The following is a 57,671-nucleotide window of genomic DNA, read 5'->3' as shown; positions in this document are numbered from 1 at the left end:
TGGCACTTTGTGCAATGGCGGTTACGACATGAGTTGAAGGCGACTTCGATCTTTGCGCAACCTGAACAGCGCAGCACATGCCCGCCCAGCGCCGCGGTGCGGCACTGTTCGATGGCCGACATGACCTTCAGCTGCCCCAGGCTGAGCGACACCGTGCGTCGCCATACCGGACCTTGGGCGCGGAAGATGTCCGCGACCTCCAGCATTGGGTCTTACACTGGGCCGCGTTACTCGGAGGGCAGACGCTCCAGCGGACTGATGACTTTGCGCAGCAGGTCGGTGGCCACCTGCGCATAAAGCGCGGTGGTCTCAAGTTGCTTGTGACCGAGCAGCACCTGGATCACGCGGATGTCGACCCTCTGTTCGAGCAGGTGCGTCGCGAAACTGTGTCTCAGGGTGTGCGGAGTTACACGCTTTTCGATCTGCGCGGCCTCGGCGGCGGCGTGAACGGCACGGTTCAGTTGCCGCGTGTTGAGCGGATCGACGGGATCCATTCCGGGAAACAGCCAGCCGCCATCGAGCATGCTGCCTTGGGCACGGGCAACGCGCCACCAGACTCGCAGGCGTTCGAGCAGGACCGGCGAGAGCATCGCATAGCGGTCGCGACGACCCTTGCCCTGCTCGATGCGCAGCGTCATGCGCTGGCTGTCGATGTCGCTGACCTTGAGTGCCACCACTTCGCTCGCGCGCAATCCGGCGCCGTAGGCGACTGACAGCGCGGTCTGGTGCTTCAGGTTGCCGGCTGCTGCGATCAGCCGCCGCACCTCTTCGGGACTAAGCACCACCGGGAGCTTGCGAGGCACGCGTACCGGCTGCATCCGGGCCATCAGTTCAGGCTGGCCGAGCGTAACGTCGAAGAAGAACTTCAGCCCGCTGATCGCCGCGTTGAGCGATATCGGCGAGGCGCCGTGATCGACCAGATGCAGTTGGTAATTCCGGAGGTCCTCGACAGTAGCAGTATCGGGTGAACGCCCGAGAAACTTGGCAAACTGGCGTACGGCACGCAGATACCCGGACTGGGTCTTGGGTGCGAACTTGCGCATGCGCATGTCATCAACCATGCGCCGGCGCAACGGGCTGACGCCCGGATCGGAGGAGGTCATGATGGGGCTCCTGCTGGAGAACGAGGCGGATTGCCTCAGTCACCAACATAACCACCGGCGCCACTGACCTGTCATTCCCTGCCAGAGACGGGACGGAGCCCCATACCGCGCGAGCGGTTTAGTCCCCTCGGCCTTAGCCGACATTTGAGGCGGTGCGCTGCTACGTCGGAAATGTGGCGAGCGGCAGACGTTGGCCGCCTCGAGTTACCGGACCGATTCGACGATGGCAAAGTCACAGACTCGTCTCAATCAGCCGGCAAACGCACGCAGCAGGCGCTCGGGTTGGTTTTCTTAGGACTCTATCGTGTCGAAGCACTCGCCTCAGAAACGCCGCCAAACGGAAAGTCGGTTGTCAGCCACACGTTGCAGTTACGACAAAACAAATGTTTCTCTGCTCAAGGCAGACGCACGCGCCTGGGCACCCCGTCATGTGTTGCTAGTCGACTGCGTCATTGATTTGGCACCGGCGGATCCGGCGTGAAGGATCGTCATACTTCCATTTGATCGGCTTTGGATTTTTGTTGTGCTCACGGATGTAGTGCATGAGTTTGCGATCCAGGTCTTTTACCGAAGTGAAGATGCCGCGGGCGATCACATCACGCTGGATGCGCGAGAACCAATTTTCCACTTGGTTGAGCCACGACGAGTAGGTCGGCGTGAAGTGCAGACGTACGTTGCGATGAGCGTTGAGGAAGTCGGCGACCCGCTCCGTCTTATGGCTGCTGACGTTGTCACAGATGACGTGGATTTCCCTGCGTTTGGGCTGACTGGCGACGACATCGGTCAAAAAAGCTACGAACTGTTCGCTTGTGTGGCGCGGCGCCGTCTTGCCAAACACTTCGCCGGTAGCAGTATTGAACGCCGCGAACAAGCTGAGCGTGCCGTTGCGCTTGTACTCGAAGCCGTGACTCTCGGCGCGCCCTGGCGACAGCGGCAGCATCCGGTCCTTGCGGTCGAGTGCCTGAATCGCAGTCTTCTCGTCCACACAGAACACCGCTGCGTGCGCCGGCGGGTTCAGGTAAAGCCCGATCACGTCGGCCGCCTTGGCCTCGAAGTCCGGGTCGTTGGAGATCATGTGCCGCTCTAACTGTTGCGGCTTGATGCCGTGCTTGCGCCAGATCCGCTGCACGGCCGAGACCGACACGTCGCCGAGCTCTGCCGCGAGCTTGTAGCTACTCCAGTGTGTCGAGCCGTCGGCGGGTTTGTGCTTGAGAGTGTGGTTGAGCACCCGCGCCTCAAGTCGCGCCGGCGGCTGCTTGGGAGCGCGCCCGGGGTGCCGGGCGTACATACCGGAGAGTCGCTCGCTAAGAAAGCGCCCCGACCAGCGTGCGATGAAGCGCGAGTCGCAACCCAGGGTGCGCATGATACTGTCGCGCGATTCGCCGTCCTCGAGCATCAGGATCAACTTCGCGCGTCGTACGTCCGCCGCACGCACCGTTCGGCTGCGCGCCGCTGACAGCAGTTGCTCGCGTTCGGTCTCGGTCAGATTCATTTTGCCCATGACCCATATCTAAACATAGACCGGGTGCTAATTCAACGACGCACCGCACTAGGTGTGAGGCAACGACGCGGCGGTCGAGCAGATGCATCAGGTCGCGAAGGGTATTGAAGGGCTGTGTGCGCCGAGTCTTCTGGCGGCCTTAGATCCAGGCTAGTGCGTCGCTTGCAATGGCTGAAAGGGATGCGCCGATGCATGCCGCCCGTGCATGATGACATCATTCATGCACCAACGACCAGTCTTAACACCACGGCAAGCAAATGCGTTTCCCACCAATGCTGCCAAGCGTGGCTGGCGGCGGAGCCAACTGCCCTGGATTATTGAAGACAGAATTGTTGCCGCCCCAAACCTGGCTCGGATTCCGAACAAAGGAGTTATTTCCACCCCAAATCTGTGATGGATTTCTGACGAAAGAATTGTCGCCTCCCCAGATTTGACTCGGATTACGCGCAAAGGAATTCGACCCGCCAAGCAAACCGTTCAATGTCTTGGCGGTCCAGCCGTTTTTTCCGACAATATCGTTGTTGTCGCCAAAGCAACCGTCCGCGCCGCCAAAACCATTCGTCACGCATTTGACCAGTTCGCGAGCCGTGAGACGAGTCGCCATGCATCCCGCGGCCGCATACGGCTGCCCTCCCGTCGAAACGACGCACTGGACAGCAATCTGCTGCTCGGGATTGAGTTGTAGGTTGAACATGTTGGCACCGGCGCAGGTGGCAAAGCCCGTTGCATCGCCTTGCGACTGTGCAGCGCATTTCAGAGCGACCTTCTGCTCCGGAGTAGCGTGATTGCCGAGCAGCCCAACAGCCGAGCATGATGCGAATTCCGACGTGTCGCTTGCTTCAGTGGCGCAATGGAGCACGGCCTTCTGATCAGGATCCAAATTGCGGTTCAGCCATTGGGAACCCGCGCAACTCAGGAAGTCGCCTCCGTCTCCGCTGGATGACATCGCGCAAGCCGCGAGCGTGCGTTCATTAGCGTTGAGGTTTGTTCCATCCACAGCGCAGGTTGCCATGGCCGCCCGATCTCCCTTTGTTTCCGCCAGACATTTCAGCGCCTCCATCTGTCGCTCGCCGACGTTTTGGCCAAGCAAGTAACGGGCGGAACAATCCGCGAAGGCCGAGGCATCGTCCGAAGACTTTGTGGCGCAATGGAGCACGGCAGTCTGATCATGGCTCAATCCCTTGCTTGCAAGAAAGGACCCCGCGCATGAGACGAACTTATCGCGGTCGCCGTTCGAACTGTGGGCACAGTCGATGACTACGCGTTGATCCTTCGACAAAGTAATGCCCAGCGGACCCGCCGAACAGTTGGCGAACTTCTGGGCGGAATCTGTCGACATCGCACATTCGAGTACTTCCAGCTCGTTTTCAGGCAGGATGATTTGTTGTCCCGTGCAACCCACGAAAGTCGTCACGTCGAGTTGCGCCCGCCGTGCGCATTCGATGGCGCGTTGCTGTGTATCGAGACCCGCCGGCAGATCGAAAGACTGAGCGGGAGGCGGCGTGCGCCGATTCTGGTCGAGCACCTGTTGCTGCACGATGCTGCAAGGCGCCGGGCCGAACGGGCCGTTGCATAAAGGCCCTCCGGCCCGATTCGGATCGATTACCTGAATCGGCTGACCGGAGCTGATGGACCCGTTCTGAGGTTCGCGCGATTGCAGGCTCCTCAGATATTGCTGAATCTCCGCGCAAGGCCCCGGGCCAAGCGGCCCAGCGCAGATAGGACCGACGCCCGGCTGGTTGCCGATGACTTGCAGGGGCGCTGGAATCGGGCCAGAAGGAGGAGCGGGTATCGGCCCCGGAACGGGTTGACCGAGGCGCTGCCGACTCAGATATTGAGCCACTTGCGCGCAAGGTCCCGGCCCTAACGGTCCTTCACAAATAGGCCCCAAGTTCGGATCGTTCCGAATGACTTGCAGTCCTCCCTGAGACTGTCCGTACGACCATGCTGCAATAAAAAAGATGGCGGCGCAGCAGATACCAAACCGAAACATGATCTTCACGATTCATCTCCAGGAGAAAAGTCCTGCAAGTCGCTGCCAACCATCATGTTAGGTCCGCGCCGCCAGATGGTTGTTACGGTTTGGATATCAAAGTATTCTCGTTGCGTTTCGCTCAGCCTTGCGTCTAAGCATAAAATACAAAATGTGAAGTTCAAGTCAAAGGGAGTGGTCTTACTATGGTATGGCGCCGGGAGACAGCCAATTGCGGAAGATTGCTGATGTTCGTTGCGGCTCGTAGCGTCGAGCGCGGTGATCCAAAAAAGGGGGTTTCACAATTGGAGGTCTAACGCTGCTGCGCTACGGGATTTTATTGAAGTCGTACTGCTTAGGAGAAAGCCGTGGTCGGCTGCCTGACTTGCGATAGGTGAGCATGAGTATCTTTGGTAACGAGTAAGCCATGCCACTTGGCTTCGATGATCGCATCCTTGCGGATAAGCGTCATATAGGAGGGTTGCGGTCCGCGTCAAAATATCTCCGGTTAGATCTGGCTGAAATCCAAGAAACTGAAGAACATCCGCGGTGTTTTCGCAATCGATTGTGGCCTTCTCTTCGCTCGGTGCGAATTTAACAATCCTCGCAATCGATTGGCCGCCGGCGCCGCGTTCTTTCCAGGTAACTCGATTGACATCCTCAGATTCAAGGGCGAGCCGAGAGTCCGCGTCACTACTAACCCAAGTTTCCTTCCAATAGTACGTGCTAAGACCTACTACGAAATCGAATGGACGTGCTACCGTCGATCTTGGCGGAGTGCGAAGACCTACGATCTTTGCCACAGCAAACATCATGTCTCCGCAGTTCGATACGAAAAGGTTATAGTTCGCACCGCTCCATTTTGATATTTCCGCATACACCGCTTTTCGCCCATCCTCACTAATCTTATGCTTCAGGAAACAGTAATTTTCGAGAAGCGATCCGGTGTCTTTGCACTAGAAAGTTCACTCTCTACCGTGCCCGGACCATTGAACGTATCCAGAATCTCTTTCGGATAAAACCCAAAGCAGGCCTCGTTTGTTCCACTGTTTAACAACATTTCTAGGCAAACAAACGCGTGCCCCGGAAATGGAGAAAAATCAGCGGGCGTTGAGAGAAAACTGATGAAAATGTCCTCCGAAATCGGAACGAAATCCGAACGGAAAGCTAGAAAGGAGAAGGGCCGCTGGCTTTGCTATCAATTGATTCATATCAAGCCTCATCGTTGGGGCAGCGGGATGCTATCAACTGTTATAGTGCATCGGCCGGCACGAAGACAGGCAGCGATCGGCCTTACGGACAAGCTTGTGCCCCGCAGCAATTCATCAAGCAGCGCCGCTGCGACTCGAGGCGCTTCTAGTTGTCTGTGTGAGCACGTGGTGGATCAACGCCTGCCCATCCGCAACCGACCATCTCCCCTGAATTCGGCGACCAGCAAGCCGACGCCTAGGCCGGCCCGAGAGAGCTCACATGATCCTTAAAATGTTTCGAGGGTGACTCGGGCCAGTTTACATATGAATTTTCGCTGGACCGAAAGAGAGCAAACGGCGTCTATGCGCAAACCAACATTTTTCAGCCAAAAATCTCTGGATATATTTGTCGCGGCCACTAGACTTTCCTGACGGATGCCACCGGTTCCCGAGCAGCGAACTGCGCGATGACTGAAGGAGCGAAGATGCATTGATTGTGCGTAGCGCTCGGCGCGCAATCGCCGGGTTTCATAGCCGGAAGAATATGTGGGGTAGATCCGTGAAAGCGACACCGATTACCAGCGGCGCACTGACATTGATCTTCGGGGTGTCCTTGATCTTGTCTTTGTTCGCTCGCGCGGATGAGCGCGCACAAGAGGCTGATGCAACAACGCAAAAGAGTGCTTCCGTTTGCGACCAGAACGATGATGGTGCGAAATACGGCGCCTGCATGCTCGGGAGACTCAAGGACCTCAGCGACGAAGCAATTCTTCTGACCGCGAAGCGCGACGAATATCGCAGAGCTGCAGCCGCCACCTTGGTGGCGATCAATTCGACTAGGGGTGTGCCTGCCTCGTTGACCCAGGAGGCGCAGTTCGCGGCCGCCTGGGCTAATGACCCGGATAACGTTGCGTCAAGCGCCACCCCGACGCAAGTCGCGCTGACCCAGCAATACGAGCAGGTGTGTTTGGTGGAATTGAGCGAGTCGGCCAGGTCTGGCATAACAACGTTGAGGTGTGCCGTCGCACGCATTCGACTTTCGGCGCTCGACCCGCAAAGGCATCCGCCCGCGAACACCATTAAGGACATCGACGTCATTGTTGCGGTGAGTCGATCCATTCACGAACGGCAGCCTCTTGATAATATCGAGCCGCAAAGAATTTCCGAAGCGAGACGACTGGCCGTCATCGGCCTCGGATTCGCAGCTGCGGCGCGTGCGGAGACGGAACTCGGCCTCGCAACAAATTTGGCCGGTGTTGCAATCTCCTTAGCCGGCGACAGAGACAGCCCACTCGGTACCGATTACGGAAGCGTCGGCTTCGCCGCCTTAATCTGCGAAACCGTCGGAGTTTCCGTTCCGATTGGTGATGACATGCCGCCACGAGTTCTCGGCTTGCTGCGGCTCAATCACAAAGTCGTCGCTATGGCATTTCCTGAAGAACACGAGATTACTGTGGACGCGGCCGAAGCATTGGCTGCCGCGGACGCAGGCGTGGTCAGAAGCGGCACCTACAATGCATCGAGTCGGAGTATTTCCGAGAAGGAGGCTGCCAATTTAGGACACAAGCTTTACGCGTTTGCCCTTCGAGAGCGAGAACCTTCGGTTCAGGACGCGCGATTGTTGAAAGTGCAGGAGATCTTTGCGCAATTGGGCCAAAAGGATCTGGTTTTCGAGATAGTCAGTCGTCGTTATACGCTGGCGCTTCAGAGCACCACTGATCGTCCGCGCGCGCTTCAAGCAGCGGCGTCTATTGCGTCCCAGTTGGCCGAGGACCAGCGATACGTTAAGCAAGTGGATGCTTGGGCCTTGAAGCTGCTGCCCGAGATACAGGCTCTACCGGATTCCAGCGAGGGCATCGCGGCGACGCTCTATCACGAAGTGGACTCGCTTCGGCCGGCATTATCCAGTCTGCCATACTGCGATCGTATGGCTCGCATCGCTGTTCTGCGGACGCTCAACAGCAGAGGAAAGGCGCTTGCGGAAAAAGACGCGATTCATGCCGGTATGCTCTCGCCTCCCTTCGTTTCTCAGGCTATGTTGTTGGACATGGATGCCAAAGCCATGCCTGGGGATGGCGCAGAGCATGGCGGGACTTGTAGCGTCACTGAGAGGGCGAATACGACCGCCATGAAGGTCGCAGGACCTGAGAAGGTGGCCGTGCAGGACGACGAGTTGTCTCGCGAGGTCCGCGAGCGCCTCGCGGCATCGGCTAAGTCCGGCGATCCCGATCAACTTGAGCGTCTGAACGATCTCTTCGCACGCGTCGAAGATAGAGCGACGGAGGCGACAGAAAGCACGTCGTTCTTCTCACCGGAGCATGCGCGTCTGGATCGGTTAGCGCAAAGGTTGTTTGAAGCAGGGAAAGGCGTGGCAAACAGGGGGCGGCTGAGCAAAAGCGATGAATGGACCGACTTCATTGAATCGAATGCGATACGCCTATACGGCAACGGCGATGTCAACGGCGCATCGTCGTTGCTCGTTGAGCAAGAAAAGTATCTAACTAAGGCGCCAGTCACATCCCCCGGGACCTTGGCGAACCTTCTTCAATCGTATCCGAGGGTGCTTCGCAAGGAGGCGACGCCGCGTCAGTGGGACTCGATTGTTTACACGAATCTCATCAAAGCCAAAGCACGTTTGGGAGACACCTTGGGCGCGCGCGGGCTTTTGGTTTATTTGAATCAGGAGAACGTTGGCTTCAGCACTGGCGACATCCTCGAGGCTATGAGCCAGCGCGAGCCGACCAAGGAGGAGCGAGCCTGGTTAAGGACGCTTCCGAAAGAGCGAGTGGATCTCTGGCAGGCTGTGCGATGGGAGGCTGAATTAGATGCCACGCCGGTCGATGCCGTCGAGGCTTGGGTTGCGTCAGAGTCGCCACAGGAAAGCCGCCGCCAAATCATGGCTGTTGCGAAACTGACGGAGGCCAAGCAATTTTCGCGTGCCGAAGCGATCGCTCGGGAAAGTGCGGAAGTTCGCGTGAGATCGCAAGGCGCGATCCTCCTTGCTGAAGCCGGTGCGGTGGAATGGGCGGAAAAACTACAGGCTCGAGGCATATCTCCGTTTGCTGACGCGACAGTTGATATAGCGGCCGCCCGTGCCCGGCCCGCGGAACAGGCGTCGTACCTTCGGCGCGCCGCTGTTCAGATTCCGGATATTAAAACGGTCAAAACACGGCTGGAGGTGGCAAGCGATCTTCTACGAGCAGCGGAAACGCAGGAAGCGAGATTGTTCGCGAAGAGCGTTGCGCAGGACTACGTCAACATCATCTCTACGGAGAGCACCTTGCGGTACGCCGATGAGGAGCGCAGCGAAATCGGCTACCGTCTCGTCAGGCTGGGAATGTATGAAGACGGAATGGCCTTGTTCGAGCAGATCAGCGACAAGCGCGTCGAGTTAGCGGCGCTCCAAAAAACTGCGCTTTGGTACTCCAGAGATAAAGGCGACAGTGCACGCGCGAAATCCATATTGGCGAAGGCGCGCGCTACGTACGAAAGTCTGACACCTTTCTCGCAGACGATGGCTGCGGCCGACCTTTATGAGACCACGGCTCGCATAGTTGGCTTAGACCACGCCTACGATCTCGCGAAGCAACTTATCCATCCAGCGGCGCCCGATCATAGTTCGGCTACGTACCGCGAGCACGAAACGTTCGAGGGCGCACTCAGTGGTCTAGCATCGGCTGCGGTCGAACTCGAAGGCCCTCGGGTAGCCGCGGACATGCTGTCAAATGCGCGACCAATTGGGGGCGACGCCGCAACGGAACGCGCCGCCATGGCCGCGCTGAGACGCGTCGCGTCGCTCCGCCGAGAAGGTAAGCACATGGATGCTACCCCACTGATCACACTGATAGATGAATTTGAGCCGGGCACTACGGCGGGCAGCGACATGGCATCCTATTCGCGCATCCTAGCCGACGCCGGGTATTTCGACGAGGCGGTTAGCCGGATTGCGCGTCTTGCAAAAGCGGACGAACGGGCTTCCGCTTATGCAGACCTTGCTGAAAGGGCGGTGCAGTCTTCAGCTGATCGGCATAAAGCGGTTTCGCTGGCGGAATTGGCGCTGCGAGACGCTCGCAAGATTCCCTGGCGCGCCCGACGAGTTTACGAGCTATCACGCGTGGCGTCCGAGACGGCCGAGATACACGGATCAACTGTGGCAGGACGAGCCATCGACGAGTTGGCCACCGAAATGAGCGGGCCTACCCCAGCCGATCGACGCATCGCAGATGCGTTCGTCAAGCTCAAGTCGATCGTTAACGTCGATGCGACGAAATCTGATGCAAGGCGGTTCGTTTCCGCTCTGCAAAGGTTCGGGGAATTCTTCGAGGAACAAGGCTATACGTCGAAAACGGCTGAAGTCATTTCCCTGCTGAAGCCGTTCGAAGCCAACGATTCGGTCGCTAAGAGGGCCCAGAAGGCGATCGTTAGACTCGGCCCTGGCACAAGCACCGAGAAATACGTTGCGCCGATGGTCGCTGACTGGAAACAGCGTGCCACGCACGAGCCGGGTTTGGTGCTAGCCGAAATCGAAGATGACAATGGCGACTACCGTGATGAAAGCCTACCGCTTGGCATCGAGGCCTTTCGGCTCGGTTTGGCTTTGAGTCTTGATCAGCTTTCTAAGACAGACAAGCAGGCCACACTATCCGTTTTGGCCGCACCGAACGGCGCCCCCGTTGCGAGTCAGGTCATCGCGGACAAGCTTCTCGCGCTGCTTTCCAGACAGCAGAAGGCATCGGGAGGGCCACAGGACGAGATAGCCCGCCAGGCATTCGAAGTGATGGCCGTCGCGCAGCGAAGCGCCGCAGCAACTGCGTTGTTACGAGCAATGTCGCGTCAGGCTATGGGCAAGGAAGGCGGGGCCGCGCAACTTGCAGATGTAGCCGCGCAAAACTGGCAACGCTCGCGCGAACAACTGATCACGTCTATCACCTCGACACAGGACGTTACGCAAATCTCGACGCCGCTCAATGACACGGCCGAATCGCGCGTGCAATTCGACATGAAAGAGAAAGTCGCGCTTGATAGAACGAAGATCTACCTATCCGCCATCCGTGATTCGACTGCGAAGCTCGCGCAAGTCAGCAAAATTTTACGACCCGATGAAGCAGTGCTGCTCTATCGTTTCTCCCGTAACTCGATTTTTCTGAGCGTTGTCACGCGGGACAAGAGTCAGTTTTTCGATCTCGCTTCTTCACGCGTCGACCCGCCGCGCGTGCAGCAATGGGTTAAGAGCATTCTGCAGGAAATTTCCGGATCGAACGAGGATCCCGGCGCACCCTACGAATCAGCGTTCCATTTATACAAGGCGATGCTCGAGCCAGCAGAGCCGTTGCTCGCCGGGGTCAGGCATCTGATAGTCATCCCTGATGGTCCGCTAGCAGCCTTGCCTTTCCAGGTCATGCTGACGACTCCGTTTCGGGGTAGCCGGACGATCACGGTTGACCTTCAGTCTGCGGACTGGCTGGTGAAGAAGTACTCTCTCACTGTGGCGCCGTCTGTCGTGTCGATGCTGCTGGCCGCGCCTGTGACGACGCCGCCCGCCAAGGGTCTAATTGGCTTCGGAGATCCCGCGATCGGCGACTGGGAACCACACGGTTGCTCCGGCTCCCGGGCGCTGGGTCCGGGCGGCAGTGCTGCGCGGCAGGCACTGGGTGCGAACGAACAAGCATCTGGTGCGACGGCGGGCGAAGCATCGCGCCTCTCGTTCAAAGGCCAAGCTATTCCCGACACCGGATGCCTCCTAGCAGAGATGGCCCGCACTTTGTCCGCGGACCCGGGCGATATTTTTCTTGGGCTGGAAGCTACTGAGACACGGCTGAAGCAGCTTTCAGAGGGTGGAACGTTGGCGGATCATCGGATCATCGCTTTTGCGACGCACGGGGAGATGGCTGGCGAAGAAGGATTCAGCGAGGCGGGCTTAGTCCTAAGTCCGCCGCGCCAAGAATCTAAGTTCGATGACGGTTACCTATCCGCTAGCGAGATCGCAACGCTATCGCTGAACGCCGACCTCATAGTTCTGTCCGCGTGCAACACAGCAGCCGGCGCTGGAAATAAGGGCGACGGCGAAGCCTTTGGCGGACTAGCCAGTGCATTTCTCTTCGCAGGGGCGCGCCATCTGTATGTTTCGCATTGGGAGGTCGACGCGTCGGCCGCGTCCGCGATGTTCGACGCCATATTCAAGAATATGAAGTCTGCCTCATCTACGGGACGCGACTATGCTGATGCGCTTCAGCGCACAGAGTTGGAAATCCTACGTCATGCGCCGTCTCCGACAGAGGCAAATCCCTCGTTCTGGGCTCCGTTCTCCGCTGTGGGATCGTGAAAGAGACGCGACGGATAGGATCAACTCTCCCCACGCAGCAAGAGGTAAGGCGCAGTGTGAAATCGGGTGCGTCACGAAACAACAAAGGAGGTGACATGCAGCGCCGAAATTGGTTGAAGGGAATGGCAGCGGGCGTCTTAGCGCACGCCGTGCTGACGAGGGAGTCGGGCGCGGTTCCAGAGCAAATCGGTTCGACGCAACCCACGGAATTTCCCGAAGGCAAGCGCGTCCCTACCGTTCAAGAAATATTGGATTCTATGCCTCGGTTTCAGGGGACAAAGCCTGCATACATGGAAGAGGTCGAGAAGGGAAAGGCGATTGTCGCAGGCTGCGTGAGCGGCGTGTCACCGCTCGAGGTGGCACAATACTTCGAGCAGCTTCGCACAGGTGCCTTCGACGATCAATTCGGTGCCGACTCCAGCCTGTACGCGCAGGAATGGCCGATTAGGGCCAACCCGGTGATCGTGGGCTTTTTCGATGCCACAACCTACCGCACACCCGCGGGAGATCAGACCGCCTGGTGCGCCGCGTTCGTAAACTGGTGCGTTTCTCAAGCGAACAAAAGCAACCGCGCAACGGCGAGTGCCGCATCCTCTTCCTTCCGCAACTGGGGAACGGAGACCGACACGCCGGTTGCAGGAGACATTGTCGTGTTCAAACACAAACGGGAGTCTGACAAAGGCCACGTCGCATTCTTCGTCGGCAAGGCGGCGAACGGTGTGGTCGTGCTCGGAGGAAATCAAATGCCGCTGACACGCCGGCTTCCCGGTGGCACGTATGAGGTGAGGAACACAGGCGAAGTGAACACCAAAGTATTTCCCTTGGTCGGAAAAGATCTCGACTTTCATTCATTCAGGACACACCCCGTTCTGCATGGATGATCCATTGCAGATGGGATGGGCACCACCCACCCGAACGGCATTGGTGTGCCAAAGTTGAGGTCTGACGTTCGACTGAAGAGTGGAGGCACCCAAAATGGAAATTACCGCTGTTGGTGTGGATCTCGCCAAGCACGTCTTTCAGGTGCACGCCGTGGACGCCCGTGGGCATACCGTATGCCGTAAGCGTCTCAGCCGAACACAAATGGCGCCGTTCTTCGCCCGTCTATCGCCCTGCCTAATCGGCATGGAGGCCTGCGGCAGCGCACATTATTGGGCACGCAGGCTGGCTGCGATGGGACGTACTCGCAAATACCCTTGGACCGCACTTATAAGACACGACATCATGCAAGACATTTTTGAACCCCGCCACGAACCTGCTCGTAGCATCTACCACGCGTTCCAGGCTGAAGCGACCAAACGCAAAGCACGCAGCATCGACCAGTGGCAGGCTGCAGAATGCGATGCCGGCTTTCGCGAAGCAACGCACCAAGCGCAGAAGCTCGGCCTGCGTGTTCCAACAATGGATGAAGTCGTCAGTGCGGAACGCTACGCGGCTGGGTCGATAGACTACGGCGCGAAGTGGTCGTATTGCATTGTGGAGGAAATGCGTAAGGCTTTCCGAACTCGGCTTATGAGGCTGAGAAGCGTCGTAAAGGTTGCTCTGAGCGAACGTCTCGAATAGGTCGTATGTGTGAGCTCGCTGGTGCAGGCGGTTGCCGTCCTGCCGCGTGACGCCGCTAAGGTCAGCAATCCGCCTGACTGCTGACGTTGAACAGAACCTGCCGTGATGTCCGCAACATGCCCTGAGCCGGTCCGTCAAGTGATTTGAGCTAGACACCCGAGGGTTTCATTAGACGCCGCGTGCAGGAGCAGCGGGGAGCCACGCTTCCTCAACGCGTTCAGATAGACACTCTCATCATAGACTCGGCCAGTTTGCCAGCATCGATAAAGGACGCGTATCCATTTGAATGCCAGTGCCCTCACCGCAGCCTGGTGCGAAGCTCCCTTGGCGCGCTGCTGGCGATAATAAGCGCCGGCCCAAAACGATTTGTTGACTGTCTGGTCGGCCCATTCGACAAACGTCTGGCGCAGGAATCTCGGACATTGCCAGCGCCAATGCACCCAGCTTTTCTTGCCACTGCGCTCGGTGACGGGTGCGATGCCCGCATACTGCTGCAACTCATGCGCGCTGTGAAAGCGTTCGCGTTGCTCCCCGAACGCAACGAGCAGGCGCGGCGTCAGATGCGGCCCCGCGCCTGGAAGCGACTCAAACAATGCGAAGTCCGGTAGTGTCGGAGCAAGCGCTGCGATCTCTTTATCGAACATGTCGATGGCTGCGAGTGTGGTTCGCAACTGTGCGACCAATGCTAGCGAGTGCAGCCTATAGGGCGTGATGATGCCGGTGTCATTGGTAAGTGCCGCCGCACTGCGAATCGACTTGATACGTTGCTCAATCAACAGGGCCCGACGGCAGTTGTGCGAATGGAAGAACGCTTCAAGCGTTTTGCTGTGCGCACGCTTGACCGTCAATAACGTTGGCCATTGAGACAAGAAGTCACAGAACAGCATCGTGTCGATTTGCTCGAACCAGTCGAGCGTCTGGGGAAAATATTGCTTCAGCGCACTGCGCAAGCGATTGGTAAAGCGGACCTTATCGCTGACCAACAAACGGCGCTGCTCGATTAGACTCGCTAACGATCGCATGCTGGCGCTCTGCGGTGTTAGCGGTGTGAACCGCTCGGGATGACGCCGCAGCAGGTCCAGGGCGAGTTCTGCATCGGAAGGATCGTCCTTTGCGCGACTCGGCTTGAACGCCTGCCGATACTTCGCTAGCGTCGTCGGATTGATCGGAAACAAAGTGAAGAAATCATACTTCTGCAACGCGGCGACGATCGGGCCTTTAGCCAATTCGAGCGCGACGGCGATCGGGCCGCCGAAGCGTTGATGCAACGCTCTTGCCCAGTCGTCGATGCACTCCACCCGATGCGGAATGCAACCGAATTCCACGTTATCTTCGCCGCATATCTGCAGGCAGAAGTCATGCTTCGTGTCTCCCCAGTCGATGCCGACGGAGGCAACGAAGTGCCGAGTCGATTGCGTTGCCATCTGCGCCTCCACAAGTGGTAGATTGGTGACAGGGGCATGCAGGCTTGAGCTCAGCGAAGTCATTATAGTGAGCCGGTGCGACGGCGAACCCTGAGAATTCGTTATCGAGCGCAAGCGCATCTGCGGGCTCGAAGATATTGCGGTAATCGTCCAGGCGATTGGCCGACTTATTCGTAGCTTACAGATGCATGCCCCGCCACTGTCGGACAGGCAGCAAGCTGCCTGTCCGACAGTATCTATCGATCAAGGGCGGGACACAGACTACCTATAATGGCCGATTAGCGAGCAGCGCGGCCCTCCTCTTTGCCCCGACTTCGTTGACGGGCCGGGAATCGCCGCACAAGCGGCAAGCAATGTGCCTTGTGATGGTTGCCGCGCCGCGCTTCAAGGCCGCCCGTCATCGCGGATCTGGTCTTTGGAGACAAACGCCGACAGCAGATGTCACCGTCTTTGCCGATCCGGCTGCTTGCCTTATCAATGCCAACATCGCGCACGGAGTGCGCGAACGCTTTCCGTTAAGCCTTGCAAGGTGCAGGTTCGCGGGCGATCGCGGAGCCGGTGCACTTCTACAACCGTATCGTCCAACTTCTCCTGAGCGGTCTGCTTTTCAAAAACAATCGACACCGGCCTCCTGCGCCGTTGTCTGCCACCAGTCCTTTGCAGCAGACGGTGCTGACCCCGCTTGATAATAGTTATTAAGGGTTATACTGTGGGGGTGACTTCCTGGAGGGCAGAACCATGATCAGTGCAGACCTTGGACAACAGCTCGAGGGATACATTACGAAGCTGGTCGAAACCGGACGGTACGGCTCGAAGAGTGAAGTGCTGCGCGAAGGCGTGCGATTGATTCAGGATCGCGAGACGCAGCTTGCCGCGTTGGATGCCGTGATCGAGCGAGGCATCGCCGATTCAGAGGCTGGCCGAGGACAACCCGGCCAAGAAGTGTTCGACCGGCTTGAAGTTAAATATCAGGCGATGATGAACGGCAAGGCATGATCGTTCGCATTTTACCGGCCGCCGAGGCCGAGCTTGAGGCCATCGGCGACTACATCGCCCGCGACAATCCGCGCCGCGCCTTGAGCTTCGTTCTTGAGATGCGTGACAAGTGCATGAGCCTTGCAGACATGCCCCTCGCCTACCCGCTCGTGCCTCGATACGAAGATCGCGGCGTGCGGCATCGGGTTCACGGCAGCTACCAGATTTTCTACCGCGTCACGGGTCAACCCGAGCGCATCGACGTCATTCACGTCCTGCATAGCGCCAGAGACATCGCCGCTATCCTTTTCCCCTAGACACACCCACGAAAAGAGCCCACAACGAGTTAAGTGCTGGGCAAGCCATCGGCTACGCCGGTGGCGGAGGTGCAATTAAGCAAACTGGCCGTCTGCGGTGCCACCACAGCGGCCAGTTCTCTTGTTTTTAAGTCGGAGCCTCGTGGCTCTGTCGATCGATTAGTGACCGAAATAGACAGGCGCGATGCTATTGCCGGTGTGAGCCGGGCCGCCCGAAGCCGACGCAGTGTCAGCCACGCCGCCGTAGCTCGTTTGCCCGTTCTGCGCCGCGACCTTCGCTTCGGCAGCTTGGATCTCGGCCGGATACGTCACGCGATCCGTGCTCGGGTTATATCCAGCGCGTTCGAGCTGGACCAGTTCTGCCTTTACTTGCGCGCGGCTCAGCGGCTGGCTTTGAGCGCAAGAAGAAACCGCCGGAATAGCGAGTGCAGCGGCGACGACGATAGTTGCGAGTTTCATGATGCTTACCTCCGAGTCTTGTTTTTCGCAAACAGCCCTGCTTGCGTTTCAGTGACTCAAGTCTAGGTAAGTACCCGCTTAAGATTAATGAGCGTTTGAACAACAAATTCTTGTTGTATTCGGGATAACCCTAGGTCGGTGCTCAACCGGTCACGGTCTCGCGGATTTCCGGTGCGACCTCGTCGCGTCCGTTGAGCTCGTTGAGCACGCGCGATACCGAACCCGCGGACACCTTCGCGAGGCGCGCGGCGTCCTGAACGGTCCGTGAGCCAATGCCTATGCCGAAAGTCCAACCGCCAGAGTCCGCTTCGCCTTCCACGCGCAGCCGAAAGTCCGGAGCGAGATTTCCGAGTCAGTGATTCGGTTTTCGATCGGGACGCGGTGGTCCGAGGCTCGGTAGCATAGGCAGCTCATCGGTGCTGCACGTTCCGCGTTGCCATGTATAGGTCAAACAGGCCCGCATGCAGACGGCGGATGTCCTGACGAAGGGCAATTAGTCCGCGCTGTTCGCCTTCACGTTCCCGACGCAGAATCTCTCCCAGCAGGGCAGTCGCACGCGATGCCGGCAGGTCGCGCTGCACGCGCGCCTGGCCGAGCCTGCCTGCAACTGCTGGTTTGCTGATCAACAGCCACGCGGGGAACCACGCGTAATCTTCAATCTCGCCAGTGCCTGGGAACTCTGCATCAAAGCGTCGACGCAGCGCGTCGAGTGAAGCGTCCCTCAGGGTGTCGAAGAGCGCGGCGACCTTGGCCGGCGCCAACCACGCCAATTCCGCAAATAGCGGCCACGCGGCGTCGATTCCGGCGGCACGATAGCGCGCCTCGGTCATCCAGGCAAGCGGCGACGGAATGCGCCACCAGGATACAATCGTTTCGACCGCTTCGCTAGCCGCGGCCCAGTCGCTTGCTCGAAGCCACAGCGGTGCCGCGTGACTGTCAGGGTCGACGCCACTGTACGGCAACGCTGCGGCACGCTGCGCAAGTTCACGCCAGCATGTTGCCATCCACGATTGAGCGTACTGCCCGGGCAGTACTTGTTGAGCAGCGTGCGACACCTCATGCTCGAAGTGACGGCAGATCACAGCCAACTCAGTGTGGTCCGTCACGGCGAGCGTTGATGCGTTCTCGAGTTCGTGGACAAGCACCGTCATTGCAGGCAGAGCACTGTCGCGCGCGTAGTCGGCCGCGAGCACTGTCAGCGCCGCTCTCGCTGCGGCGGCGTCGCGAAGCTGCAACTGCTCGACCACATCATTGCGCATTGCTACGTCCCGGCTGTCGGCAAATATGTCGAGTTGCTGCATCGTCGTTGCGCTCAAGAAGGTCCAGGAAGAGCGTACAGGCTAAGCGATTTCGCCGCGTCAAAAAAGCTGCGATGCGTCATTGCACGCAACGCTGTGTTGATCCGTCGACTGTCAAGGAAAGCGACGCATTATTGAGATGCCTCCAAGTTCGCCGACTCACATATGGTTGGCCCATCCCGCGCGTGAACGAGGCATGCGACACAATAGCGCGCCTCTTAGCCAGTTATCATTTTGCCGCACGCATCTAGCAGACACCTTTAAGTCCTTCTTTGCCGATGTCATCTCGCCGCCCTTCCTCGCAATCTGCTCGGTCGCTGTGGCGCAAACCGCTCAGCAAAGAGATGCTGCTGCCCCTCCCGTCTTCAGCAGCGCAGACTGTCGCCTTGTCGAATCACTTGACGTTTGCCGCCTGTCGGGCCGGTGCTGGATCGGCGTATCTTTTTAACGAGCTTATTCAACTCGTCTACGTCACGTTCTTTGTGCAAGATGCGGGGTATGGGGACGCGGATGTAAATATTTATGCACGCGCTGAAGCGGCTCTGGAGCGCTGTTTGCAGCGCGCCGAAGTCGAGCGGCGATGGGCGTTCGAGGCGGCGGACCTGCCGTTGTTCGAAGCGGTGTTGCAACAGGCGGACCGACAACTATCGAGTGCGCCAAGATATGTTCACGTTGCTGCACGAGACAGGCTCAAACGGTTCGCCGCTAGCGGGCGCGCCTCGCCGCTCAGTTCCACTGCGGCGCGCCACTAATCGCGATCGGTACCCGCCGCGCGAACGCGCCCTCCAGCACCACACACGACGCGTGCGTGGCGATAGTCGCTCAGATCGAACGACGGCCGATATAATGGAACGCGGAAATTTCACGCATTGCACCGGAGTTCTCCTATGAGTCAAACCCGCGGACCGAATGCGGGATATCGGGGCAAGCCAAACAGTCGGCGCCAACCTCATCACCTGACGAATCCGAAGCGCCCACCGCGAGGCCAACCTCCTATAAAGGCGAGTGATGGTGGAATCACGCCGGCGTCGATTATTAAGACTCGCTCGTTGAAATTACTCGTCGATGCGGTCGGCGCGGAGAATATTGCGTTGGGACTTGACTCCAGCATGACCCGAATCGCCGAACTAATGCGCGGAGAGCGATTTACGCCCGAAACCGCCTTCCACATGGAAACGACGCTCGGGCTACCGTCCGGCTTTTTCGACCAACATCATCCGGCCCTCTCGCCGGAGACGATTGCGCGCCTGAAGGCGCCGCTCGAGTTCGTCCATAGGGAAGAGATTGTCGATGAAGGTGACATCGACGCAGCACCCCTTCTTCCAAGTGCGCAGAAGCCATCGCTGCTTGCGAGCAGCTTGTCCAAGGATACGACCATGCCGTCTAAGAGTTCGAAGGAAGCGTCGGGCGCGCCCAAGACCCGTGCCCAAAAGGCTTCTGCGCAGACAAGCGGTCAAGCTGCAAGAGCAGGAGATACGTCCAAACCGCACGGGTCGCATCAAGCGGCCGGGCGCAAGCAGGCCTTGCCAAACGGCGGTGCGACCGTAGAGCGCATCAGGCAGGCCAATCTTCACGTTCTCACCGCACGTAACGGTTCGAAGGTCAAGCTCGGCGCGGTGTTGGGTCTTAGCGGTTCGAATATGGCGCACCGACTACACGGTAAGAAGCGCATGGATGATGCTGAAGCCGAGCGTTTCACCGCGGGGCTTGGCTTGCCTGCAGGGTGGCTCGACACGCCCCGCATTGAAGCCGACATTCCCGAGTCAGTCGCGCAGTTGCTCGCGCCCGCATCACGCGTGCGCGCGCCTGGCCAAGCACCGGCGCCAACCGCTGCGGCGGCGTATGAGGATACACAGGTCGCAGCCGCTCCGACCAGCGAGATGGATGGAGCGCTGCCTAGCACTTCTAGTAACCCGTACACCGAGCCATTGCCAGCTGATGCGGCGGGCCACGGCAACAGCATTGGGAGTCCTCAGCACGAGAAGGTCAGCGGTGCCGTTGCAACCCGCGCCGGCAGCCCCCTGGAGCGCATCGAAAGCCACGCCCCCGCCCCCATCTCTGCGCCCGGGGAGTCGCTGCCCCCGTTGTCAACGTCGGAATCTACAGCAACGCCGCCCTCCGCCGCTTTGGGAACCAACCTAGACGGTCTTGACGGGATCCCACCGATCGCCGAGGCACTCTTGAAGACGCTCGCCGGCAAGGCGCGCACCGGTCGCTTGGACGAGTTGAAAGCCTTGGAGCTATTGCAACAAGCCGTTCTGCTATGACAGCGACGTCCGGAAAGCTCTATGAGTGCGGGTCTCACGGACGGACTCGCCAAGGCGCCGCCCGTTGTCGAGAGGCAGCAATCGAGCACTGAAGCATCTTCGAGGACGCCGCTACGCCACGCGGCGTTCATCGCTCGGCCCTACCTCCACCTGTTTCTGTGCGATCTCCTCGACGTCAAGCTCAAGCACAGACAGCCGGGCAAGTTGGGCGGGCAGCAACGCGTAGGCGACGCGTAGCTCATGCAGACGTGCCCTCCAGTACCGAACGCTTATCGGCAACGGAGCTGATGTTGCACGCACTGCCGTCACCAGTTTCCGTATATGAGCGAGTTCGCGATCAGCTTCCAGGGAGGTCCGCTTGAGCAAGCCGGGCGACGTACCGCGGACGTGATGTTTTCGGTCGACTGCGGTTGTCTTCATACGCTGTGCATCTCCTGATCGGTTGAGACCAGCGTATTGAGATTCTCGGGATGTCAAGGAAGCATGCGGGCGCGCAACCGGCCGGCCTTGGGGCCCTGGCTGCGAACGATCGGACCGTGCCGGATTCACGCACAGAAGTGCGCGACGCCCAAGGGCTGCATCAGCCGATACCCTTCTCTTTTCTTCTTTTCTAGCGCCGGGCGGCTTCCATGCGTGTGTGCAACGCTCGCCCCACCAGCGAATTCGCATTGCTAATCAGGCTTCGCACACAGTCGTCCACCGCGGCCATCGGCACGCGACCGGCGAGCGCCGCGGCAACGAGGGCATCTAGGCATTGACGACGTCAATTACCGGGATTTCGTAGCCGTAGCCGGCTTCCATCAATGCAGCGCGGACAGGGCACACTCCATCGCAAACTGCGCCTGCTCGCCTCGTAATCTCGCGCCGCGCGAATGAGCGTTTTCGGATTGGTGGGACTCTGCCTGGACAGCGCGACCGCCTGATCGAAGAGGCCGGCGTCTTTTGCAGCGGCGAACCACTTGCCTTCCGAGCCGGGCTCACTCCGAATCAGGTCGGACAAGATCGTTTCTTGCGGTCTTTCAGGATATTTTTTGGCAATGCCCCGGAACGTTGCGAGGTACGTGCCTGCACGATTCGCGGAAATGGCGTAGCGCTCGTAGGCTTCGTTTCTCATCCCGCACCCGAGAAGAATCGTCTCGCACGCTCGCACGCTCGCGCGATCGCGTGCTCGGGCGCGTTCAGCCCTCGACTCGCTTCAGCCAGACGAAGCGCATCGCCCGGACGTCCGAGCGAAACCAGCGCGTCAACGGCCCAGCGTCGATACCACCAGGACTTCAGCCGATCACGCTGGGCGAGCTCAACAAGCTCCTCGAAGCGGCCGGCAGTGAAAAGCGCACTCAAGCACGGCACCGTACCGACGAAGTAGTTGAAGCCTTCGGCCTGAAGCACGTGCGTGACAAGCGGCAACAGCCGATCCGCCCATTCCGACGCCAACTCGGGCGTGACGCACAACGTGCCCGAGTGTTCGCTCAGATGCTCGATGTAGGGCATCTGGTCTTCTTGCAAGGCCTCGAATAGCCTGTCCAGCCAGCGGCGGCGTACAGCAAGCGTCACGTCGGCCGCTACGATCACCGCCACAAGCGTGTCGATCGCGCGATTGACTGCACTGCCCAGTGCGCCCGAGGAACTATCGACCTGCTCCAGTGCAGGTGATAACTTTTCGAGGAGGAGAACGGCCCCTTCGGCAGCGATCGCGCGATCCGTACGCGCGACCAAACGAATCTCAGAGACCGCCTCCTTCAGGCGTTGGATCGGTAGCAACGATCGCCACCCGAACGAATTGCGTCGGAAGCGTGAAGCGAATGTCCATTTCGGTGAGGGCATGACAGTTACGTTTCATCAGCAGGGTGCACTATCGGAGCCGTCGCGGTCGAGTCTGGGCGATAGTTGAGGTGGTAGTTGAGACGCGATAGTCCGTGGCGCGTGCGCATCATTTCATCGGCGGTCTCAGGACATCGCGAGCATTGTCCCTCGACAGGCGCCTGACCCGCAGCGACACGCATAAAGGGGTAATCGTCCTTTTCGTGCATGTATGGACCCGACGCTTTTTGCAAGCTTCTTGTTCGTGATGTCGAAACGGTCTGCATGCATGTATCCGGCTTGCCAGATGGGCAGTTGCCGAAGCACGCCCGCAGCCTCGATGAGATCCGCGCACCCCGTCCTTAGCAAAATCGCGGCTCGCCAAAATTGGCAGCCGGCACGAAAAACAGGCTTCAGGATGCTGGTTCAACCTATTTCGTCATCGCTTTGAGAAGCTTCGCAAACCTGGGTGGGTGTCGCCTCCTTGCAAGCGGTTTTAGGCCGTTAGGCTGCGGCGCTTCGCGGCATATAGGTCCCATCGCTGCTGAGCAGTGCCTGAATGATCCGCCCATTCCGGTTGGCCAATGCGACCGCCGCGCAGTTATGTCCGCGTCGCCCCATCAACTCTTGAAGCCAGATACTTTGCGGATCACTTTTTGTCGATGCATAGCGCAAAATAGCTCGAGCGCCATGAATGAGTAAGGTCCGCAAGTATGTGTCGCCGCGTCGGCTGATGCCGTGCAGGTGGGGTTTGCCGCCAGACGAATACTGTCGAGGCACGAGACCCAGCCAGGCGGACAGATGCCGGCCGTTGCGAAACTGCCTAGCGTCGCCGACCGCTGCAACAACAGCCGTGGCGGTAATCGGACCGATACCAGGAATCTCGGCGATCTTCCTGCAGAGCGCCGACGTCTTCATGAACGACTGGATAGATGCCTCAATGAGATGAACACGCTCCTCTATGGCGCGCAGGTGCTGCAGCAGTTCGGTGAGGAGCGTCTGGCAAAACGAGGTCAGTTCATCTGCGCTCGTGCGCAGCAATTCCGGCATCGCGCGCTTGAAGGCTTCCGGTGAGCGCGAAATGGCCAGCCCGCGCTCGCCGAGCAGGCCACGTATCTGGTTATCAGCGCGGTACGGTGACGTAGCAGAATGGGGCGCATGCGGTGTGCCGCCAGGATGTCCTGTTGCTCAACCGATTTGATCGTGACGAAGCGCATCGTGGGTCGGCTGGCGGCGTCGACAATCGCCTCCGCATCGTTGCGGTCGTTCTTGTTCGTCTTGAGGAACGGTGCGACATATTGCGGACTGATCAGCCGGACTTCGATACCGATCGACTGGAAACACCTCGCCCAGTGGTGGGCGGTGCTGCATGCTTCCATGACGACCACTTTGGGATTCAATGTCCGCACGGATTCGAAGAAGGAGCTCCGCGAGACCTTCGATCGATGCACGACACGGCCGCGACGATCAGCGCCGTGGAGGTGGAAGATCTGCTTCGCGAGATCGATGCCGAGAACGTCGATTTCCATGATGAACCCGTCCCTTCGCGCTCACCGAAAATGATGTCGCCGCGATCAACGCGCGCTTTCGACGCGACCGACGCGCGGGTGCCGCGATTCAGTTGGTCTTTCTGCGGGCGAGCGGTCATACCCTTGACCATGTTGGCACCTTGCCGCGCCAGTTGCTGCGGTACGTCGGTGAGCGCCTCGACCTACCCACCCCGACAATTGCCTCGCTTCGTACGCTCTACCAACGCTACAGGACGCAGTACGAGCATCAGATCTGGGCTTGCGAATATCTCGGACTGAGGGGTCAATCGAGACGGGCCATTGGCCGGAACTCGAAGCATGGATGCGACGAGATGCCACCGCATCTATTACGCTCGACGTGCTGTTCCAGCATGCCCATTACTGGCTATATATGAGCAGCGGATCCTGATGCCCGCCGAGCGGACCCTGCGACATCTGGGCCGTTTCATTTGCTCGGACATCGAGCGCGACGTGCTCGCCATGATCGACGTGACTGTCACGGAAACGCAGCTGATACGTGCCGATGCGTCCTCGCTACCCAAGAGGGAACCTCCGGCCTGAGCGTTCTCGAATGGCTAAAAATACCCCTGCCCGTCACAGTCCTTCGACCCTCACCGAGACCCTCGCGAAGGGTCCGTTTCCTCAAGGAGCTCGGTGCACATGAATGGGCGTTTGATTCCGTGCCAATCGAAAAGCAGCGTGCGGCCTTCTTGATGTCATCGAGACGATCTGCATGCGCGGCAGTCGATGCGGCCGCGAGTAACGCCATCAGCAGCGCGGGAAGCACCGCGCCCCAAGGGTCTATTTTTCCATTCCTTCGTTCGTTGCATCGATGCGCCGTCGCAAAGCAAGAGCGCGGTGGCGAGGCTCGCACTCTAACGGCGCGACTCGCGCAAGGGAACGGACTTTTGGACAGGTCTAAAGGCGTGCGCGCGATATGGCGCCGTCGCGTGCTTCCTCACGCGCTTGCTCGCGCGCGGGAAGAGCATATGAACTCCGCTGCCATACCGATATCGCGATTGCTCGCCTGGCTCGTATTGGCGCGCGCTTTAACATATGCCGCTTCCATGAAGCTTCCAGCGCCCGACCATTTTCCGCAGCGCCTTGTTCGAACCCAAAAGCCCGCTAATTGTCGCGCGTTTCATCGATCGCGTGTTCCGCGTCGAGCTCGCCCGTTGCCGACGCGTGCCAGTGAGCATCCAGCGCCTGACCGATTGCTTCCCTTGGCATCGATTGCCTCCCCATGCGGTTCGGGATGCAACATCATCTGCGTGGCGGAATGAATCCCGGGCTGCCGGTCTTCACCACCTCGTTATATCGCTGCCTCGTCTGAATGTGATTGATGGTGTCGAAAGCGTCGACGGGAAGCGCGCTGATCTCGAAATTCTCGCGCGCACGGGCCGCCGTCTTGGGCGTGGTCAGCAGCGCCCCGTCGCGCTGCACGGCCCACGCAAGAAGCACTTGCGCGGGCGTCCTGCCGGTTCGCCCGGCAATGGCCGCGACGACAGGATCTTCGAGCGGCCCCGGCCTGATGCCATGACCTAGCGGTGCAAAGGCCAGAAATACGATGCCCTTCTCCTTGCAGAAGTCCAGCAACTCCGTTTCCGGCAGATAGGGATGCGCTTCGATCTGCACCGCCGCCGGCTTGATGCGTGCCGCTTCGTACAGCGGCCGCAATTCGTCCAGGCCGATGTCCGACAGCCCGATTGCGCGACATTGGCCATCGCCGACGAGATCTTCCATCGCTCTCCACGTATCGAGCAAGGTGACGCCATCATCGTAGATCACATTGCCCTTTTCATCGCGGGGGTCCTGCTCTTCGCCCGGTTGAAACGCGAAGGGCGTGTGTATGAGGTATAGATCGAGATAGTCGATTCCGAGTCTTTCGAGGCTCGCATCGAAAGCACGTTTGACGCGCTCCGGCCGATGATTGGTGTTCCACAGCTTGGTGGTCACGAAGACATCATTGCGCGAGACCCCTTCCGCAAGCCCGCTTCGCAACGCTTCTCCGACTTCGCGCTCGTTCTGGTAGCGCTCGGCACAATCGAAATGGCGAAAGCCGATTTTCAGCGCGTCGCGGGTCGCGCTGATGGTCGTCGCGCGGTCGGGTATCAGCGTGCCGAACCCGAGCACGGGCATGCGGCCGCCGCCATGATCAAGCGCGATGGTGCGGGTCCGAAAATCCGGAGACTCAATCATGGCGATACCTCCTCGGCATCTCGTGGCAAGCGACGAAGACCGGCGCGTGCGCGCACGATTGCATCGTCAGGTTTCGCGTCCATCCTGTTATCGAAGCGACTGAAAGCTCGCGCGAACTTCCTGCGTGAAAGCTTGCGGCTGTTCCCACGCGGCGAAGTGGCCGCCTTTGGGCAGGCGGTTGTAATGGATCAGCTTCGGATAAGCCTTCTCGGTCCAGCTTTGCGGCGCAGCGTAGATTTCATCGGGAAAGACACTGACCGCGACCGGGAGCGTCACGTGTTTAGGTGCGAAGAAATTGAGTTTGTTCTCCCAATAGAGCCTCGCCGACGAAACGCCCGTGTTCGTCAACCAGTAAAGCGTGACGTTGTCGAGAATGTCGTCGCGCGTCAGCCCCTCGGACTCTCCCGCGAAGACACGTGCAATCAACGCCTGGCTCGCGGCGTCGTGATCGAGCATCCACGCAGCGGCGCCGACGGGCGAATCCTCGATGCCGTAAAGCGTCTGCGGACGATTCGCCATCTCGAGCGCATAGCCGAGACCGTGCTTGTAGAAGTAGTCGAGTTGCTCGAACGCGTGCTGTTCATCGGGTGAAAGACCTGCCGGTGCGGGCTGGCCATACTTGAGCGCCTTGTCGATGTCATCAGGCACCGTCGCCGGCATGTTGGTGTGTATGCCGAGCAATCCCGGCGGCGTCAGCAGCGCCATCTGCTCGGTGACGGCATTGCCCCAGTCGCCGCCCTGCGCCACGTAGCGCGTATAGCCGAGACGCTGCATCAGCACCACCCACGCGCGTGCTGTGCGGCCCGGGTCCCAGCCGGCCGCGGTTGGCTTGCCCGAAAATCCGTAGCCGGGCAGCGACGGGATCACGACGTCGAAGGCATCGGCGGCAGTGCCACCATGTGCGATCGGATTGGTCAGCGGATCGATGATCTTCATTTGCTCGATGATCGAGCCTGGCCATCCATGCGTGACGATCATCGGCAGCGCGTTCGGCTGTTTCGAGCGCACATGGATGAAGTGGATGTCGAGGCCGTCGATCTCGGTGACGAACTGAGGCAACGCGTTGAGTCTCGCCTCGACCTTGCGCCAGTCGTAGTTCGTCGTCCAGTAACGCGCGAGGCTTTGCATCGTGACGAGCTGCACGCCCTGCGATGCATCGGCGACGGTTTCGCGCTCGGGCCACTTCGTCGCCTTGACACGCCGTTTCAGGTCGGCGAGCTGCGCTTCCGGCACGTGCACACGCAAGGCGCGAATCGCGGTCTTGTCGCCGCCCTTGGGCTGTGCGATATCGGTGACGAATGTATCGGCGAAAGCGAAGCGGCTCAATGAACCCGCGGCCACGGCCGCAGCGGCCATACCGATGAAGCGCCGGCGCGACGCGGTCCCGTAAAGCATATCGTTTGACATACACACTCCTGCTTGAAGCGTGGGGCTCGCTGCAACTGCAATCAACGCCGGACGCAATCGATGTCGCCACAGCGGCTGCGCGGCCGTCGCACTACGAACCGCGTCCACGATCCGATGGTGACTCGACGCTCGCCGGCTTCGATCTTGCCCGAGAGGCGTGCAGCGGACGGTGGTTCATCGCATCTCCCGCAAAGCCGTATGCGGACGGTTTCGTTGCCGCTCAGTTGCCCGCTTCTCCGACCGTGAGCCGGTTATCCACGCTGCTCACGCCCGACACCTTCCTCGTGGCCCCCGCTGCGGAGTCGATCTGCGACGGATCGGGCACGGTGCCTTCCAGCGTGATGCTGCCTCCACGCGCGAGCACGTTGATATGCGATGAATCGAGCCCTTTGACGTGCGTGAGCGACTGACGCACCGAATGACTCAGCGCACGGTTGTTCGCCCGTTCCTCTTTCTTGCTGACGGCATCGGTGCCGGCTGACGATGAATCGGCCGCCGATGCGTGCGGAACGACACCGAGCGAAGTGGCGACGAGTGCCGCCGCGGCTGTGATGGCAAGAATCAATGGTCGGATCTGCATGCCTCTCTCCTGATGATGTGAAGCCACGACAATCGTCGTTAACCTTGCGCGGCAGTCTTCATTAGAGGAGTTCGTGCGCAACGCTTCAATCATCCGCAGGTATGCTCGCCCATACATCGGTATATCTTTCAGGCGGCGCGCGCCGCTTACGAAGCCTCTGCCAGCGGCAACGTGAAGAAGAAGCGTGCACCGCCATGGGGCGACGCGTTATCCGCCGCGATCTGCCCGCCGTGCGCCTCGATGATCGAGCGGCAGATCGCGAGTCCCATGCCCATGCCGTTGTCCTTCGTCGTGAAGAAGCTCTGAAATACGCGATTCATGTCCTGCGGGTCGATGCCTGGCCCGCCGTCCTCCACAGAACACATGACCGAAGACGCGTCGGGCATCGTCGTTCGTATCGTGATCTCGCCGCGCGGGTGCGCCTTCGACTCCATCGCCTGCATCGCGTTGACGAGCAGATTCACGATGACCTGCTGCAACTGCACGCGGTCCGCCGTCACCACCGGCGCACCCGCCGCACTTCTTCGCACGATGTTCACGCCGTGCGCATGCACTTCGTGCTGCAGAAACACGAGCGCTTCGTCGATGAGCGCATCGAGCGGCGCCGCGACGCGCTTTGCATCGCGCCGCACCGCCATTGCACGGATGCGATCGACGATATCGACCGCACGTTGCGCATCGATGGCAATGCGCTGTCCGATGAGCCGCGCTTCGGCGACATCCGGCACCGGACGATCGAGCCAGCGCGTGCCGAGCGCACTGTTCATCGTGATCGCCGCGAGCGGCTGCTTCAGTTCGTGCGCGATCGACGCGCTCAGTTCACCGAGCATGGAGATGCGCGCCGCATGGGCGAAATCCGCCTGAAGGCGCTGCAACATTTCTTGCGCGCGAATGCGTTCAGTCAGGTCGACGAGACTGATCAACGCAATGCCCAGTTCCTCTGTCGCGCCCGGCCGTGCCACCGTCAGCAACACGTCGATCATGCGGCCGTCGAGCGTCGGGAGCCTGGTGGTTTCCTGAAACAGCGCCGCGCCGCTATAGCGGCTCTCCAGCGCCCGCCGGAAGGTGCCGGGGCTGTCGCGCCAGACCCACGACAGCGGACCGAGCAGCACGCTCCTGTCGCGCGCGCCGAACATCTGCGCGGCATGATGGTTGACTTCCTCGACGACGAGCAGGTCCATCGCCCGATCGAGCCATCCAGGATGATTGTCGATGTAGTCGGAGAGATCTTCCACGCCTTGCGCGCGCAGTTCCGACAACAACGTGATGAGCGGTTGCGCATCGATCTGCCACAGCCCGACGGGCATGTCGAAGAACAGACTGCGATAGCGATGCTCGCTGCGCACGAGCGCCGCATGCGCCTGCTTGCGCGTGGTGATGTCCTTGAGCGCGCCGAGCACGCGCATGCCCGCATCCATGTCCGCGATCACGTGCCCCACCAGTTGCAGGTGCCTGACGGAACCGTCCGGCATCATCAGACGGTGCTCGACATCGAAAGGCTGCCGGTCGTGCGTTGCGCGATCGAGCATGAGGCGCACGAACGTGACGTCGTCGGGGTGCACGCGCGCCAGCATCAGATCGAGCGTCGGCACGGTCGCGGGATCGTAGTCGAAGATGCAAAAGCTTTCCTTCGACCAGAACAGCTCGCCGCGCGCCACGTGCCAGTCGAAGCTGCCGGTGCTGCTCAACTGCTGCGCGTCCGCGAGCAAAGCTTCCGCATGTTGAAGATCCGCATAGAGGCGCGCGGTTTCGAGCGACATGGCCGCCTGCGACGCCAGCAGGCGAAGCACCGCCGTGCGAGCAGGCGTGAACACGTTCGAGGCCAGACTGTTTTCGAGGTAGAGCACGCCAATCAACCTGGTCTGCTTCACGAGCGGCAGACAGAGGATCGAGCGGCAATCGTTGCGGCGGATGTACTCGTCCGACGAGTACGGATTCACCGATGATGCGTCATCGAGCAACAGGCTGTCGCCGGTGCGCATCACGTAGCGCAGCACCGATTCGGGCAGATCGGCATCTTCCGCGCGCTGCTTCGTCAGACGCACTTCGACGACTTCCGCGCGGGTCGTCGCTTCGGCTTCCACGCGCAGTTCCTTGCGCCGTTTGAGGATCAGCACGCCGCGATTCGCGCCGGCATGTTCGAGCGACAGCCTCATCAACGTGTCGATCAACTCCTTCAGATCGACGCCACTGAAGATGGCGCGCGACACGTTGACGACAGTCGCGAGATCGAGCTGTTCATTGGACGTCGCGATCGTATTGTCGAACTTGGACGTCACGTGACGCAATTGCGCATGGCTGCGTACCATCTGGCTCACCTTGCCCCTTGCGCCCCAGCGGTCGTAGCATGAGCGCGCATTGAGAAGATAGCTGTCCGCGATCGTTTCCAGGCCGCGCTCCGCATGAAAGCGCGCGGCAAGCTCATGCGCGAGCGCCTGGTTCTGGATGAACCCGTGCTCGCGCGCCGATCGCACCGCCTCCTCGTAGAAGTGCATGGCTTCCGGGTCGCGGCCCTCCACGCGTGCCAGTTCCGCTGAAACCAATGCGTGCCGATGACGGAAGTTCTCGGGACAATGTTTCGTCCACAAAGCGAATTTCTCACAAGTCGCATGAATCGCATCGCGCCACTCGCGTTGCTGCCCGGCATTTGCCGACGCGTGAAGCGCGGCGAGCGTCAGCGCATGAAAGAAGTGGAAGGTGGCCTCGATGGGTAGCGCCATGGCCGCATCGAGTATCGAGCGCGCCTGGTGGGCGGCCTCGAGTGCATCGCCATAGCGCGCGTCGAGGTACGCGAGCATCAGGCGCATGATGTGATGGAACGCGATCCCGCAGCCGAAATTGGCCCGCGCCACCACCGCGAAAGATGCCTCGGCATTGAATTGCGGCACGCCGCCCGCGAGTCCTTGCAGCGTCGCGACGAAATGCTGCTCGAGGCGGATCGTTTCATAGACCGCGTCGTTGCGGCTCTGCCGCGCAAACGAAGCGTGGCGCTCCGACAGGCTCAACACGTCGGCGAGCGGCGTGCCTTTTTCTATCGTCTGCCAGACCGTCGTGAAGGCGAGATATCCCGCGAAGGCCAGATCTCCCACGTCCAGGCACGCGGCACTCGCCCGTTCGAGGATCGGCAGATCGGTCATGATATGGCGCCGCCAGAAGTTGATGTGATTGCCATGCAGATGCAGCAGCTTGCCCTGAAAGCGCCGGTTGCCGAACTTCTCATTGAGCTTGAGCGACATCTCGGAGTACTGCACGGCCGAAGCGATATCGCCGAGGCTCGACACCAGCATCAGCGAGTAGTTGCCGTAGGCGAAGCTCGACTTGTCGGTATTGCCCGCGCGCAGCGAGAGATTCACCGCCTTCAGCGTGATGAGCGGATAAAACGCGGGCCGTGCGACGAACGCGCATGGCATCGATTCCACCAACAAGTCGACGATGGCCCAGATGGCCGGATCGGACGCCACCGGCGCATCGACAAGCGTGCCGATGGCGCGGCCCGCGAGATTGAGAGTCGCGTCGCGCAACTCGGCTTCGACTTCGGCATTCACGGCGGCATCGTCGAGCGGCAGCAGCACGTCGAAATCGCGCAACGCGAGGCGCGCCACTTCGAAGCTTTCGTCGAAGCGTCCCGCGACCTGGTACAGCTCCATGCGCAAACCGAAGACCTTCGCACGGTCGAGCGTGGAGCGCGCACGTTCGAGCAGCATGTCGAACAACGCGTCTGCCCGCGTGAAATCGCCCGCCAGATACTCGCATTCGGAGAGCGCCAGATACAGCTCGAAAGTGCGCTCGTAATGGCACGTCCACGCATCATGTGCGAGCAGCGCGGCACCGTGTGCGAGATAGGTCCGCGCGGATGAGAACGCAGCCGAATTCATCGCGCGCTGTCCCGCCGCATAATTCAGCGCAACTGTACGCCGGCGCTCGGCTTCGTCGGTCATGAGCGACGCGGCACGGTTGAGGTGACTGACGCTCTCGAAGAGCAACTCATCGAGCGTGTCCGGCGATGCCGCCGATACCAGCGCCCGGCCAATGCGCAAGTGAGCCGCCGCGCGCTCGTCGGCGGGAATCAGCGCATAGGCCGCTTCCTGCACGCGGTCGTGCGCGAAAACGTAGGCGTCGTCAACCCGGCGCACGAGGCCCGCGCTCATGGCGCCCCACAGCTTCCTGTCGATCGATGCGGCGGACTGGCCATCGATCAATGCAAGCGCCGCGATCTTCGCGACATTGCCGAGGATCGCGAGTTGGCCGAGCGCATCACGCGTGGCTTCCGGCAGGCGGCTGAGCTTCGTCGCCATCAGCTCGGCGACGTTATCGGTCATGCCCTTGCCGTGGATGCGCGGCAAGTCCCAGGCCCAGTTGCCAGCATGATGATCGAATGCGATCAGCGTTTCATCGACGAGCGCCGTGAGGAACTGGATCACGAAGAACGGATTGCCACCTGTCTTCTCATGCACGAGTTGCGCGAGCGGCCCTGCCGCCGCAATCGAACAGCGCAGCGAGTCGGCCACGAACTCCGTCACGTTTGCAGGCGTAAGCGGCGTGAGATCGATACGCTCCATCGTCACGCCTGTATCGCCGATATCGTTCAGCATGCGCGCGAGCCGGTGGCCGGCGTCGACTTCGTTATCGCGATACGCACCGACCAGCAACAGATGCTTCACCTCCGCATGCGTGGCGAGATGTTCGAGCAGGTCGAGCGTGGCGGCATCGAGCCATTGCAGATCGTCGATGAAGAGCGCGAGGGGATGCTCGGGCCGCGCGAACACGCTCACGAAGCGGCGAAACACGATACGAAAGCGATTGTGCGCGTCCTGTGGCGGCAGCCCCGGCACCGCCGGCTGCTCACCGATGATCAGCGCGAGTTCGGGAATCAGGTTGACGATCAACTGGCCGTTGGGCGCTAGCGCATCGGTCAGTGCACGCCGCCAGTGCTCGACTTCGGCATCGGTCTTGTTGAGCAGATCGCGTACGAGCGATTGAAATGCCTGCGCAAGGGGCACATACGGAATGTCGCGCTTGTACTGATCGAATTTTCCCGACGCGAACAGCCCGCGTGTCGGCACCAGCACCTTGTGCAGCTCGTTGACTACCGAGGACTTGCCGATGCCCGCATAGCCCGAAATCAGCACACGTTCGGTGCCCCGCCGCGTCACGACGCGATTGAATGCCGCGATGAGTTCGCCGATCTGCGCATCGCGTCCATAAAGCTTTTCGGGTATTCGCAAGCGATCGGACGCGTCGCGCGTGCCGAGCGCGAATGGTGCGATTGCATGACGCGCTTCCCACTCGGACAGGCACGTGAGCAGATCCGTCCGCACGCCTGATGCGGTCTGATAACGCTGTTCCGCGGTCTTGGCAAGCAGCCGCTCGACGATCTGCCCGACCGGCGCCGGAATGCCTTCCACACGCTGGCCGGGCGGAACCGGCTTGCGCGCGATATGGCAATGAATCCATTCGATCGCATCCGTGGCACTGAATGGCGGCGCGCCGGTAAGCATCTCGTATAGCGTCACGCCGAACGAATAGAGGTCGCTGCGCGCGTCGATCGAACGGTTCATGCGGCCTGTCTGTTCGGGCGCCATGTAGGCCAGCGTTCCCGCGATGATTTCCGGCGGCGCCGGCGGCTGATGTTCATGCGGCAACAGCGACGCAATGCCGAAGCCAGTGAGGCGCACGTGATCTTCGGCACCGACCAGCACGTTGGCAGGCTTGATGTCCTTGTGCACGATGCCGCACGCATGCGCCTCGCCGATAGCCTGCGCGAGATTCGCCGCGATACGCAAACAGCGCGTGAGTTCGAGCGGACGTCCGAGCATGCCGATCAGCGGATCGCCGCCGCTGTCGTCGAGGATCAGTACCGGCGGCACGCGCCCCAGATCGAGCGCGAGCGGTTGCGCCGCCCATTCCGGATCGAGCAGCGTGGCGAGGCTGTACTCGTGTTCGAGGCGCATGATGCTCTGCGATGCGGGCTGCGTGGCGATCAGCGCAAGCACCGAGACGGGCGAACTCGGACGCCGCGCGCGGCACAGCGATAGCTCGCCGTCGTCGTGCAGCGGCTCGAGCGAAAAGCCGGTGAGATCCATCAAGATGCTCCTTGTCTCGCTGCTCTCATCCGAGGAAAGCGAAACGTCGGACTGCACGGATCGCTCGCCGAATCGAAAAGTAGCCTAGCACGCGAGGAGCGGGATGCACCTCCGATGGATCAGTTCATGTGGACGCTAGCGCCAGAGCGTACCCGTGTAATAGCCGAGTCGCGCCTCGACATCGTGATTCTTCTGCAGGCCGAGTTCCATCAGTTGGGCAATCTTCTCCTGCGCCGCCGGACGGCCGACAGACGCGATGAAGGCATCCCATTCGGGGGCGACAGCCGAATCCGGCGGCAAGGTTTGTGTGTTGACCTGCTGCTTGATCGCGGCGAGCGATTGCTTGTCGAAGGAAGCGATGCGCGTGGCAAGCGCATCGACGAAGTCGTCGAGTTCGGCATCGGGAAAGGAGCGGTTCACGTAGCCATAGCGTTCGGCCAGCGGGCCGTCGATATCGTTTCCGCTGACGAGCACTTCGAGCGCACGGCCCCGGCCGATCAGACGCGATAGCCGCGTCATCGGTCCGCCGCCGGGAACCAGCGCCGCGCCGATCTCCCATTGCGACAGCAGCGTGCCTTCGCTGCTTGCAAAGCGCATGTCGCTCGCGAGTGCGAGTTCACTGCCGACGCCGGTTGCGCGTCCGCGTATCTTTGCAATCGAAATGACCGAAGTCCTGCCGAGACGCACCAGCATGTCGGGCAACGGCGGCAAGCCCGTCGGTCCTGGCGGCATGCTCGTGGTAGCTTCGAGCGGCGGCACGAAATCGTAGTGCGTGAGAAAGAAGCCGGGCACCGCGCTTTCGAAGACGACCACCTTGACATGCGGGTCGGTTTCGAGCGCGGTCACGGCCGCGTTGAGTTGCGGCATTGTGTCCGGCCCGAAAATGTTGAAGGGCGGATTGTCGAAGATGATCCGCCAGTAAAACGGATTGCGAGGTTCGATTCTGATCTGCGCGTGCGCGCTATCGTAGGCCATCTCTTTCTCCATGGAAGCAATGTGGGACTATCCGCGCAGCACCTTGAGCAGGTCCCGCGCCGCCGATTTCGACGACGCGGGGTTCTGCCCCGTGATCAGACGGCCGTCGATGATCGACAGCACCTGCCAGTCATCCACTTTCTCGAAGAGGCCTCCGAGCCGCTTGAGTTCGTCTTCGACGAGGAACGGCACGACCTTCGTGAGCTGAACGGCCTCTTCTTCCGAGTTGGTGAAACCGGATACCCGCTTTCCCTTGACGAGCGGTTCGCCGTTCACCTTGACGTGACGCAGCACGCCCGGCGCATGACATACGAAGGCGACTGGCTTGCCCAGGTTGTAGAAGCGTTCAATCAACGCAATCGAGACCGGATCTTCCGCCAGATCCCACATCGGCCCATGACCGCCGGGATAGAACACGGCGTCGTAGTCTTCGGCTTTCATGTCGGCGAGCCTGGCCGTGTTCGAGAGCACGCGTTGCGCTGCTGCATCTGCCTTGAAACGCTCGGTCAGTTCCGTCTTGCCCTCCGGTGTATCGCTCATGGGATCGACAGGCGGCTGGCCTCCCTTCGGCGAGCACACGACGATATCGACGCCCGCATCCAAAAACGTGAAATACGGCGCCGCGAATTCCTCTAGCCAGAAACCGGTCTTTTTGCCCGTGTTGCCGAGCTGGTCATGCGAAGTCATCACCATCAATATCTTCATGGTCCGCACCCATATCAAAAGGACTCTCGTTCATCCACGCAAGGTCGTGGTGAAAGCACTATAGGCGCTGAACGGTCATGCGTACCGGCGCGCGCATACCAAGGTATAGGGTTCTATACGACGGGCCGATCGACTCGACCGGGCAACCGCGGTTTCATTTCATCACTATGTGCTTAGTGATTCGAAAGGACGCTGACATCACTTCGTTCGTGAACGCAGTCTCACGACGTGGCGATTTTTCTGCTTAACGCCGATTCTTCAGCGCAGTCGGTACCTCACGGGGCGACAACCGGGAAGTTCTCCCTGCGAATATCTGCTAAAGTTGGCACTTCCAAAAAAAGCGAAAAAGTTCCGTTTGCGGTCCGAAGCGGTTCAACGGTCATCCGGCCTGTCGGCGCGCTTTCAATATGGCTACAAGTCTTCCGTCCGTGCCGTCCGCGTTACCGCCTCAACCGATCCCGGTCATGTGTTCGGATCGCGTTTGCTTTTCGGCGCGTCTCCGATACCGTCTGAATCGTCTGATCTCTGCGAAGCTCGCTCTTCAAGCGAAGGCATTCGACTGATCATTGATCATGCGTTACCAGCCTAGTTGGAGGAATCATGGTCCCCGGATTGCGTTCGACGCCGAACAGAACGAAGACCGAAAACACGACGCCCGTGGTGTACGTCATCGACGATGACGAATCGATCCGCTTCACACTCCAAAGTCTTGCGCGGTCCGTCGGCCTGCGGGTCGAAACTTTCGATTCGCCGGGCGCATTTCTCGCGTTCCCGAAGCACGACGCGCCGAGTTGCCTGATCCTCGACGTCAGGCTGCGTGGCGAGAGCGGCCTCACGTTTCAGGCCGACGCGGCCCGCTCAGGTCTGCGCATGCCCATTCTCTTCATCACCGCGTATGGCGACATCGAAATGACGGTCAAAGCGATGAAAGCGGGCGCGCTCGACTTCTTCGAGAAGCCGTTTCGCGAGCAGGACATGCTCGACGCCATCACGCATGCACTGAAGCGCGATGCCCGACGCCGAGCTTTCGAAGAGGCGCTTGCGGGCGTCTTCGCCGCGTACGAATCGCTCACGGTTCGCGAGAAGGAAGTGATGAAGCACGTGGTTGCGGGCCTGCTCAACAAGCAGATCGCCTACGAGATGAATTTGAGCGAGATCACCGTGAAGATCTATCGCGGCCAGGTCATGAAGAAGATGGCCTCGCGCAGTCTTCCCGATCTCGTGAGAAAGGCCGAGGCGCTCGGCATCGAATCGACCTCCGCCGCCGCCCCGTTGAACGTCGCGGCCCTGTCACGCAACGCCGCCGACGATGATGCGTCCACGTCGCCCGTCGTGGTCAATGTGATGCCCTCGTCGAACGCTCGCCGGGCATCCTGAGTCTTTTTAGGCAAGCGCGATCTTCAGACCGGCGCTTCGCTTTCGAGCACCGACGCGAGAATCATCGAATGGCCATTGCACACCGATGAGCGGCTGCTCGGTCGATAGACGAAATCACCGGGCGCGATCCGCTTGCCGCTCATCGCACATACGCCGGCCGCACGCGCGCGCGACGTTCGCCATGTCTGGTGCCCATAACAACCACAGGTGGCGTCGCGCCAGTAGATCGTAGCGGTTGTCGATGTCGGCCGTTCGACGACATCGACCATCGGCGCGCGATCGAATGCGCTTGCGACCATCGCGGCGCGTTCGCGCGGAACCTGTCGCGGTGTGCTTGCGATGCAGGCATTCGCTCGTCCGTTCAACATGACGATGATCTGCGACCATGGGTCCGAAAACTTGAGCGTGCGTTGCATGATGAGGCTCCCTGATCATAGATGTGCGGCTTGCTGAACGGCTTGCGCGAAAGCATCGGGCGCTTCCTGAGGCAAGTTATGGCCGATACCGCCGCCGATGGTCCGGTGCAGGTATTTGCCACTGAATTTCATCGCATAGGCGGCAGGCTCGGGATGCGGCGCGCCGTTGGCGTCACCTTCGAGCGTGATGGTCGGCACGGAAATCGCGGGCGCGGCGGCAAGACGCTCTTCGAGCGCATCGTATTGCGCTTCGCCTTGCGCGAGACCAAGACGCCAGCGGTAGTTGTGGATCACGATGGCCACGTGATCCGGGCTGCGGAACGCTGCGGCGGAGCGCCGGTACGTGGCATCGTCGAACTTCCATTTGGGCGACGCGAGCTGCCAGATCAGCTTGTTGAAGGCGTCCAGGTTTGCTGCATAGCCGAGCGCACCGCGTTCCGTCGCGAAGTAGTACTGGTACCACCACTGCAGTTCGGCCGATGGCGGCAACGGCTTTGTGTTCGCCGCCTGGCTGCCGATCAGATAGCCGCTGACCGACACCAGCGCCTTCACGCGTTCGGGCCATAACGCGGCGATGATGTCCGCCGTGCGTGCACCCCAGTCATAGCCGCCGAGCACGGCCTGATCGATCTTGAGCGCGTCCATCAATGCGAGGATGTCGAGCGCGGCCACGACCTGTTGTCCGTTGCGCGGCGTCGCGGCCGACAGAAACCGGGTGGACCCGTAGCCGCGCAAATACGGCACGATCACGCGATAACCCGCCGATACGAGCAGCGGCGCCACGGCGGCATAGCTGTGGATGTCGTAGGGCCAGCCGTGCAGCAGTATCACGGCGGGGCCGTCGGGCGAGCCGCTCTGCGCGTAGCCCACATCAAGCACACCCGCCTCGATCTGCCGGACCGGTCCGAGGCTCGCGCTGCCCTCCGTCTGTGCGCAGGCATTGCCGCTCATGCCTGACTCGGCGAGGCCGATCATCGCAAGGGTCGCACCGACGATGCGGCGGCGTTTCAGATCGACCGAATCGTCCATGTCCCGTTCTCCAGTTCGGTGCTGTGAGTGGCACGAAGGCTCGCGCTCCGTGCGTCACCGCTCGCGTCTACGGGAAAGTTTATGAAGTCGGAAGGCCGGGCGCAGTCGTACCATCGTATGCGCGCGATATCGATTGATTTGCTCAATCTACCTAAAGGTATGCTTCACAGGCTGGCATGCATGTGCGTGACGAACGACCGTATGACTGGCTCGTTACGTGACAGAAGCACGAACGGCCCCACGCGTGTCGATACCAGCAGCCCGGCTTCGACCAGCATTGCGAGATGCGCCGACACGGTCGATTGAGAAAGCCCGCTCTGTGCCTGAATCGCATTCGACGGAACGCCCTGGCCGAATTCGATTCGCTCTCGCGCGAAGGCTTCGGCGGGCGTTTTCAGCCGGGCGAGGATGTCGCGCCGCACGGGGCTGGCAAATGACTTGTGAATGAGGTTCGCGTCCATGATGCCGCCTGGCAAACGTCAGAACATATCGGGGGCGATTCGCGTCGTTGCGTCCAGCCCGTCGGCCTGCGGCGCCGAACGGGACGGTATGAACGGCCCCGTGATCATGTTCGAATAGCTTTGGCCGGGACCAACCATTGGAAACACGTCGGCATTGCGGTCGATCATCACTTCGAGAAACGCGGGTCCCTTGAATTCCAGAAATGCCCTGAGCTTCTCTTCGAGTTCGCGCGAGGTCTCGACGCGGCAGGCAAACGTGAAGCCATCGGCCTGTGCCGCGAGCACGAAGTCTTTTCGATGCAGCGCCTTGTCGCTCACGACCATGCGTCCGTCGTAAAACAGACGCTGCCATTGGCGGATCATGCCGTCCCCGCCATTGTTGAGCAGCAGGACCTTGACCGGCACGTCATACGTCGTCGCCGTTTCGAGTTCGCCGATATTCATGCGGATGCTGCCGTCGCCATCGATATCGATCACGAGCGCATCCGGCCTCGCCAGTTGCGCACCGATGGCCGCGGGCAGACCGAAACCCATCGTGCCCATGCTGCCCGACGTGAGCAGGCTGCGCTGCTCGACGAAGTCGAAGAACTGCGCGGCCCACATCTGATGCTGGCCCACGCCGGTGCTGATGATGGCCTGTCCGCCGGTAATCTCGCTGAGCTTTTCGATGACCCACTGCGGCTGAATGGCCGGATTGTCGCGGTCGTAGTTCATGCCGTATTCGCGCTTGAGCCCGGCCACACGCTCGGTCCAGCGCGTCGCCGGCGAGGCGTCGGGACCCAGCGCCATCAGCGAACGCAAGGCTTCCTTCGCATCGCCCACGTGACTCCACTGCACGCGTTTGACCTTGTTGATCTCCGCTTCGTCGATATCGATATGCGCCACGTATCGCGCGTTCGGAGCGAACGCTTCAGGACGGCCGCCCGCGACGCGATCGTCGAATCGCGCGCCCACGGCGATCAGGAAGTCGCAATCTTCGACCGCATAATTCGCGCACGCGGCGCCGTGCATGCCGAGCATTCCAAGCGACAGTTCGTGCTTCGGAGACAATGCGCCGAGCCCCATCAGCGTCGACACGACCGGAATCCGGTAACGCTCGCTGAAGCTGCGCAACTCCGTCGCCGCTCCCGATGCAATCACGCCGCCGCCCACGTACAGCAGCGGCCGCTTGCTGTGTGCAAGAAGGTCGAAGAACCCGGCGCACTTGCTTTCCTCCAGACGAGCACCCTTCGCAACGAGACGAAGACGATCCGAGTAGCCGCGAAAATGCAGCATGCCATGACCGCGATACGGGCCCTTCCAGTTCTGGATGTCCTTGGGCACGTCCACGACAACCGGGCCTGGACGACCCGTGCGCGCGATCTCGAATGCGCTGCGTAGCGTCTGTTCGAGCTTGTCCGGATCGGTCACGAGGAACACCTGCTTCGCGCATGCGGACATGATGTCGTGAACTGCGCACGGCCAACGAGATCCTGCGTAAGGCCTCCGCATATTTCGCGCAGGCGGAGCTCGACCGCCGATCGAAGCCATGATCGCGTTCATCGACGAGCATCGCGACGTCTACGGTATCGAGCCGATCTGCCGCCTGCTGCCGATCGCGCCGTCGACGTAATACCGGCACGCCGGGCGGCGCAGCGATCCGGAGCAATGGTCAGCACGAGCGCATCGCGATATAGAACTGAAGCCCGCCATCCGGGCGGTTTGGGACGAGAACTTTGGCGTGTATGGTGTGCGCAAGGTCTGGCGCCAGTTGCTGCGCGATGGCGTGAAGGTCGCGCGCTGCACGGTTGCGCGCCTGATGAAGGTGATGGGCCTCGAAGGTGTGCGGCGTGGGCGCCGGACCAAGACGACGCAGCGCGACGATGCGGTGCCGTGCCCGCTGGACCGGGTTAAACGTCAGTTCCGGGCCGAGCGACCTAACGCGCTGTGGGTCGCGGATTTTACCTATTGTTGGACATGGTCGGGCTTTGTCTACGTGGCCTTCGTGACCGATGTGTTTGCGCGCCGTATCGTCGGTTGGCGCGTGTCGGCATCGATGAGAACGGACTTCGTGCTGGATGCGCTGAACCAGGCGTTACACGATCGCCAGCCACCGCCCGGGCTCATACATCACAGCGATCACGGGTCGCAATATCTCAGCATTCGGTATACCGAACGTTTGGTGGACGTTGGCGTTGAGCCGTCAGTCGGAACTGTCGGTGACTCCTATGACAACGCTCTGGCCGAAACGATCAACGGATTGTTCAAGGCCGAAGTTGTGCATCGGCGTTCATGGCATACGCGCCAAGATGTCGAGCTCGCCACACTCGAATGGGGTCACTGGTATAACCACCATCGGTTGCTCGGACCGCTCGGGTACGTATCGCCTGCGGAAGCAGAGGAAGTCTACAATCGGAATCTGGTGCGCTCCGCTCGCGCGGCGTAGCGCCAAACTCGGCGGTCTCCGAAAAAGCCGGGGCGGTTCACTGGTCTGCATTTTGTCGTCTTCGCCATGCTCATGCTGGTTCACGCAGTGCCAATAGTGCAAAGTTCCTAACACGCTACAAGGGCTCCCCGTTGAGTACAAGCTCAAACGAAGTTCGCTGTTGGTACATGCTGCATGCCGTGCTGGCGTCTGTGAGAAGGTGAAGGACTGCAGTTCTACAAACGGTCATGTTGGGCCAATGGCCCGGACCCTGATGAAAGACGCGCGCAGGGGCCTCATTCTCTAGCCGGGAATGGATATCCCCGCCGTGTTAGCCAGGTACGCCCCGCGCGGGTCCAACCCGCTTCACATCACCGCTGGCAGTGCAAAGTGATCGTTTCTATGTGCTCATGATGTCCGTGCTCGCGTCCAGTTGCCGGTTGATAGGCAGGGTCGAATCGAACTCAGTCTGCCATTGGTTCGAGCTTGAAGTCATGACCATATTTCAGCATGGCCCACGCCAATCTCGCGTTCTTTGCCGCGATTGCGACAGCCGCGCGCCAGTAGCCCCGGCGCTCGACCAGGGTTCGGGCCCACCGGCTGAAGCGATCCTGTTTCTCGCCGAGATTGGCAATAACGGCGCGCGCGCCGTTGACCAACAGGCCGCGTAGATAGGCGTCGCCTGCCTTCGTAATGCTGCCCAGTCGCGCTTTACCGCCACTGCTGTACTGACCGGGCGTCAAACCGATCCAGGCTGCCACCTGTCGACCGTTTCTGAAGTCGTGCCCGGCACCGATACTGGCGAGCAACGCACTTGCCGTGGTTGGGCCGATGCCACGCAATTGCATCAGCTTCTTGCTGCGCGCATCCTCACGCGCGATCTCGGCGATAGCACGATCGTATTCGAACAGGCGCTCTTCAAGATTGCCGGCATGCTCGAGCAGATCGCTGATACTGCGCTTCGCCCAGCCAGGCAATGTGTCCAGATGTTCCGTGATGTGCCGGCGCAGCTTCTCCGGGCTCTGTGGCAGCACCACGCCGAATTCCGAGAGCAGGCCTCGTAACCGGTTGTAGGTCGCGGTCCTCTCCTCGACGAAACCTTGTCGTGTCCGATGCAGGCAAAGCGTTGCCTGCTGATGTTCGTCCTTCAGCGGCACGAAACGCATGCTCGGTCGCGTCACTGCTTCGCAGATCGCAGCAGCATCGGCCGCGTCGTTCTTGCCGCGCTTGCCCGACATGCGATAAGGCGCGACAAGATTGGGCGCCATGAGTTTGACCGTATGGCCGTGCTGCTGGAACACGCGGGCCCAGTGATGGGCGCCGGAACACGCTTCTATCCCGATGAGGCACGCCGGCAACTGCGCGATCAGGGTCGCCAGTTGATCGCGCGGCACACGCGGCTTGATCAGCATCGCTTTGCCGGTCTCGTCCACACCGTGAACGGCGAATACATTCTTGGCAAGATCGATTCCGATAGTGACAATAGGCATGGACTTCCCCTCTCGCTGGTGTCGATGAACGTTAGCAACTTCATCTTGGCACATTGATGCCGACTCGCGGCTTCCGCCGCAGCCCCGGGACGGGGAAGTCCCTTTCATTCTCTAGCACGCGCCGTGTCCGTGAGCCGACGGACCTTCTCTCGCATGTTTGCAAAGTATGCGAAGGTGACGCCATCGGCGTTCGTCGAGCAGGTTCGCGTCGATACGGCAAGAAAGCTGCTCGAAGATAGCGACGCGCCGCTCAAGACCGTCGCGTTCAAGTGCGGCTTTCACAGTGCGACGCACATGCGTACGACTTTTTCGCGGCGCCTGAACGTCACGCCCAAGCAGTATCGTCAGCGGTTTCGCGTGGCCCCTGGCCCGCAGGCCGTCACGGACATCGAGATCGATGAACATATCGAGCAGGCAGAGCTTGCTGAAATCGATTAACGACCTGCCGGCCCCGCAATCCCTGCCGGATATTCTCTGGCCACATCTGTCGGTGATCTTTTGCGGCATCAATCCCGGCATGCTCGCGGCATCGACAGGCCACCATTTCGCGGGCCGGAATAACCGCTTCTGGCGCGTCGTGCATCTGGCCGGTTTCACTTCAACGCTGCTTGGTCCAGAACACGATCGAAGCTTCCTTCGCTACGGATGCGGACCCACGACGGCAGTACCGCGCCCGACCGCACGCGCGGATCAGTTGACATCATTCGAAATCAAGGCGGCGGCGGCGGCATTCGAACAAAAGATCCGACAACACGCTCCGCAATACATCGCTTCCTCGGAAAGATGGCGCTGTCCGCCATCACCGGAAAGCGGAATATCGAATGGGGTGCGCAAGCAGAGCCGTTTGGCGGCGCACGTGCATGGGTGTTGCCTAACCCAAGCGGTCTGAATCGTTCATTCAGCCTCGATGCACTCGTGAGTGCCTATCGCGAACTTCGAATCACGGTGGCTTCGCCTGACGGGCGCTGATCGTTTCACGTGCCCGATGCCCTGCTCTTGCGGCGGGCGGGCGCGCTATCCGTACCCTGCAGATGCGTGTTCTCGCGCAAGGACACACTGGCCAATTGCGAACGCGCCCGCAGTTTATTTCATCGCCCCGTCCGATGGGCGTTGGCGCCCTTGGCCGAAGCGCCGCACTCATTGGCCCGATTCCCGCGCTGGCCGAGCTTCAACAAAGCTGTCGCGTGCCCGAGAATGAATTGAAGCGGCGCGTGGCGCATCGTGGTGAACAAGCGCTAGACCACAACACGCGATTTTTCAATAGCACATCGTATAGCGCACTAAACCAAAGAGTCTCCCATGTTCTCTGCAATGCTCGAAGTCAATCCCGTTCCCGATCAGTTCGATGCCTATCTCGGCATGGCAAAGATGCTGCGTCCCGAGCTTGAAAAGATCGACGGATTCATCGACAACACCCGCTATGCAAGCCTGACCCGCGCGGGATGGCTGCTCTCCCTGTCGAGCTGGCGCGACGAGAAGTCACTGGTGCGCTGGCGTACCACGACGAAGCATCACAAGATCCAACAGGCGGCACGCGATCGCGTCTTCTCCGACTACCGGCTGCGCATCGGGCAGATTGTCGCCGATACCCGTGTGCCCGAAGGACATGCGCTGTCCGAACAACGTCTGGATGCCACCGAAACCGGCGTGGGGAAAGCGGTCACCCTGCTCGAAGCGAAACGCTCGCCAGACTGGCTGAAGGAAGCCGGTGCGCAGGGCGTCGCGAAATCGCTCGGTCTCGACACTGATGCATACAGCCTCCTCGCATGGGACGCATTCGATGCGCTACTGGAGCCGGGAAACGTCATTATCGTGGCGACCTGGCCCGATCAGGCAGCGGCCGATGCGTTCGAACACAACGCAAACCTTCCGGACGATGTGCGCGTGCGCAATATTCGCGTGATCCGGGAATACGGCATGTTCGACCGGCGCGAAGCGCCGCAATACTTCGAAGAGGTGCAGCGCACCGCGTAATGGAGTAACGGAGTAACGGAGTAACGGCGTCTTGACCGAACTCCGTTGGCCGCTCATCCAAAGCGGCAAGCGGGCCAACTGCAAGTTGGATGGGCCGCGACTATACTCCGAAGCATTCCAGAATAACGATGCTCCCTTTACCATCGGAAACATGCTTATCTTTTGGCGATGCCATGTCCTTAAAGCGTCGTCTGGCAAATTTCGCCCAGGAAATGGCCTGAAAAGTCGCTCATTCCGGCTGCATCGCGTGTCGCTCGCTTCTAGAATTCTCTAAGCCATTAAGTGCTTGCGATGCGGCCATCGGTCGAACGCAAAGATCAAATAAAAAGCCGGACTCAATTCCTTGAAGCGCGCGCGGCCTCGAACGGCAAAGGCCACATGTGATGTCCGATTGAACACGAGCAGCTAGCGAACCCTTATGACCACCGCCCAACCCACGACCACCGATCAGCAAGCCGCGACGAAAGAACAGGCGCCGACGCCCGCCGCCCCGCAGCAAGCCGCGCTTTCGCTCGGGCTCGCGATGGGACTGATCGGCATGCTGCTCGCCTCGTTGCTTGCCATCCTGAACGAACAGGTCACCGCACTGGCGATGGCGGATATTCAGGGCGCGCTGTCGATCGGACATGACGACGGCACTTGGCTCACGACATTATTCGAAGCGGCCAACGTGGCGACCATGGTGTTCGCGCCGTGGTTCGGCATCACCTTCACGCTCAAGCGCTTCACGATTGGCGCCGTGATCGCGACGATGCTCTTCGGCACCCTGTGCCCGTTCGCGCCGAATCTTCCGGCGTTGTACACATTGCGTGTTCTGCAAGGCATCGCGGGCGGCTGTCTTCCGCCGATGCTGATCATCGTCGCACTGCGATATCTGCCGCCGAAGGTCAAGCTGTACGGCCTCGCCGGCTATGCCATGACGGCCACCTTCGGGCCGGCGCTCGGCACGCCGCTCGCGGCGCTCTGGACCGAGTACGTCAGCTGGAAAATGGCGTTCTGGCAGATCGTGCCGCTCGGTCTGCTAAGTTGCATCGCAATTCAGGTTGGCCTGCCGACCGATCCGCTCAAGCTCGAACGCCTTCGTTCCTTCAACTGGACCGGCTTTCTTACCGGATGTCCCGCGGTCGCGATGCTCGTGATCGGTCTCTTGCAAGGCGATCGTCTCGACTGGCTGAACTCGGAACTGATCCGCGTGATGTTCATCGGTGGAACTGTGCTGCTCGTGGCGTTTCTCGTCAACGAATGGTTTCATCCGCTACCGTTCTTCAAGCTCCAGTTGCTCGAGCGGAGAAACTTCGCGCACGGACTGACAACGCTCGTCGGCGCGGTGATCCTGCTTGTCGGCGTCGCCGCGATACCGGGCCAGTATCTCGCGAGGATTCACACGTATCGCGCGCTGCAGACCACGCCGTTGTCGCTGCTCGTTGCAATTCCACTGTTGCTCACGCTGCCTCTGACCGCCGCGGTGCTGAACCTCAAGCGTGTCGATTTCCGCTGGATCCTTGCAACCGGACTGTGCCTCATGATCGCGACATGCGTGATGGGAAGCTACATCACATCCGATTGGGTTCGCGAGAATTTCTACTTGCTTCAGTCCCTGCAGATCGCCGCGCAACCAATGGTCATCCTCAGCATCCTGATGGGCGTCACGACAGGTCTGCCTCCCACTGAGGGCCCGTTCGCGTCCGCCATGTTCAACTCGATCAAGACGTTCTCCGCCGCCATCGCAACCGCGCTCATCGAAGGAATCGGCACCGCGCGCGAACGCTTCCACTCGAACATGCTCGTCGATCAGTTGGGCAATCGTGCGCTCGTGACGAATCAAAGCATCGACTCGGGGCATGGTGTCGGCGAACTCGCGCATCGCGTGCACGAGCAGGCGCTGGTGCTGACGTCCGCGGATCTCTATCGCGTGATGGCGTGCGTCGCCATTGCCCTTCTTCTCCTTGTTCCGGTGCTTCCTGTGCGCATTTATCCGCCGTGGACCGTTACGCCGCCCCCTTCCCATTAAGGGACGATATCCATGTCAACCTTCATCCGTTCCAATCTCAAGCTCATTCGCATCGCGGCGCTGGTCCTCGTGCTCGTCATCGTCGCGTGGGCCTGCATCAGACTGCTCTCCGACTCATCGACGCAAACCACCAACGATGCCTACGTCCAGGCCGATTTCACGCTGGTCGCGCCGCGCATCGCCGGTCAGATTTCCGATGTGCTGGTCGAGGACAATCAGGCGGTCAAGGCGGGACAGTTGCTGGTGCGCATCGACGATCGCGACTTTCGCGCCGCGTTGCAGAGCGCGCAGGCCGACGTGACCGCCGCGCACGCGTCCGTCGCGAACTTCGACGCTGAAATCGCACGGCAGCCCTCGCTGGTCGAACAGGCCCGCGCGACGTTGCGCTCCGACGATGCCGCCATTGAGTTCGCCGGCGCGAACGCATCGCGCTATCAGAATCTTTCGGAGACCGGTGCGGGCACCACGCAGGAGCATCAACGCGCGTCGAGCACGCTTGCTCAGCAACTCGCGCAGCAGGCACACGACCGCGCCGCATTGAAGACCACCGAGCAGAACCTCGATGTGCTGCGTGCCCAGCGTGACCGCTCCGCCGGAGCGCTCGCGCGCGCCGAAGCAGCACTGGAGCAGGCCAGGCTCAATCTCTCGTACACGGAGATTCATGCACCTGTCGACGGGAAGGTCGGGCGGCGTTCCGCACGAGTCGGCGCATTCGTGACGCCCGGCGCACCGGTGCTCGCTATCGTTCCGTTGTCGAACGCGTATGTCGTCGCAAACTTTCAGGAGAACCAGATCACCAACATGCGTCCGGGCGAAAGCGTGCGCATCAAGGTCGACAGCTTTCCAGGCGTCGTGATTAAAGGCCGCGTCGACAGTCTCGCGCCTGCCACAGGCGTGAGCTTCGCGCCCATTGCGCCCGACAATGCAACCGGCAACTTCACCAAGGTCGTGCAGCGCGTGCCGGTCAAGATCACGATCGATCCCGGTCAGGAGGCCGCATCCGCGCTGAGCGTAGGGCTTTCCGTCGAAGCGGAAGTGGCAGTCCGCCGCCACGGCGAGAAGCTTGCGCAAGGAGCCGATGCAAAATGAACGCGAGCGATACTTCCCTGAGTGCTTTGGCGCTCGCGATACTGGCGAGCTTTGCGATGACGGGCTGCATGCTCGGACCGGACTTCGAGCATCCGAAGGCGGCTGTGCCCGATGCCTTCGAGCAGACCCGCACCGCCGCGGCCGCGAGCAAAGCCGTGCAGGCGGAGTTCAACCCCGAGTGGTGGACTTTGTTCAACGATCCCGTGCTGAACGCACTGGAGCAACGGCTGGCGAGCGCCAACCTCGATGTCGCCGCGGCCTCCGCCCGTCTGCGCCAGAGCCGGGCCACGCAACGCGTCGCCGGTGCGCCTGAGCTGCCGACGCTCGATGCCGCCGCGTCGTACAACCGCGAGCGCGGCAGCGAGAACGGCATTCTGTCGCTGCTCGGCGTCACGCCGTCCCAGAGTCAGCCGCAATCGGCGGCGGGCAACGCCCCGCTCGGCGTCTCGGCAATCCCAGGCTCGAAGGGATCGCCTGCCTATAACCTGTATCAGTTCGGCTTCGATGCGTCGTGGGAGCTCGACATCTGGGGCCGCGCACGACGCGGCGTCGAAGCGGCGACCGCGTTGACGGAAGCGTCCTACGAAGACCGCAACGCGGTTCTGCTCTCGGCCCGGGCCGAACTGGCGCGCGATTACATCGAGTTACGCGATACGCAGTCGCTGCTCGACATCGCGAAGCAAAATCTCCACATCGGCCGCGATGCGTTGAGGCTTACGCAAATTCGCGTACGCGAAGGCGTCACGACGGACCTCGATGTCGCCAATGCCGCCGCGCAAGTGGAGACGATCGAGAGCCTGATTCCCACGCTCGAATCGCGCAGTAGCACGACGATCAACGCGATCGGCGTACTGCTCGGCGAACAGCCCGGCGCGCTGCAGTCGATGCTCGCCGAGGCGGCCGACGTTCCGAAGTTGCCGCAACAGGTGCCCATCGGCTTTCCTTCGGAACTCTTGCAGCGGCGTCCCGACATCAAGAAGTCCGAGGCGCAACTGCATGCGGCTACCGCTTCGATTGGCATGGCGAAGGCGGATTTCTATCCGCGCATTTCGCTCAACGGCAGCGCCGGGTTTCAGAGCCTTCAGCTTTCCAATCTCGCCGACTGGGCGTCGGGGCAGTTCGTCGTCGGACCTTCAATTACGCTGCCCATCTTCGAAGGCGGGCGTCTCAAGGGCACCCTGCAACTGCGCGAGGCGCAACAAGAGGAAGCCGCGATCGTCTACAAGCACACCGTGCTCGATGCATGGCGTGAGGTCGACGACGCACTCGTCGCGTACGACGCCGAACAGCGGCGGCGCGACCGTCTCGTCGCTGTGGTCGCCTTCAATCAGCGGGCGCTCGGCATTGCACGGCAACGCTACACGGCAGGCGCGCTCGATTATCTCGACGTGCTCAACGTCCAAAGGCAGTTGCTGGAAGCGCAGAGCAATCTCGAACAGAGCAAGGCGACGGCCGCCGCGAATCTCATCTCGCTGTGCAAGGCCCTCGGCGGCGGATGGGAAACGACCTTCGACGGCCATACCGCCGGCCGCTGACGTGCGCGATGGTGCCGCGCTTCACGCGGGCGCGATGATCCAGCACTGACGCCAGGATCATCGCGCCCGCGTTGGAGGGGACGGGCCGCAGATTCGGCCAATAGACCACATCGCCGGGGCTGATCGCGCAGCCGCTCATGGCGCACACGTCCGCGGTACGCGCGCGCATCGCTCGCCATGTCTGATCGCCGTAGCAGCAGCGCAGCCGCGCAGCGGCCTTTGATGATGCACGCAACGAGAGGGAAGCATATCTTTACGCAAGCTTACGTTTTTAAGATTGCGCACACGCTAAAGTGAAACATGATCTGTTGAGAATAGAAAAACACGCTCACGGAAGCCGGATCTTAATGAGCGTATCTTTCCTCAAGGGTAGCTAGTACTACTGTGCCATAAAATCCATGGCATTATAGGAGCTTCTTCATCCTTTGCATGAGGAAGCGATGAACTTGGAAGCATCGTTCGACGAGTACCTGGAACACCTATTCGAGACAATTGGACACAGTGATCGTCGTGCCGGTCTGGTGGGGCTATTGTCAGGGGCTGATGCTGCCGATTGCGCGTAAAAGTGTTGAGCCGCTGGCGGCCCATCTCGAGCCGCATCGCGTAAGTGCGCGGCACCAGTCCCTGCATCACTTCGTTTCAAAGTCCGAATGGTCTGACGCCGCATTAGTTGAACAGGTTCGTCGCTGGGTATTGCCGCACATGAATCCCTCAAAACGGGCTGTATTGGATCATTGACGATACCGGTTTTCCGAAGAAGGGAAAGCATTCGGTGGGCGTGGCGCGGCAATATTGCGGGCAGTTGGGTAAGCAGGACAATTGCCAGGTAGCCGTGAGCCTGTCGGTAGCCACCACGGAGGCGAGCCTGCCCGTCGCTTATCAGCTTTACCTCCCGAAGGAATGGGCGGACGATCCGGCGAGACGGCGGTTGGCAGGGGTTCCCGAGGAAATCGAGTTTGCGACCAAGCCGCAGATCGCCATCAAACAGCTGCGCGAAGCTCGGCAAAGCGGTGCCCCGAACGAGTCGTGCTGGCAGATGCGGGTTATGGGAACGACACGGCGTTTCGTGACGGCGTTAGTGAAATGGGACTGCAATACGCCGTGGGTATCCAGTCGAGCACCCGCGTATGGCCACCGGGACTTGCTCCACTGCCTGCTAAATCTTCAAAAGGTCAGGCTGGCCGACCAAGAAGCCTTCAGCGACGGGTACCGGACATAGTCCCGTCGCAGTGAAAGACCTTGCGCTAGCGCTCGAACCATCGCGCTATCAGACCGTTTCGTGGCGCGAAGGTACGCGTAGCGCCCTGAGTTCCCGCTTTGCGGCGTTGCGCCTGCGGACCTCCCACCGCGATTATTGGCGGGCTGCGTCGCGCGATGATGAATGGCTGCTTATCGAGTGGCCCATTGGCGAGCTCGAACCCACCAAATACTGGCTTTGCACATTGCCAGAAGAGACGGCGGTCGAACATCTCGTTCACGTTGCCAAGATGCGCTGGCGCATTGAGCGTGACTACCAGAACCTCAAGCAGGAGTTCGGCCTTGGACACTTCGAGGGACGTGGGTGGCGCGGATTTCATCATCACGCATCGCTATGCATCGCCGCTTATGGGTTTCTCGTCGCACAGCGCCTCAATGAAGGCGGTAAAAAAACTCCGAAATCCGCAGTGCACCTGCCTTACCCACGGACTACATCCCACGCGGCTCCCCAGCGAATGCAGCGACAGGTGCCTGACTCGATCGCAACACCGCGCTGGCGGATTGCTGCACACATCTCCCGGCGATTAAAGAGATGTCCGTATTGCTCCGTTACCTCGTAATGTTTGTGACACAGTAGTACTAGGAACAGCCGGGGCACCTGCCGAACACTGCAGGCGGCCCTTCCACCATCTCGTAGTTAGATGGCTCCGACAGACTTCCAGGTCGCGGCTCCGTCTTCGCCACCGCACGGACTATTTCAACCTACCCCCCGTGGTAGTCCGATTTCCCCAGTAGGCCACCGGTCACACCCGTACATGCTGGAGGTCACCTCCGGAACTCTTCGGTCGGAAGAAGCTGCGTTAACGTCGGCCGGCTCGGTGCTCGCTCGACACGTGACTATGGATGTGTAACACCGGAATTGCTTAATCGACAATCGACGCTGGGGCCAAGATTCGCTCTCGCATTTCATTCCAACAAAAATTCCCTCATTCGAAGAGAGTTTATTCAAAACACTTTTGGATGAAGAATTTTGTAACAATACGAATTCCCGTTGGAGTCGCCTTCGCGCTTATCTCCCGCGGAGCACCTAAGGGGACTGGACTCGCGCGACCTGCCGCCATTCAGGTTGCCTTGCGTAAGACCGTCAGCTCGCGAGCACGCCTCGGCACGCTCACCTAGACACAGAAGAAAGGCTCGACCGCTTCACCCTCACCCGCGCCAATACGCGCAACCGCTGTTCGATGACGGGGTCGATGCGCACCGCCACGTCTCTTAACTTATTCTCTGCCGATCTTCTCACTTGTTCGCTCCTTCGGACCGACGGCGCCACTCGGGGCAGCAACCGGCTCATGGATTGCGCCGCACACTCGCGTCACGCGGTCATTATCTACGTTCGAGCTTTCGCCCTCACCGTTTTGCCAACGGCTGCCTTTCGGGCAGCTCGCCTGACGGGCGGACTGGATTCTGCCGTGGCCACGCGCCGCCCCGGGGGGCGCGTCGTTTCACGCAGCGACTTCAGCTGCTCTTGAAGTGACTTGTGGGCCGCTTCGAGCGCGGCGAGCTTGCCTTGCAGCACCCCGGTTTGATGGCGCGCATCGCCCTGTTGCTCCTGCAGCGCCTCAACGGTGCGACGATGCTCGGCGTCTCGCTTGTCGGCGCGTTTGGTCGCTTCGACCAGTTCTTTTTGAGCCTTGGCCACCGCGCTGCGTTCGCGATCGATCTCCAGCAGTGCGCGCTTTTCCGATGCGCGTAAGCGCTCCTCGGCACGGCCGGCGGTCTCACGGAGCTTATCCAAATCACGCGAGAAGGTGTGGCGCACCGTCTCGAGTTCTCGCTCGCGCACGAGCGCCTCTTCGCCGAGACGCTTGATCTGCGCCTCAAGCGCTTTACGCGTGGCTGCCTCCTCGGCCTGCCGCCGCTCCAGCTCCCGGATCTCGACCTGGGCCGCCAGCAGTGCTGCCGTACGCTGCTCCAGCGCCGTCTCGGTCCGACCCAACTCCTCGCGCGCCGCGACCACTTTCTGTTCCGCCTCGGCACGCTGCGCTTCAACTTCATCGCGCAGGGACATCAGTTCGGCCTGTGCAGACGTCGTCGCCCGTGTCCACAGCGTCCCGATCAGCTCGCCTGCGGCGTCGCTCAGATCCGTCGGCAGATCCGGATGCTCGATGCGCACCCGGCTTTTCTCGCGCAGCTCCGCCCAGAATTCGCTTAGCACCGACGCCGGCGTGCTCATGGTGCCGCGGCGCACGAGGTTGTAGAGGCGATTGGCGGTGGGCGCGACGCCAAAGCGAAAGAACAGCAACGCGCACACCTCGCGATAGAGCTCGCGCGTCTTCGGGAATTCGACTTTGAGGCGCTCGATATCGGCGGCTAGGCGGGTTTCGTCGGAGAGAACGTCGGGCATGGCCGCGAAAGGATAAGCAGTGCGCTCATATTACAACGTAATCCACTATAGATCCAATCCAATGCGACTATCTATTTGACATTAATCCTATAATGTCGATTACAATAATCCAAAAGCCGCTTTTCAAATCGCCCGATCTTGAAGCCCACCCTCCCTTCGCCGCCCTCCCTCGCGCTTCAGCCTGCGCCGCTGGAGCTGCTCGTCATTCCGTCCGAGTTGGACGGCAGCACGGGTTTCAATCGCGCCGTCACGGGTCGCGCACAGATCGCCGCGAACAATGACCTCGATGCGATCCGCGCATGGCTGTCGCGCTTCACGGACACCAAGACCACCTTTGAGAACTACCGCAAGGAAGCCGAGCGACTCCTGCTCTGGTCCGTCGTCGTGCTCAACAAACCGCTCTCCTCGCTCACGCACGAGGACTGCCTGCGCTATCAACACTTCCTGGCCGATCCGCAACCGGCGGCCACCTGGGTTGCGGGTGGCGGGCGTAAGCATGCCCGCAGCGACGCGCGCTGGCGCCCGTTCTACGGGCCGCTCTCGCCTGCGAGTCAGCGCCAGGCGACCGTGATTCTGAATGCGCTGTTTTCGTGGCTGGTTCAAGCGGGCTACCTGGCGGGCAATCCGCTCTCGCTGTCCCGACAGCGTGCCCGACACGCGGCGCCGCGCATTACCCGCTATCTGGAGCCGAGCATCTGGCAAGAGGTCAAGGACACCATCGCGGCCATGCCAAGCGATACGCCACGCCAGATCGCTCATGCCTCTCGTGTGCGGTGGCTCTTCACGCTGCTCTATCTGGGCGGCCTGCGGATTGCTGAGGTCGGTGGCAATACGATGGGGCAGTTTTTTGTTCGGCGCGATGCCGACGGCGTGATGCGATGGTGGCTCACCGTGCACGGCAAAGGCGGCAAGGAACGGCTCGTGCCTGCGACGCGTGAAATGATGACGGAGCTCTCGCGATACCGGCAGCATCTCGGGCTGAGTGCACTCCCCGCGCCCAATGAAGACACGCCGCTGGTCTTGCCAATCGGCGCGACGGCAGCGAACGGTGGCACGCAGACGTGCGCGCCTTTGACGCGCGCCGCACTGCATGCGATCGTCAAAGAAGTGTTCGCGCAGGCCGCCGCCCGACTCCGCGAGCGCGACGAGACGTCTGCCGCACGGGCCGACCTGTTGACAAAAGCCTCGGCGCATTGGTTGAGGCACAGCGCGGGCTCGCACATGGCGGACCAGCGAGTCGACTTGCGCCTCGTGCGCGACAACCTCGGACATGCATCGCTGACGACGACGAGCCTCTACCTGCACATCGATGACGACCGACGCCATCAAGAGACCGACGAAAAGCACCGGATAGACTGGTGACGCTCGCGCGCAACCTTTGACTACAACGCAACCCCGACGCAAGCAAGACCGCCATGAAAGCGCCCCCACCGGAACCACTCATCTCGGCGGATAAACGCAGCTTCACCTTCGTCATGCACTGGCGCGAGGAACCCGTGACCTGCGTCGTTTCACGCGCCGCCCTCGAAGCGTATTTTTGGCTCGCGCCGAGTGCGGACGATGCTCGGACATTGAGGGTCTTCCGCGATGGATTTGGGCGCATTCATGCCATCGCCGAGCGAAAGCTCCTGGCGCATCCTTCGAAGCATCTTGAGCTGTCGGCGACCGACTTGGCTAAAGACTGATCGCTTATGTTGACGCCTTGCGTTGGCTGCGCGCCGGGCGCCGGGCGGAACGTTACTGGGATCAGCGCGGCAGACGATTAGTTGCATTTCGTCACTGGGACTGCTCCAAGCGGCGGCTCCTCACGCGCGGGCACTTCAAGTGCGGAGAATGGACGTCGCGCTGCAGCCACGTGACTGGGTCCGCAAGCGTCACTCGCTGCGAACGCGTACGACGCGCGATCAACCTGGAGGCACCGAAGATTTCGCGCCTCGGCGTGTTCGCCGTGAGCCGCTCGCGCTTCTGAAGCGCCATGCTGCTTTCGACCCGCGCGGTCGGCGGCACCGAACGGCTCACATCATTTGCGGGCTGCTCAATGTCGTTCCGTCGCTGAAGCGGGCGAGCCTGAACGGTGCGATGTTGAACTGCGGCGCGTCGTCCATCACCAGACGGCTCACGAGCATGCCGGCGCCCGGGCCCAGCCCGAAGCCGTGGCCGCTGAACCCCGACGCGATCACGAGCCCGGGTTTCGCATCGACCTTCGAGATGACGGGAACGAGGTCCGGCGTCGTGTCGATCGCGCCCGCCCATGCATGAGCGATCCGCAAGCCGGACAACTCGGGAAACACGCGCGCGACGTTTTGCAGCGCGCACTGAAGCCATTCCGTATCCGGCCTGGGATCGAGCACGCGGGTCTTTTCGAACGGAGAGATGTCCCCCTCGCGCCACGCGGCGTTCGCCTCCGGCCCGTGGAAGAAACTGGATCCAATGCGAATCTTCAGCTTCTTCTGCAACTTGCTGCGGAACATGGTGCGAAACCTGACCGAATGCCGCAGGTTTTGCGGCGCGAGCTCCACGCGCCCATAGCCGGGAACCGCAATCGTGTAGCCGCCGTCCAGCCGGCGTCGCAGCGCGAAGTTCGGGCCCGCGAAGCAGCCTTCTATGACGCCCGGCGCTTCCGCGGTCCGCAAGGCCGTTCCCATCACATTGATGGCCGGAAGATCGATGCCGTGACGCTGACAGAACAAGGCGCTCCATGCGCCGCCCGCGAGCACGACGGTATCGGCCGCGAGCCGTCCGCGCTCGGTCCAGATGCCACCCACGCGGCCTGCGCTCGTGTCGAGGCCGCGCACCGCGCAGTTCTGGTACACCTTCGCGCCGAGTCTTTGCGCGCCGCGCGCGATCGCCGGCGCGGCCTTGGACGGCTCCGCGCGGCCATCGGTGACCGACCACACGCCGCCCGCCCACTTCGCCCGTCCGAACGGAATTCGCGACGCCAGCTCGCGCGCGCTGAGAATCTCGCTGCTAAAACCGACTTCGCGCGCGCGGGCGAGCCACGCTTCCCATTGCGCGACGTCGGACTGATGCTCCGTTCCGTACAGAATGCCGGCCCGGCGAAAGCCGATGTCCTCGCCCAGTTCCTCGCTGAGTTCCCTCCAGCGCCCGAGGCTCTGCATTGCTAGCGGCAATTCGTGCAGATCGCGATTCTGCTGACGCACCCAGCCCCAGTTGCGCCCCGATTGTTCGCCGCCGATGACGCCCTTTTCGAGCAGCACCACCGACACGCCGCGCCGCGCGAGCTCATACGCCGTGGCGACGCCGACGATGCCGCCGCCGATCACCGCGACGTCGCATCGTTCGGAAAAACCTTCGCTGTTTGTGACTTCGTCGATCCTTAGCATCGTTCCCTGCCGCCGGTTATTACAGACTCTTGCAGACGAGACCATCGGAACGCAGCAAAAGCGCGAGGGCGCGTTCCGCACGAGTGTGTTCGATTGTCCGGCCTTCGACCGTCTCGCGGATAGGACGATCCTGCTGTTTCCGCCGCGAATCGGCGCTCAGCCGATGCGCACGTTCTGCACAACGATCCACGCGGACCACTCAATCAACACGGCGCCAAGCGGCTTGCCGATCGCCTTGCCCCAGCGAACGTGTTTCTCGGCCGCAATGATCGCGCCCAGCGCCAGCATCCAGCCGCTTCCCGTGCCGACCGCGAACATCAGCAGCATCAGCGCCCAGCAGCAGCCGATGCAGAACAAGCCGTGATTCACGCCGAGCAAAAAGCTCAGTCTGTCGCCGAGAAAGGCGTCAGGAGTGCTTCGTATGACTGCGCCGAGCGGCTTCCGACAATCCGTCGTGTTGCCGATGCTGCCGCGTTTGCTGGAAGCGAATCCCGAGTTGCGCATCGATCTCGATCTTTCCGATCGTCAGGTGGATATCATCGGGCAGGGTCTCGACCTCGCCTTGCGCGTGGCGCCGTTGGAAGACTTCGAACTGGTGGCGAGAATTATCCGACCGAACCCTCGCCTCGTCTGTGCAGCGCCAGCGTATCTGGAGAAGCACGGACGTCCTTCGACGGTCGCCGATCTGGACGATCACGCCTGTATCCGGTTGAGCGCGGTGAGACGATGGCCGGTTGTCGTCGATGGAGCGTTGATTCGAAAGCGCGTGGATGGCTTTGTCACGACGACGAGTGTTGAGGCGGCGCGGACCGCTGCGGTGCAAGGTCTTGGCCTTGCGCAACTGACCTATTGGGACGTGTTTCGCCATCTGGCCGATGAGTCGCTGGTGCAGATTGATCTGCGGGATGCGGCGATGGAGGATTTGTCGGTGTGGGCCGTGATGCCAAGCAGGCGTAATGCGCCAAACAGAGTTAGTGTCTCTCTCGATGCTCTACACAGGCAGATTACCGACTTGAGTCAAGAAAATCGGTTCTGGCTTCGCGCAGATTCAGAGCCGTGTTGGCCCGCGCCGGTGGCCGGCCATTGATTGGTCCGCGTCGGGCAGAGGTCGACCCGAAGCAGACCTCCAAAGCGGCGAGTCGCCAGCGGCGGATGCCCGATGCATAGCAGCCCTTCAACTCCCAGTTGCGCCCCGATTGTTCGCCGCCGATGACGCCCTTTTCGAGCAGCACCACCGACACGCCGCGCCGCGCGAGCTCATACGCCGTGGC

39 protein-coding genes, 8 pseudogenes and 1 other annotated feature (1 of these 48 running past the window's edge) are annotated in these 57,671 nt (G+C 60.8%); of the genes and pseudogenes, 20 read left to right on the top strand and 27 right to left on the bottom strand.

The genetic code is table 11. From position 1 onward, the window contains the following. The 4 genes from NCT32_RS29660 to NCT32_RS29645 all read right to left on the bottom strand — a co-directional run. Positions 1-206, bottom strand: the start of a protein-coding gene (locus tag NCT32_RS29660) for an IS91 family transposase (RefSeq protein ID WP_250490894.1). 964 nt of this gene lie to the left of the window's left edge; only the first 206 of its 1,170 coding nucleotides appear in the window; its start codon is at positions 204-206; its stop codon lies off the left edge, out of view. A gap of 21 nt (positions 207-227) precedes the next feature. Then, on the bottom strand, positions 228-1,103 hold the full coding sequence (locus NCT32_RS29655) for a site-specific integrase (protein WP_250490893.1): 876 nt from the start codon (positions 1,101-1,103) through the stop codon (positions 228-230). Between the two features lie 436 nt (positions 1,104-1,539). After that, on the bottom strand, positions 1,540-2,604 hold the full coding sequence (locus NCT32_RS29650) for an IS630 family transposase (RefSeq protein WP_250490892.1): 1,065 nt from the start codon (positions 2,602-2,604) through the stop codon (positions 1,540-1,542). A 238-nt stretch (positions 2,605-2,842) separates the two neighbouring features. Then, positions 2,843-4,606 carry a hypothetical protein gene (locus NCT32_RS29645; RefSeq protein WP_250490891.1) on the bottom strand — a complete coding sequence of 588 codons (1,764 nt, stop codon included), beginning with the start codon at positions 4,604-4,606 and terminating at the stop codon, positions 2,843-2,845. 1,719 nt (positions 4,607-6,325) lie between these two features. Here NCT32_RS29645 and NCT32_RS29640 point away from each other — a divergent pair. From NCT32_RS29640 to NCT32_RS29630, 3 genes and pseudogenes are all read left to right on the top strand, one after another. After that, entirely contained in the window at positions 6,326-12,088 is a 5,763-nt protein-coding gene (locus NCT32_RS29640) for a CHAT domain-containing protein (protein ID WP_250490890.1), read from the top strand. 95 nt (positions 12,089-12,183) lie between these two features. Next, the gene (locus NCT32_RS29635) at positions 12,184-12,969 is read left to right on the top strand and encodes a TIGR02594 family protein (RefSeq protein ID WP_250490889.1); all 786 of its coding nucleotides are present in this window, start codon (positions 12,184-12,186) and stop codon (positions 12,967-12,969) included. 94 nt (positions 12,970-13,063) lie between these two features. Continuing rightward, positions 13,064-13,267, top strand: a pseudogene (locus NCT32_RS29630) (IS110 family transposase); the annotation flags it as partial. Between the two features lie 518 nt (positions 13,268-13,785). Here the strand turns inward: NCT32_RS29630 and NCT32_RS29625 are convergent. Continuing rightward, complete coding sequence (locus tag NCT32_RS29625; protein ID WP_250490888.1) at positions 13,786-15,075, bottom strand: IS110 family transposase; 1,290 nt, start codon at positions 15,073-15,075, stop codon at positions 13,786-13,788. A gap of 738 nt (positions 15,076-15,813) precedes the next feature. Here NCT32_RS29625 and NCT32_RS29620 point away from each other — a divergent pair. Beyond that, a complete protein-coding gene (locus NCT32_RS29620; protein ID WP_086974054.1) occupies positions 15,814-16,071 on the top strand; it encodes a type II toxin-antitoxin system ParD family antitoxin in 258 nt (85 codons plus the stop codon). Continuing rightward, positions 16,068-16,367 carry a type II toxin-antitoxin system RelE/ParE family toxin gene (locus NCT32_RS29615; RefSeq protein ID WP_086974055.1) on the top strand — a complete coding sequence of 100 codons (300 nt, stop codon included), beginning with the start codon at positions 16,068-16,070 and terminating at the stop codon, positions 16,365-16,367. The genes NCT32_RS29620 and NCT32_RS29615 overlap by 4 nt, the downstream gene beginning before the upstream one ends. 159 nt (positions 16,368-16,526) lie before the next feature. Here the strand turns inward: NCT32_RS29615 and NCT32_RS29610 are convergent, their stop codons facing one another. From NCT32_RS29610 to NCT32_RS29600, 3 genes are all read right to left on the bottom strand, one after another. After that, positions 16,527-16,826, bottom strand: a complete 300-nt coding sequence (locus tag NCT32_RS29610) for a DUF4148 domain-containing protein (RefSeq protein ID WP_250490887.1) — start codon at positions 16,824-16,826, stop codon at positions 16,527-16,529. A gap of 142 nt (positions 16,827-16,968) precedes the next feature. Continuing rightward, positions 16,969-17,145: a LacI family DNA-binding transcriptional regulator gene (locus tag NCT32_RS29605; protein WP_250490886.1), complete on the bottom strand. Its 177-nt coding sequence runs from the start codon at positions 17,143-17,145 to the stop codon at positions 16,969-16,971. Positions 17,146-17,236: 91 nt separating this feature from the next. After that, positions 17,237-18,127, bottom strand: coding sequence for a hypothetical protein (locus NCT32_RS29600; protein ID WP_250490885.1), 891 nt, complete (start codon positions 18,125-18,127; stop codon positions 17,237-17,239). A 341-nt stretch (positions 18,128-18,468) separates the two neighbouring features. Here NCT32_RS29600 and NCT32_RS29595 point away from each other — a divergent pair, with 341 nt between their 5' ends. Together NCT32_RS29595 and NCT32_RS29590 are read left to right on the top strand one after the other, a co-directional pair. After that, on the top strand, positions 18,469-18,876 hold the full coding sequence (locus NCT32_RS29595) for a hypothetical protein (RefSeq protein WP_250487472.1): 408 nt from the start codon (positions 18,469-18,471) through the stop codon (positions 18,874-18,876). A 135-nt stretch (positions 18,877-19,011) separates the two neighbouring features. After that, positions 19,012-20,391: a hypothetical protein gene (locus NCT32_RS29590; RefSeq protein ID WP_250490884.1), complete on the top strand. Its 1,380-nt coding sequence runs from the start codon at positions 19,012-19,014 to the stop codon at positions 20,389-20,391. Between the two features lie 763 nt (positions 20,392-21,154). Here NCT32_RS29590 and NCT32_RS29585 read toward each other — a convergent pair. The 3 genes and pseudogenes from NCT32_RS29585 to NCT32_RS29575 all read right to left on the bottom strand — a co-directional run bounded on the left by NCT32_RS29585 (position 21,155) and on the right by NCT32_RS29575 (position 23,720). Next, positions 21,155-21,505, bottom strand: a complete 351-nt coding sequence (locus NCT32_RS29585; protein ID WP_250490883.1) for a hypothetical protein — start codon at positions 21,503-21,505, stop codon at positions 21,155-21,157. Continuing rightward, on the bottom strand, positions 21,502-22,215 hold the full coding sequence (locus tag NCT32_RS29580; protein WP_250490882.1) for a hypothetical protein: 714 nt from the start codon (positions 22,213-22,215) through the stop codon (positions 21,502-21,504). The genes NCT32_RS29585 and NCT32_RS29580 overlap by 4 nt, the downstream gene beginning before the upstream one ends. Positions 22,216-22,695: 480 nt before the next feature. Continuing rightward, positions 22,696-23,720: pseudogene (locus NCT32_RS29575) on the bottom strand (IS110 family transposase). Between the two features lie 44 nt (positions 23,721-23,764). Here NCT32_RS29575 and NCT32_RS37700 point away from each other — a divergent pair. Further along, on the top strand, positions 23,765-24,115 hold the full coding sequence (locus NCT32_RS37700; protein ID WP_250490960.1) for a DUF4158 domain-containing protein: 351 nt from the start codon (positions 23,765-23,767) through the stop codon (positions 24,113-24,115). Positions 24,116-24,983: 868 nt separating this feature from the next. Here NCT32_RS37700 and NCT32_RS29565 read toward each other — a convergent pair. From NCT32_RS29565 to NCT32_RS29540, 6 genes are all read right to left on the bottom strand, one after another. Beyond that, entirely contained in the window at positions 24,984-25,919 is a 936-nt protein-coding gene (locus NCT32_RS29565) for an aldo/keto reductase (RefSeq protein WP_250490881.1), read from the bottom strand. Positions 25,920-26,006: 87 nt separating this feature from the next. After that, the gene (locus tag NCT32_RS29560; protein ID WP_250490880.1) at positions 26,007-27,326 is read right to left on the bottom strand and encodes an epoxide hydrolase family protein; all 1,320 of its coding nucleotides are present in this window, start codon (positions 27,324-27,326) and stop codon (positions 26,007-26,009) included. 220 nt (positions 27,327-27,546) lie between these two features. Then, positions 27,547-27,906, bottom strand: coding sequence for a BON domain-containing protein (locus tag NCT32_RS29555; protein ID WP_250490879.1), 360 nt, complete (start codon positions 27,904-27,906; stop codon positions 27,547-27,549). 146 nt (positions 27,907-28,052) lie between these two features. Continuing rightward, on the bottom strand, positions 28,053-33,989 hold the full coding sequence (locus NCT32_RS29550) for an AAA family ATPase (RefSeq protein ID WP_250490878.1): 5,937 nt from the start codon (positions 33,987-33,989) through the stop codon (positions 28,053-28,055). Positions 33,990-34,124: 135 nt separating this feature from the next. Then, positions 34,125-34,964 carry an enoyl-CoA hydratase/isomerase family protein gene (locus NCT32_RS29545; protein ID WP_250490877.1) on the bottom strand — a complete coding sequence of 280 codons (840 nt, stop codon included), beginning with the start codon at positions 34,962-34,964 and terminating at the stop codon, positions 34,125-34,127. Positions 34,965-34,991: 27 nt separating this feature from the next. Continuing rightward, positions 34,992-35,669, bottom strand: coding sequence for a type 1 glutamine amidotransferase domain-containing protein (locus tag NCT32_RS29540; RefSeq protein ID WP_250490876.1), 678 nt, complete (start codon positions 35,667-35,669; stop codon positions 34,992-34,994). A gap of 600 nt (positions 35,670-36,269) precedes the next feature. Between NCT32_RS29540 and NCT32_RS29535 the strand changes: the two genes are divergently transcribed. Next, positions 36,270-37,046: a response regulator transcription factor gene (locus NCT32_RS29535; RefSeq protein ID WP_250490875.1), complete on the top strand. Its 777-nt coding sequence runs from the start codon at positions 36,270-36,272 to the stop codon at positions 37,044-37,046. Positions 37,047-37,069: 23 nt separating this feature from the next. On the opposite strand, the gene NCT32_RS29530 is transcribed toward NCT32_RS29535, so the two are convergent. The 4 genes and pseudogenes from NCT32_RS29530 to NCT32_RS29515 all read right to left on the bottom strand — a co-directional run. Then, a complete protein-coding gene (locus NCT32_RS29530) occupies positions 37,070-37,462 on the bottom strand; it encodes a DUF3331 domain-containing protein (protein ID WP_250490874.1) in 393 nt (130 codons plus the stop codon). Positions 37,463-37,477: 15 nt separating this feature from the next. Then, positions 37,478-38,491 carry an alpha/beta fold hydrolase gene (locus tag NCT32_RS29525; RefSeq protein WP_250490873.1) on the bottom strand — a complete coding sequence of 338 codons (1,014 nt, stop codon included), beginning with the start codon at positions 38,489-38,491 and terminating at the stop codon, positions 37,478-37,480. A gap of 164 nt (positions 38,492-38,655) precedes the next feature. Continuing rightward, positions 38,656-38,952, bottom strand: coding sequence for a helix-turn-helix transcriptional regulator (locus NCT32_RS29520; RefSeq protein ID WP_250490872.1), 297 nt, complete (start codon positions 38,950-38,952; stop codon positions 38,656-38,658). An 18-nt stretch (positions 38,953-38,970) separates the two neighbouring features. After that, positions 38,971-40,404 (bottom strand): annotated as a pseudogene (locus NCT32_RS29515) (thiamine pyrophosphate-dependent enzyme); the annotation flags it as partial. Here NCT32_RS29515 and NCT32_RS29510 point away from each other — a divergent pair. After that, a pseudogene (locus tag NCT32_RS29510) lies at positions 40,398-41,377 on the top strand (IS3 family transposase); the annotation flags it as partial. The pseudogenes NCT32_RS29515 and NCT32_RS29510 overlap by 7 nt on opposite strands. Beyond that, positions 40,439-40,555, top strand: a sequence feature (AL1L pseudoknot). Its footprint overlaps the pseudogene before it by 117 nt. A gap of 443 nt (positions 41,378-41,820) precedes the next feature. Here NCT32_RS29510 and NCT32_RS29505 read toward each other — a convergent pair. Further along, on the bottom strand, positions 41,821-42,846 hold the full coding sequence (locus tag NCT32_RS29505) for an IS110 family transposase (RefSeq protein WP_250490871.1): 1,026 nt from the start codon (positions 42,844-42,846) through the stop codon (positions 41,821-41,823). Positions 42,847-42,957: 111 nt separating this feature from the next. Here NCT32_RS29505 and NCT32_RS29500 point away from each other — a divergent pair. The 6 genes and pseudogenes from NCT32_RS29500 to NCT32_RS29475 all read left to right on the top strand — a co-directional run. Then, positions 42,958-43,284: pseudogene (locus NCT32_RS29500) on the top strand (helix-turn-helix domain-containing protein); the annotation flags it as partial. Then, positions 43,244-43,815: pseudogene (gene mug / locus NCT32_RS29495) on the top strand (G/U mismatch-specific DNA glycosylase). The pseudogenes NCT32_RS29500 and mug, both read left to right, overlap by 41 nt. A 330-nt stretch (positions 43,816-44,145) precedes the next feature. Next, complete coding sequence (locus NCT32_RS29490; RefSeq protein WP_250490870.1) at positions 44,146-44,820, top strand: antibiotic biosynthesis monooxygenase; 675 nt, start codon at positions 44,146-44,148, stop codon at positions 44,818-44,820. A 418-nt stretch (positions 44,821-45,238) separates the two neighbouring features. Then, positions 45,239-46,831 (top strand): MFS transporter, encoded by a 1,593-nt coding sequence (locus NCT32_RS29485; RefSeq protein ID WP_250490869.1) that lies wholly within the window; start codon positions 45,239-45,241, stop codon positions 46,829-46,831. Between the two features lie 12 nt (positions 46,832-46,843). Then, positions 46,844-47,920 carry an HlyD family secretion protein gene (locus tag NCT32_RS29480; protein WP_250490868.1) on the top strand — a complete coding sequence of 359 codons (1,077 nt, stop codon included), beginning with the start codon at positions 46,844-46,846 and terminating at the stop codon, positions 47,918-47,920. Further along, a complete protein-coding gene (locus NCT32_RS29475) occupies positions 47,917-49,455 on the top strand; it encodes an efflux transporter outer membrane subunit (protein WP_250490867.1) in 1,539 nt (512 codons plus the stop codon). The genes NCT32_RS29480 and NCT32_RS29475 overlap by 4 nt, the downstream gene beginning before the upstream one ends. Here NCT32_RS29475 and NCT32_RS37695 read toward each other — a convergent pair. Then, positions 49,385-49,690, bottom strand: a complete 306-nt coding sequence (locus tag NCT32_RS37695; RefSeq protein ID WP_409241550.1) for a DUF3331 domain-containing protein — start codon at positions 49,688-49,690, stop codon at positions 49,385-49,387. The two genes, NCT32_RS29475 and NCT32_RS37695, sit on opposite strands and share 71 nt — an antisense overlap. A 205-nt stretch (positions 49,691-49,895) precedes the next feature. Here NCT32_RS37695 and NCT32_RS29465 point away from each other — a divergent pair. Beyond that, positions 49,896-51,187 (top strand): annotated as a pseudogene (locus NCT32_RS29465) (IS701 family transposase). Between the two features lie 852 nt (positions 51,188-52,039). Here the strand turns inward: NCT32_RS29465 and NCT32_RS29460 are convergent. Further along, complete coding sequence (locus NCT32_RS29460; protein WP_250490866.1) at positions 52,040-53,056, bottom strand: DNA-binding protein; 1,017 nt, start codon at positions 53,054-53,056, stop codon at positions 52,040-52,042. Between the two features lie 138 nt (positions 53,057-53,194). On the opposite strand from NCT32_RS29460, the gene NCT32_RS29455 reads away from it, so the two are divergent. Then, on the top strand, positions 53,195-54,418 hold the full coding sequence (locus NCT32_RS29455) for a tyrosine-type recombinase/integrase (RefSeq protein ID WP_284508573.1): 1,224 nt from the start codon (positions 53,195-53,197) through the stop codon (positions 54,416-54,418). Positions 54,419-54,471: 53 nt separating this feature from the next. Next, positions 54,472-54,741: a DUF1488 family protein gene (locus NCT32_RS29450; protein ID WP_250490865.1), complete on the top strand. Its 270-nt coding sequence runs from the start codon at positions 54,472-54,474 to the stop codon at positions 54,739-54,741. Positions 54,742-55,071: 330 nt separating this feature from the next. On the opposite strand, the gene NCT32_RS29445 is transcribed toward NCT32_RS29450, so the two are convergent. After that, complete coding sequence (locus tag NCT32_RS29445) at positions 55,072-56,400, bottom strand: FAD-binding oxidoreductase (protein WP_250490864.1); 1,329 nt, start codon at positions 56,398-56,400, stop codon at positions 55,072-55,074. Between the two features lie 156 nt (positions 56,401-56,556). Continuing rightward, a complete protein-coding gene (locus tag NCT32_RS29440) occupies positions 56,557-56,904 on the bottom strand; it encodes a DUF2182 domain-containing protein (protein WP_250490863.1) in 348 nt (115 codons plus the stop codon). Between NCT32_RS29440 and NCT32_RS29435 the strand changes: the two genes are divergently transcribed. Beyond that, positions 56,822-57,487, top strand: a complete 666-nt coding sequence (locus NCT32_RS29435; RefSeq protein ID WP_250490862.1) for a substrate binding domain-containing protein — start codon at positions 56,822-56,824, stop codon at positions 57,485-57,487. The two genes, NCT32_RS29440 and NCT32_RS29435, sit on opposite strands and share 83 nt — an antisense overlap. A 94-nt stretch (positions 57,488-57,581) precedes the next feature. Here NCT32_RS29435 and NCT32_RS37690 read toward each other — a convergent pair. Continuing rightward, a pseudogene (locus tag NCT32_RS37690) lies at positions 57,582-57,671 on the bottom strand (FAD-dependent oxidoreductase); the annotation flags it as partial.

The sequence above is a fragment of the Caballeronia sp. INML2 genome, from assembly GCF_023631365.1.
GTDB lineage: Bacteria > Pseudomonadota > Gammaproteobacteria > Burkholderiales > Burkholderiaceae > Caballeronia > Caballeronia turbans.
Note: the sequence above shows the minus strand (reverse complement) of the source record. Positions and strands in the feature narration are given on the sequence as shown.

Coding starts and splice junctions, on each gene's coding strand:
- NCT32_RS29585 (WP_250490883.1), bottom strand. CDS start 21,505: ATGAGAAACGAAGCCTACGAGCGCTACGCCATTTCCGCGAATCGTGCA.
- NCT32_RS29555 (WP_250490879.1), bottom strand. CDS start 27,906: ATGCAGATCCGACCATTGATTCTTGCCATCACAGCCGCGGCGGCACTC.
- NCT32_RS29560 (WP_250490880.1), bottom strand. CDS start 27,326: ATGTCAAACGATATGCTTTACGGGACCGCGTCGCGCCGGCGCTTCATC.
- NCT32_RS29545 (WP_250490877.1), bottom strand. CDS start 34,964: ATGGCCTACGATAGCGCGCACGCGCAGATCAGAATCGAACCTCGCAAT.
- NCT32_RS29620 (WP_086974054.1), top strand. CDS start 15,814: ATGATCAGTGCAGACCTTGGACAACAGCTCGAGGGATACATTACGAAG.
- NCT32_RS29610 (WP_250490887.1), bottom strand. CDS start 16,826: ATGAAACTCGCAACTATCGTCGTCGCCGCTGCACTCGCTATTCCGGCG.
- NCT32_RS29450 (WP_250490865.1), top strand. CDS start 54,472: ATGAAAGCGCCCCCACCGGAACCACTCATCTCGGCGGATAAACGCAGC.
- NCT32_RS29590 (WP_250490884.1), top strand. CDS start 19,012: ATGAGTCAAACCCGCGGACCGAATGCGGGATATCGGGGCAAGCCAAAC.
- NCT32_RS29540 (WP_250490876.1), bottom strand. CDS start 35,669: ATGAAGATATTGATGGTGATGACTTCGCATGACCAGCTCGGCAACACG.
- NCT32_RS29615 (WP_086974055.1), top strand. CDS start 16,068: ATGATCGTTCGCATTTTACCGGCCGCCGAGGCCGAGCTTGAGGCCATC.
- NCT32_RS29485 (WP_250490869.1), top strand. CDS start 45,239: ATGACCACCGCCCAACCCACGACCACCGATCAGCAAGCCGCGACGAAA.
- NCT32_RS29490 (WP_250490870.1), top strand. CDS start 44,146: ATGTTCTCTGCAATGCTCGAAGTCAATCCCGTTCCCGATCAGTTCGAT.
- NCT32_RS29505 (WP_250490871.1), bottom strand. CDS start 42,846: ATGCCTATTGTCACTATCGGAATCGATCTTGCCAAGAATGTATTCGCC.
- NCT32_RS29525 (WP_250490873.1), bottom strand. CDS start 38,491: ATGGACGATTCGGTCGATCTGAAACGCCGCCGCATCGTCGGTGCGACC.
- NCT32_RS29655 (WP_250490893.1), bottom strand. CDS start 1,103: ATGACCTCCTCCGATCCGGGCGTCAGCCCGTTGCGCCGGCGCATGGTT.
- NCT32_RS29460 (WP_250490866.1), bottom strand. CDS start 53,056: ATGCCCGACGTTCTCTCCGACGAAACCCGCCTAGCCGCCGATATCGAG.
- NCT32_RS29565 (WP_250490881.1), bottom strand. CDS start 25,919: ATGATTGAGTCTCCGGATTTTCGGACCCGCACCATCGCGCTTGATCAT.
- NCT32_RS29650 (WP_250490892.1), bottom strand. CDS start 2,604: ATGGGCAAAATGAATCTGACCGAGACCGAACGCGAGCAACTGCTGTCA.
- NCT32_RS29600 (WP_250490885.1), bottom strand. CDS start 18,127: ATGCAGCAACTCGACATATTTGCCGACAGCCGGGACGTAGCAATGCGC.
- NCT32_RS29535 (WP_250490875.1), top strand. CDS start 36,270: ATGGTCCCCGGATTGCGTTCGACGCCGAACAGAACGAAGACCGAAAAC.
- NCT32_RS29635 (WP_250490889.1), top strand. CDS start 12,184: ATGCAGCGCCGAAATTGGTTGAAGGGAATGGCAGCGGGCGTCTTAGCG.
- NCT32_RS29440 (WP_250490863.1), bottom strand. CDS start 56,904: ATGCGCAACTCGGGATTCGCTTCCAGCAAACGCGGCAGCATCGGCAAC.
- NCT32_RS29550 (WP_250490878.1), bottom strand. CDS start 33,989: ATGGATCTCACCGGCTTTTCGCTCGAGCCGCTGCACGACGACGGCGAG.
- NCT32_RS29595 (WP_250487472.1), top strand. CDS start 18,469: ATGCTGCTGCCCCTCCCGTCTTCAGCAGCGCAGACTGTCGCCTTGTCG.
- NCT32_RS29480 (WP_250490868.1), top strand. CDS start 46,844: ATGTCAACCTTCATCCGTTCCAATCTCAAGCTCATTCGCATCGCGGCG.
- NCT32_RS29445 (WP_250490864.1), bottom strand. CDS start 56,400: ATGCTAAGGATCGACGAAGTCACAAACAGCGAAGGTTTTTCCGAACGA.
- NCT32_RS29530 (WP_250490874.1), bottom strand. CDS start 37,462: ATGCAACGCACGCTCAAGTTTTCGGACCCATGGTCGCAGATCATCGTC.
- NCT32_RS29475 (WP_250490867.1), top strand. CDS start 47,917: ATGAACGCGAGCGATACTTCCCTGAGTGCTTTGGCGCTCGCGATACTG.
- NCT32_RS29435 (WP_250490862.1), top strand. CDS start 56,822: ATGACTGCGCCGAGCGGCTTCCGACAATCCGTCGTGTTGCCGATGCTG.
- NCT32_RS29625 (WP_250490888.1), bottom strand. CDS start 15,075: ATGGCAACGCAATCGACTCGGCACTTCGTTGCCTCCGTCGGCATCGAC.
- NCT32_RS29520 (WP_250490872.1), bottom strand. CDS start 38,952: ATGGACGCGAACCTCATTCACAAGTCATTTGCCAGCCCCGTGCGGCGC.
- NCT32_RS29580 (WP_250490882.1), bottom strand. CDS start 22,215: ATGCCCTCACCGAAATGGACATTCGCTTCACGCTTCCGACGCAATTCG.